The following is a 56198-nucleotide window of genomic DNA, read 5'->3' as shown; positions in this document are numbered from 1 at the left end:
CCGGCCTGCGGTCGTACTTCGGCAAGCACGCCTGGGGCAACGCGACCTTCGACGACCTGCTGTCCGAGCTGGAGGCGGCCTCCGGGCGGGAGCTGCGCAAGTTCGCCGCGCAGTGGCTGGAGACCGCGCAGGTCAACACGCTGCGCCCGCAGGTCACGATCGGCGCCGACGGCACGTACGAGCGCGTCGTCGTCCGTCAGGAGGCGCCGACCGGACACCCGACCCTGCGGACGCACCGGATCGGCGTGGGCCTGTACGACCTCAGCGACGGCCGGCTGGTCCGTCGCGAGCGCGTCGAGGTGGACGTCACCGGCGAGGCGACCGAGCTGGCCGAGCTGGCCGGGGTCCGCGCGGCCGACGTGCTGCTGCTCAACGACGACGACCTGACGTACGCGAAGCTGCGGCTCGACGAACGGTCCATGGCGACCGTGGTGCAGCACATCGCCGGCTTCGAGTCGTCGCTCGCCCGGGCGCTCTGCTGGACCGCGGCCTGGGACATGATCCGCGACGCGGAGCTGGCCGCCCGGGACTACGTGGCGCTGGCGCTCGCCGGCCTGCCCGCCGAGACGGACATCAACCTGGTCACGGCCACCCTGCGGCAGGCCACCACCGCGCTCACCTTCTACGCCGACCCGGTGTGGGCGCCGACCGGCTGGGCCGACCTGGCCCGGACCGCGAGGACCGCTCTCACCGCCGCCGAGCCCGGCAGCGGCTTCCAGCTCGCCTGGGCCCGCGCGTACGCCTCGGCCGCCCGCTCGTCGGAGGACCTGGCGACGCTGCGCGGCTGGCTGGACGGCAGCGGCGTGCCGGCCGGCCTGACCGTCGACACCGAGCTGCGCTGGACGCTGCTCACCGCCCTGGTGGCCAACGGCGCGGCCGGCCCCGACGACGTCGAGGCGGAACTGGCCTCGGACCGCACCGCCAGCGGCGAGCGGGAGGCCGCGTACGCGCGCGCGCTCGTGCCGACCCCGGAGAACAAGGCGGCCGTGTGGGCGCAGCTGACCAGCCCGGAGCCGCTGCCGAACTGGCGGCACCGGGCGCTGCTGCAGGGCTTCACCCACCCGGCCCAGGTGGAGTTGGTCCGGCCCTACCGGGAGCGGTACTTCGCCACCGTCGCGCAGGTCTGGGCCAGCCGGGACAGCGAGCCCGCGCAGGAGTTCGCGCAGCTCGCGTACCCGGCGTACCTGGTCGAGGACGACACCGTCGAGGCGACCGACGCCTGGCTGGCCGGTGCGGGCCACCCGGCGCCGCTACGGCGGCTGGTCGCCGAGGGTCGCGACGGCGTGGTCCGCGCGCTGAAGGCCCGCGCCAAGGACGCCCGGGCTGCGTGACCCGGAGTACACGACGCCACCCGGTCCGAAGAATGGACCGGGTGGCGGTTGGCGGTTCGCGGTGAGAAGGGTGCCCTTCTCTACCTCAGGCGTTAATAAGGGGCCCTTCCTTACACCTCAGCCCTTGCCGGCGTGGCTGGCGAGCTGGTCGAGGCCGGTGATGATGCCGCCGGTCAGGTCACCGCCGCCGAAGGCCGCGACCATGGAGAGCGCGGCGAGCTTCGCGTACGTGTCGGGGATGCGCTTGCGCGCGTGTTTTCCGGTGACGATCTCCAGCTGCCGCTGGTTGGGCGAGACCGCGATCAGCACGGACCGGTCGGGCTCGGCGAGCTGCCGGTGCAGCCGCTGGGCGTGCTCGCGGATCGGCTCGTCGAGACCGCCGACGAAGACCGAGAAGACCAGGCCCGTGCCGCGGTCGGCCAGGCGCAGCGCCTCGTCGATGCGCAGCAGCTGGCGGGTCGAGAACGGCCCGTCCAGGACGTCCGGCGGGTTCCCCGTCCCCGACTGTGGCTGCATTTCACCAACGGTCACTTGCGCCTCCGGTTCCACCGGCCGGCGCCTCGATGCCGGCCTGCTCCTGCTTGCGGCTGCTCAGCGCGGGCGCCTGCGCGCCGGCGGCCAGCGCCGTGCCGGCCGAGTCGGCCAGCTCCTCCGGGCGGCTCAGAAACCAGACCGGAGTGAAGTCGAAGGGCCGGCCCGGCCGGTAGCGCTTACCGCCGCCGCCACCACCGCCGCCGCGGCTGCCGGCGTACGCCAGACCGGCGATCACCAGCACCGCGGCCGCCGGGATGCCGACGAAGACCAGCAACGTCTCGGTTACAGACAATCCCAACGCCCCCAGGCGAAAGAGAGACCAGGAAATCCGGGTCGGGTCGACGATCAAGCAGACGATTCCCCGACTCCGCTTGTGGTATTCACGTTAGCGGAGCCGACGGCACGCCAGATTGCGGGGTGGCGGTCCCAACCGCCACCGTAGTGCTCCAGTTGCGCAGCGGTGGCGATGAGCCTCCCGTCGTCGCCGTACCGGCCGCTGAGCAGCACCCCGACGGGCAACCCGTCGGCGGTGACGCCCACCGGCAACGACACCGACGGATCGCCCATGACGTTGAAGATGGCGCAGTACGGCGAGAACCGCCGTTGCCGGTCGAAGTCCTCCGCGGGGTCGTGCCCCTCGGTGAACCAGCCCACCTGCGCCTGCGGCGCCGCGAGGGTGGGGCAGAGCAGCAGGTCGCAGCCGGCGGTGCGGCGCACACCGAGGCGGACCTGCGCCTGGAGCTCGCCGAGGGTGGCGGTGAGGGTGGCGGCGGAGATCGCCGCGCCCCGCTCCCGCAGCAGCCGGGTGAGCGGCAGCAGTTCGCTCTCCCGCTCCGGCGGCACCGGGGCGAGCGCCAGCACGTACCAGACGATCTCGAACAGCGGCCACGCCGCCGGGGTGAGCGGCGACGGCACCTCGACCACCTCGTGGCCGGCGGCGGTGAGCAGGGCTGCGGCCCGGTCCACGGCGGCGACGCAGTCCGGGTGGACCGGCTCCTCGGCGAGCATCGGGGTGGTGAAGCGCCCGATCCGCAGCCGTCCCGGCTCGGCGGCGCGGGCGGCGGCGAGCCACCCGCCGGCGGGCGGGAGCGGCGCCAGGTAGGGCTCCCCCGCGACCGGTTGCGAGAGGACGTCGAGCAGCGCGGCGACGTCGGCGACGGTCCGCCCGATCGGGCCGTGGGTGGGCAGGCCGTACGCCCCGAACCCGATCGGCCCACCGGACACCAGACCGCGGCTGGGCTTGTAGCCCACCAGCCCGCACATCGAGGCGGGGATGCGCAGCGAGCCGCCACCGTCGGAGCCCTGGGCCACCGGCACCAGCCCGGCCGCCACGGCGGCCGCCGCGCCGCCGCTGGAACCCCCCGCCGTGTACGAGAGGTTCCACGGGTTGCGGGCCGGCGGGGCGACCAGGCCCTCGGAGTAGAGCGAGCAGCCCAGCTCGGACGTGGTGGTCTTGCCGAGGCTGATCAGGCCGGCGGCGCGCATGAAGCCGACCACGTCGGCGTCGACCGGCGGCACGAAGTCGGCGAAGGCGGCCGAGCCGAAGGTGGTGCGGACACCGGCGGTGAGCGTCAGGTCCTTGATCGCGGTGGGTACCCCGTGCAGCGGCCCCCGCGCCTCGACCGGGACCGCGTCGGCCGCGTCGGCGGCGGCGAGCGCTGCGTCCGAGGTGACCGTGACGAACGCGCCGACGGTGTCGCCGAGCGCGGCCACCCGGGTGAGGTGGTGCTCGACCACCTGCCGGCTGGTCAGCTCGCCGCGCGCGATCGCGGCGGCCTGCTCCAGCGCGGTCAGGTCGTGCGGCTCGGCCATGTTCTCATCCTGCCCGGCGGCCGGCCCGGGCGCACTCGTCACGCGCCGAAGCGGCGCGGGCGGTCGGGCCGACCGCCGGCCGCGCACGACGCCGCGCCCGGCGGCCGGAGGTGTCACCGCAGGCCCTTTGCTCTGCTTCAACCCACGCACCAGGTACCGGCCGGAACCGGTGCGTCCGGTGAAGCAGAGCAAAGGGAGCGAACAGGCAGGTGGCGGCGGCGCGCGGCGGCGCGTGCCGCCGGCCGCCCCGGTCTCAGCCGTACAGGAAGCGCAGCGCGTTGCCGCCGAGCAGCTTGTCCCGCTCGTCCGGGGCGAGGAAGTCGGACCGGTGCACGACCGCGCCGACCGGCCGTTCCCCCAGCGGGTACGGGTAGTCACTGCCCACCAGCACCCGGTCGACCCCCATCGTGTCGACGAGCAACCGCAGTGCCGCCGGCTCGAACACCACCGAGTCGACGGAGAACCGGTCGACGTACGCGCTGGGCGGGGCGGCCGAGGCGCCACGCACCAGGTCGCCGCGCCGGCGCCACGCGTTGTCGGCGCGGCCCAGCCAGAACGGGAAGCTCCCGCCACCGTGCGCGAAGCAGATCCGCAGCGTCTCCGGCACCTTGTCGAAGACCCCGCCGAGGATCATCGCCAGGACGGACAGGTGGGTCTCGGCGGGCATCCCGGTGAGCCAGCGGGCCATCCAGCGGTCCAGCCGCGGCCCGCCCGGCATGTCCCAGGGGTGGACGAAGACCGGAGCGCCCACCTCGGCGCAGTGGGTCAGGAATTCGACGATCCCGCCGTCGTCCAGGTCGCGGTCACCGACGTGGTTGCCGATCTCCACACCGGCGTGCCCGGCGGCGAGGCACCGGTCCACCTCGGCGCACGCGGCCTCCGGGTCCTGCAACGGCACCTGGCAGAACGGCACCAGCCGGCCGCCGTCGGCGGCGGTGACCTCCAGCGTCAGGTCGTTGAAGATCCGGGCCACCTTGACCGCCTGGTCGGCGGGGCGGTCGTAGGAGAAGAAGACCGGGGTCGGCGAGACCACCTGGACGTCGACACCGTCGGCGGCCATGTCGGCCAGCCGGGTGTCGGCGTCCCAGCACTCGGCGCCGACCGGCCGGAACTCCGTTTCCCCGACCATGATCATGGCCGCGCGTTCGGAGTCGACCCGCAACCACGGCCAGCCGGACCCGCCGCACGCGACGCCGAGGTCCGGCCACCCCTTCGGTACGACGTGCGTGTGCACGTCGACGACAGGTCCCGGCATCAGCCCTTGCCCGGGTGCAGCGCGCCGCAGTTGTCACAGGTGCGCGCCTTCTCGTCGGCGTAGAACGCCTGGAAGACCGGGGGCAGGTCGGCGGCGATGTCCCGCACCTGGAGCTCCACCTCGTGGACCTTCGCGTGGCACGACGGGCAGTACCACTGGAACTTCTCCAGCGTCCCCTCCTCGCGGACCCGCTCGATGACCATCCCGATCGAGCCGGCCTCGGGGCGCTGCGGCGAGTGCGGGGTGTTGCGCGGCAGCATCCACATCTGACCCTCGCGGACGTGCACCGTCCGCGGCCCCTCCGGGAGCATCAGGTTGACGTGCATGTTGCCCTTGACCTGGTAGAAGAACTCCTCGTACGGGTCCACGTGGAAGTCGGTGCGCTGGTTCGGGCCGCCCACCACCATCACGATGAAGTCGTCACTGCCGGGAAGCATCTCCTTGTTGCCAACCGGCGGCTTCAGCAGGTGCTGGTTCTCCGCGATCCACCCGGGGAAGCTGAACGGCTCGGCGATCTCACTCACGACTGACCTCCTTGCGGGAGAAGGGCGACGGCTTGCATCTCGATCAGCAGGTGCGGGTGCGGCAGCTGGTGGACGGCGACGGTGGTGCGGGTGGGGCCGGTCGCGTCGAAGAACTCGGCCCACACCTCGTTGTAGCCGCCGAAGTCGTTCATGTTCACCAGGTAGGACGTGACCTGCACGAGGTCGGCCAGGTCCGCGCCGACCGACCGCAGCAGGTCCCGGATGTTCTCGACCACCGCCCGCGTCTGCACCCGGATGTCCAGGTTGGTCGTGCCGAACTCGTCCACCTCGACACCGGCGAAGGTGTTGTCCGGCCGGCGGGAGGACGTACCGGAGACGAAGACGAAGCCGCCGGCGACCTTGACGTGCGGGAACGCCCCGCGGGGCACGGCCTTGCCGGCCACCACCCGGGCGGTCGGGGTGCGCGACTGCTCGCTCACACCGCCGCCCTCAGCGACGCGGTGCCGAGCTTCTCCACGACGGCACGGACGTGCGCGCCGGGGCGCAGCGGGACGGCCGCCGTCGCAGCGCCCGCCAGGAAGACCCAGCCCTGGTGCAGCCGGACGCCGTGCCGGCCGGCGAGGCGGATGCCCTCGTCCAGCGCGCGGCGCGGGTCGCCGAGGATCGCCGCGGTCGACCCGACCTGGGCGATCCGTCCGTCGATCTCCAGCAGCACGCCGAGGTTGTCGAGGCCGTCCGGCACCGGGCACCACGGCCCGATCACGAACGCCCCGGCGGAGGTGTTGTCGGCGATGACGTCGGGCAGGGAGAAGGTGAAGTTCGCGTACCGGGAGTCGATCAGCTCGATCGCCGGGGCGACCGCCCGGACCGCGTCGGCGAAGTCGGCGACCGGCTCGCCCGGCTCGGGCAGCCGGTCCAGCAGGAACGCCACCTCCGGCTCGACCCGGGGGTGGATGAAGTCGCCGACGGACACCGCGCCGCCGTCGGGGACCCGCATCACGTCGGTGAGCCGGCCCCAGATCACCTCGTCCACACCGACCTGGGCCATCTTCGCCCTGCTGGTCAGCCCCATCTTGAGGCCGACGAGCCGCTCGCCCCGGTCGAGCCGGCGCTGGAGCAGGGCGGTCTGGACCGCGTACGCGGAGTCGACGTCGAGCCCGGTCTCGGCGGCGAGCTGCGGGATCGCGGTGGCGGTGTCGGCCGCCGCGCCCAACGTCCCGGCGATCCCGGTGATGTCCGGCCCGATCACTGTGCCACCTTCGTTCGCGACTGCGGGGCTCGCAACCCCGACTCACTCCTCGCGCTCACTGGTTTCCTCCCTGCCCGGCGAGGTCCAGCGCCACATCCACGATCATGTCCTCCTGGCCGCCGACCATCCGGCGCCGGCCCAGCTCGACCAGGATCGAGCGGACGTCCACGCCGTACCTCGCCGAGGCCCGCTCGGCGTGCCGGAGGAAGCTGGAGTAGACGCCCGCGTACCCCAGGGACAGCGTCTCCCGGTCGACCCGCACCGGCCGATCCTGCAGCGGGCGGACGAGGTCCTCGGCGGCGTCCATCAGCGCGAACACGTCGCAGCCGTGTTTCCAGCCGCGCAGTTCGGCGACCGCGACGAAGACCTCCAGCGGCGCGTTGCCGGCGCCGGCGCCCATGCCGGCCAGCGAGGCGTCCACCCGGACGGTACGCCCGGCCACGGCGTCCGGACCGGACGGCGTGGGGCCGAGGACGCGGCCGTGCTCGACGGCGACGACGCTGTTGGCCACCCCGAGGGACAGGTTGTGGTGGGCGTGGATGCCGATCTGCGTCTCCGGTTCCAGGACCTGCCGGTACGCGTCGACCCGCTCGGCCACGTCGGACATCAGCAGCCGCCCGCCGGAGTCGGTGACGTAGACGCAGTGCGCCCCGTACGACTCCATGAGCTTCGCCTGGGCGGCGAGCCCGGCCGGGTCGTCCATGTGGGACATCATGAGGAACCCGGAGACGTCCATGCCGTTCTCCCGGGCCCAGGAGATGTGCTGGGCGGAGATGTCGGCCTCGGTGCAGTGGGTGGCGATCCGCACGCTGGTCACGCCCAGCGCCTTCGCGGCCTTCAGGTCGGCGATGGTGCCGATGCCGGGCAGCAGCAGCGTGGTGAGCTTCGCCGTGGTCAGCACCTCGGCCGCCGCCGCGATCCAGTCGGCGTCGCCGGCCGCGCCGTGCCCGTAGTTGACGCTGGACCCGGCGAGCCCGTCACCGTGCGCCACCTCGATGGCGGCCACCCCGGCGGCGTCCAGGGCGGCGGCGATGGTCCGCACCTGGTCCACCGTGTACCGGTGCGCGATGGCGTGCATGCCGTCCCGCAGCGTCACGTCCTGGATGTACAGATCCGTCATGCCCGCACCCCCTCGACGCGCAGGGCCACGAGCCGCTCCGCGGTGCGCAGGGCGGCCGAGGTCATGATGTCCAGGTTCCCGGCGTACGCGGGCAGGTAGTGCCCGGCGCCGGAGACCTCCAGGAAGACCGAGACCTGCAACCCGGTCAGGTGCCGGCCGAGCGACGGCACGTACGTGTCGATCCGGTCGAACTGCACGTCCTGCTTGAGCCGGTAGCCCGGGACGTACTCCTGCACACGCTTCACCATGTCCGCGACCGACGCGGCGATCTCCACCCGGTCGGCGTCGGCGTCCGCGCAGAGGCAGTAGACCGTGTCCCGCATCAGCAGCGGCGGGTTGGCCGGGTTCAGCACGATGATCGCCTTGCCGCGCTCGGCGCCGCCGACCACCTCGATGGCCCGGGCGGTGGTCTCGGTGAACTCGTCGATGTTGGCCCGGGTGCCCGGACCCGCCGACTTCGAGGCGATCGAGGCGACGATCTCGCCGTACGCGACCGGGGTGACCAGGCCGACGGCCGCGACGATCGGCACCGTCGCCTGCCCGCCGCAGGTGACCATGTTGACGTTGGTCTCGTGCAGGTGCTCGTCGAGGTTGACCGGCGGCACCACGTACGGGCCGATGGCCGCCGGGGTCAGGTCGACCACGGTCCGCCCGTGGGCTCGTAGGACGGCGTCGTTGTGCCGGTGCGCGCCGGCCGAGGTGGCGTCGAAGACCAGTTCCACGTCGGCGAACTCGGGCATCGCGACGAGCCCGTCCACGCCCTCGGCGGTGGTGGCGACGCCGAGGCGGCGGGCCCGGGCCAGCCCGTCCGACGCCGGGTCGATGCCGGCCATCGCGACCATCCGCAGGGTGTCGCTGAGCCGCAACACCTTGATCATCAGGTCGGTGCCGATGTTGCCCGACCCGATCACCGCCACACCGACCGTCATGCCGCCCCCTCGGACGAAGAGAAACAGGTCCGCACCGACCCGAGGCCGGAGATCCGGGCCTCGTACGCCGCTCCGGGCGTCACCGGCACCATCGGGCCGAGCGCGCCGGAGAGCACGACGTCGCCGGCGCGCAGCGGGTCGCCGGAGCGGGCGAGGGTCTGCGCCAGCCAGGCCAACGCGTGCAGCGGGTTGCCCAGGCAGGCCGCCCCGGCGCCCACCGAGACCGGCTCCCCGGCGTGTTCGAGCACCATGCCGGCGAGCCGCAGGTCGACGTCGGCGAGCCGGCGCGGCGTGGTGCCCAGCACGAACAGCCCGCTGGACGCGTTGTCCGCGACCGTGTCCACGATGGAGATGTCCCAGCCGGCGATCCGGGAGTCGACGATCTCGATCGCCGGCAGCAGGTGGTCCACGGCCCGGGTCAGGTCGGCGGTGGTGATCCGCTCGTCGGGCAGGTCCGCGCCGAGCACGAAGGCGATCTCGGCCTCCACCCGGGGCTGGAGCAGCCGGTCGAGCGCCACCTCGACACCGTCCGGCACCGCCATCTCCTCGGTCAGCACGCCGAAGTCCGGCTGGTAGACGCCGAAGCTCTCCTGCACCGCCCGGGAGGTCAGGCCGATCTTCGCGCCGACCCGCCGGTAGCCGCGCCGCAGCCACTCCCGCACCTGCAACTGCTGCACGAGATACGCGGAGGTGACGTCCCCCTCGGGGAGCAGCCGCCCGCGCAGCGGCGGGCAGGGCTTGCCGCTCTCCCGGGCCTCGGTCAGCTCCCGGGCCGCGGCCTCGTAATCGATCATGACAGGTCCACGCAGACGTTGGTGAGTTCGGAGTAGAAGTCCAGCGAGTGCACGCCGCCCTCGCGGCCGATGCCGGACGCCTTCACCCCGCCGAACGGGGTGCGCAGGTCGCGCAGGAACCAGGTGTTGACCCAGACGATGCCCGCGTCGAGCCGGGCGCCGGCCCGGTGGGCGCGGCCCACGTCCCGGGTCCAGACGGCCGCCGCCAGGCCGTACTCGGTGCCGTTCGCGAGGGCGTACGCCTCGTCCTCGTCGTCGAAGGGCGCGACGTGCACGACCGGGCCGAAGATCTCCTCCCGGTTGGTCCGGGCGTCCGGGCCGAGCCCGGCGAGCACGGTCGGCTGCACGTACGCGCCGCCGTCGCGGGCGTCGCCGAAGCGCGGCGTGCCGCCCCCGGCGAGCACGTCGGCGCCCTCGGCGCGGGCCAGCTCGTAGTGCCCGAGCACCTTCTCCCGGTGGGTGTGCGAGATCAGCGGCATGTTCACCGTGGCCTCGTCGGCCGGCCACCCGTACGGCAGCTCGGCGGCCCGCTTCGCCAGCCGGGCGGTGAACTCCTCGAAGACGGGGCGCTGCACGTAGACGCGTTCGGTGCAGAGGCAGACCTGGCCGCCGTTGGTGAAGCTGGAGCGCACCGAACCGGCCACCGCCGCGTCCAGGTCGGCGTCGGCGAAGACCAGCCCGGCGTTCTTCCCGCCGAGCTCGAAGGAGACCGCCTTCACCCCGTCGGCGGCGGCGCGCATGATGGCCCCGCCGGTGGCCGACTCGCCGGTGAAGGTGATCGCGTCGACTCCCGGGTGCCGGGTGAGGAACTCCCCAGCCGAGCCCGGTCCGAAGCCGTGCACCAGGTTGAACACGCCCTCGGGCACGCCGGCGGCGGCCATCACCTCGGCGAGCAGCGTCGCCGAGGCGGGCGTCTCCTCGCTGGGCTTGACCACGACCGCGTTGCCGCAGGCCAGCGCCGGCGCGACCTTCCAGGTGAGCAGCAGCAGCGGCAGGTTCCACGGCACGATCACCGCGACCACGCCGACCGGTTTGCGGACGGCGTAGTTGAGCGCCCGGCCGCCGCTCGGGGTGACCGTGGTGAACGACTCGGTGGGCGCGGTGGCGACGATCTCGGCGAAGGCGCGGAAGTTCGCCGCGCCGCGCGGGATGTCCAGCGTCCGGGCCTGCGAGATGGCCTTGCCGGTGTCCGCCACCTCGGCGGTCACCAGGTCGTCGAAGCGGCGTTCCAGCTCGTCGGCGACCCGGCGCAGCACCTCGGCGCGTTCCCGCTCCCCCATCCGGCCCCACGGGCCCCGCAGCGCGGCCCGCGCGGCGGACACCGCGTCGTCCACGGTGGACCCGGTCGCCTCGACGACCTCGAACACCGGCTCACCGGTCACCGGGCTGCGCTTGGTGAAGCGGCGGCCGGCGTCGACGAACTCCCCGGCGACGAAGTTGCGCAACAGGCCCGGCCCGTCCGGGGCGTGCCCGGTCATCAGCCGCGGGTCCCAGCCGGTCATCGACGCCTCCCTCGGCGGAGCACTGACCCGACCGCCCCGGCCAGCAGCAGCGCCGCCCCCACGCCGGCGGCACCGAGCATCCGGTGCTGCCGACGGACCCGGCGGCGCACCTCCGCGTACGGGGTGGTCGAGAAGGACACCAGCTCGTACCGGGAAACGTACCGGCCGGGCAGGGCCCGTTCCAGTGCGTGTTCCACCCGGCGGCCGAACTGGAACAGCGGCGAGGCGACCTTGTCGCGCATCTCCACGAAGTTGGCCAGGGCCATCTGGGCGATCGCCTCCGCGTTGTCCTGCCGGCGCCGCTGGAACTGCGGCAGCGCGGCGGACCAGTCGTCGGCGCACTCGTCGAGGCAGCGGTCCAGCTCCACCACGTCCTCGAACGCGCAGTTCGCGCCCTGCCCGTAGAACGGCACGATGGCGTGCGCCGCGTCGCCGAGCAGGCCCACCCGCCCGGTCACCTGCCACGGGTCGCAGCGGACCGTGCCCAGCACCCCGACCGGGTTGTGCTGGTAGTCGTCAACCAGGTTCGGGGCCAGCGGCAGCAGGTTCGGGTAGTGCTGCGCGAAGTGCCGCTCGATGGCCGCCGGGCTGCCCAACGACGCGAAGCTCGCGGTGCCGTGGGTGGGCCAGAAGAGCGTGCAGGTGAAGGAGCGGTCCGGGTTGGGCAGCGCGATCATCATCGACGTGCCCCGCGGCCAGATGTGCAGCGCCTCCGGGTCGAGCGCGAAGTCCCCGCCCAGCGGCGGGATGGTCAGTTCCTTGTAGCCGTAGTCGAGGAAGTCCACGCTCTCGCGGAGCAGCCCGTGCCCGAGGAGCTGACCGCGTACGGCGGAACCGGCCCCGTCGGCGCCGAGCACGACCGGCGACGTGGCCAGGACCTTGCCCTGCGGCGTCTCGAAGGTCATCTCACCGGTGGTCGGGTCGAGGCCGACCAGCCGGTGGTCGAAGGCGACCCGTACACCGGGCAGCGCGGTGGCGGCGTCCAGCAGGGCGTTGTTCAGCGCGCCCCGGCTGATCGAGTTGATCGCCCGGTCACCGGCCGCGCTGTACGGCTGGAACTGCGACTCCCCCGCGACCGGGTGGATCATCCGGCCGCGCATCGGCAGCGCGTCCGACATCACCTGGGTGTCCAGCCCGATCCGGCGCAGCGCGTCCAGCCCGCGCTCGGACAGCGCCAGGTTGATCGACCGGCCCCGCTCGACCGTCCCGGTGCGCGGGTCCGGCCGGCGCTCGTAGAGGGCGACCCGGTAGCCGCGCCGGGCCAGGAAACAGGCGAGCAGGCAGCCGGCGAGGCCGGCGCCGACGACGGCGATCTCGTCGCGTTCCTGGCTCATCGGCGCCTTCCCTTCGTTCGCGACTGCGGGGCTCGCAAACCCGGCTCACTCCTCGCGCTCACCGGGACACCTCCACCGTCGCGGCCAGCGCCTCGGCCACCCGCCAGCAGTCGTGGTACGAGCAGTACAGCGGTACCGGGGCGAACCGGAGGATGTCCGGCTCCCGGGCGTCGGCGATCACCCCGTGCTCGTGCCGCAGGCGCTTGGCCAGCCCGGCGGCGCTGCCGGTGCCGATCCGCACCGAGAGCTGAGCACCGCGCCGGGCCGGGTCGCGGGGGGTGACCACGGTGAGCGGCCGTCCCGGCGTCACCTCGTCCAGCAGCCGCTCCAGGTAGCCGGTCAACCGCACGCTGCGCTCCCGTAGCGCCGGCATGCCGACCGCGTCGAAGAGTTCCAGCGAGGTGCGCACCGGGCCCATGGCGAAGATCGGCGGGTTGGAGACCTGCCAGGCCTCCACGGTGGCCGGCGGCCGGGAGACCGGCGTCATCTCGAAACGGGTCGCCGCCTCGGTGCTCCACCAACCCTCGAAGCGGGGCAGCGCCGGGTCGCCGAGGTGGCGCTCGTGCACGAACACGCCGGACAGCGCCCCCGGACCGGAGTTCAGGTACTTGTACGAGCACCAGGCCGCGAAGTCCACGTCCCAGTCGTGCAGGTGCAGCGGCACGTTGCCGGCGGCGTGCGCGAGGTCCCAGCCGACGAGGGCACCGGCCGCCCGGCCGGCCGCGGTGATCGCCGGGATGTCCATCAGTTCGCCGGTCAGGTAGTTGACGCCGCCGAGCAGCACCAGTGCGACGGTGTCGCCCTCGGTCGCGAGGAGGTCGAGCACGTCGGCCGTGCGCAGGGTGTCCTCGCCGGGACGGGGACGCAACCGCACCACCGTCGTGTCCGGGTCGAGGCCGTGGAAGCGGGCCTGGCTGCGGACGGCGTAACTGTCCGACGGGAAGGCGGTGTCCTCGATGACGATGCGGGTCCGAGCCCCGGCCGGCCGGTAGAAGCTGACCATCAGCAGGTGGAGGTTGACGGTGAGGGAGTTCATCACCACCACCTCCGCCGGCCGGGCGCCGACCAGTCGCGCGGCCGGCCCGGTCAACAGCTCGTGGTACGGCAGCCATGGCCGCTCGGCCTCCAGGTGCCCCTCCACCCCCAGCCGCCGCCACGCGTCCAGGTCGCCGAGGAGCTCGTCCCGGGTGGCCCGGGGCTGCAGGCCGAGCGAGTTGCCGGCCAGGTAGGCGGCCTCCGGGTAGCGGCCGCCGTCCGCGGCCGGAACGTGGAACAGGCGCCGGTGACCGGGGTCGTCGGCGTCGAGGCGGAGGGCCTCGTCTTCGGTGCTCGTCACGGGATGTCTCGTCCTTCGGTCACATCGCGGTCCGGGCCGACCACAGCTCCGGGAAGACCACCCGGGCCATGCTGCGCTGCAGCCACGCCAGCCCGGCGGAGCCGCCGCTGCCGACCTTGGCGCCCATCGTGCGCTGCACGGCCTTGATGTGGTTCCACCGCCAGTCGCCGAACTGCTCGGCCACCTCGGTCAGCGCCTCGCCGAGCAGGCGGAGGTGGTTCTCCGGCCCGGCCTCCTCGTCGTAGATCCGTACCCATGCGGCCTCGACGGCGGGGTGCGGCTGGTGCTCGCCGGTGACGTCCCGGTCCAGCAGCTCGGCGGGGACCTCGTGCCCGTGCCGGGCGAGCAGGGCGACCACGTCGTCCCAGAGGCTCGGGGCCGCCAGGGCGGCGCGCAGCTCGGCGTACACCTCGGCCTGCCGGCGGAACGGCCGGATCAGCGCCTCGTCCCGGAGGCCCAGCAGGAACTCCAGGTGGCGGTACATCGCCGACTGGAAACCTGAGCCCTCGCCGAGCAGGTTACGGAACCGGTTGAAGTCGGCCGGGGTCATCCAGCGGAGGCCGTTCCAGGCCGCGTTCAGGCCCTCCAGGTGCAGGGCGGCGCGGCGCAGCGGGGCCAGGGCGTCCCAGATCCGGTCGGCGCGCAGGTGGCGCTGGGCCTCGCGCAGCTCGTGGCAGGTCAGCCCGAAGTACAACTCCATGATCTGGCTGACCATGAGGAACGACATCTCGCCCGGGTCGTCGCTGAGCGGCGCCTGCAACCGGTGCAGGGTGCTGGCCTGCACGTACGCGTCGTACGGGACCCGCCCGCCGAACTCCAACGTCGGCTCGCCGCCGTTGCTGGCGGCCCGTGCGGCCCGCTGGCGCGGGGTGACCGGCCGCACCGCCGCCCGGGTGGCCGCCCGCAGGTCCGTCCGTTCCACCGGTCCACTCCCTCCACATACCGGGTCACCCGGCGTCCCCGCCGGATGACCGACATGATCCCGCGGCGGGAACGGCGAATGGAATGCCGGATCAACGTCTCTGCCGGCCAATTGCCTGTTGATCGCAAGGCGATGGCACCGATCCGGTTGAAGAACGTAAGGTCGGTGCGTGGACGAGATGGACTGGGCGCTGCTGCGCGAGCTGCAGGCCGACGCCCGGCTGTCGTACAGCGAACTGTCCCGGCGGGTGCATCTGTCCCCGCCGGCGGTGGCGGAACGCGTACGCCGGCTGGAGGAGTCGGGTGTGATCACCGGCTACCACGCGCACGTCGACCTGAGCCGGGCCGGGCGGACGGTCGTGGCGCTGATCCGGATGTCCTGCTACGGAGCCCGTTGCATCCTCAACGACCCGGAGGTGGAGGACTGGCCGGAGATCATGGAGATCCACCGGATCACCGGCGACGCGTGCAGCATGCTGAAGGTCGCGGCCGGGTCGATCGGGGAGTTCGAGGCGGTCATCGACCGACTCGCCCCGTACGGCCAGCCGTCCAGCACCATGGTTCTGTCCACCCCACTGGACTGGCACCCGGTCACCCCACTGCCCCCACCCGCCCCACCCGCCCGGCGCTGACCCGCACCCGTGGTTTGCCGCCGGGCCAGCGGGAAAGCAGGGCCGGTCACCCGGGGAGGGGTTCCGGTGGTCGTCACCGGGAGGGGGAATCATGCGGGGTCATCGCGTACTCGCCATGCTGGCCTTGGTGGCGGCGTTCGTCCTGGTCGGAGCCGCACCCGTGCGGGCCACCGAGAACGCCTTCGTCGAGGTGACGCCGAACCCGGCGCAGGCGGGCACCCGGGTCAGCATCCGGGCCAGCTGCGACAACGCCAACAACCGCCAGGCGACGGTGCAGTCCGACGCCTTCGGGCGGGTGTTCCTCCGGCCGGACAACGGCTTCCTCACCGGGCAGGTCACCATCCCCGGCAGCAGGGAGCCGGGCGACTACCAGGTGGACCTGCGCTGCGAGAACGGCAACACCGCGACCACGACGCTGACGGTGCTGAACATGCAGCAGCCCACGAAGGGGCCGGCGACCGGGGGCGGCGGCACCGCCGGCGGACCCGGCTCGCTGCTGCTGATCGGTGGCATCGCCGCGGTGGCCCTCGCCGTCGGGTTCGGCTTCTTCGGCAGCCGCCGTTCCGGGGCCGGCTCCTGACCTCCACCTCCCGCCATGGCCGGAGCGCACAGGCGTACCCGATCGGGCCGGGCCCGGGCGGCCACCCGGCGGGCCCGGGCGGGGGCCGCCACCCGGCGGGCGCTGCGGGCGTCCGCCCGGCTGGCCGGCGCGACCGCACGGCGGCTGCGGCGGGTCGCCGGGCAGACCGTCGCCGCCAGCGTTCCCACCACCGACCCGGCCGCCGGTCCACTGCCGGCGCGTCCGCGCCACCGCTGGGTGGCCGCCGGCCGGCGGCTGGTGCCCTCGCGGAACCCGGGTGTGCCGGTCCTGGTGATCGGGACGCTGATGGTGCTGATCATCGCGATGCTCGGGGTGGAGCGGATCACCGGGGTGAGCCTGCTGCCGGACCGGTTCACGGCCGGCCTGCGTCCGCCGCCGAAGAAGTTCCCGGTGCTGCCCGCGAGCCCGCCCGTCGCCATCGAGATCGAGGCGATCGACGTGGCGGCCCCGGTGCACACCGTCGGGCTCGCCCCGGACGGCACCATCGCCGCGCCGGACGCCGGCCGCGCCCACGAGGCCGGCTGGTACGACCAGGGCCCGACCCCGGGGCAGTACGGCCCGGCCGTCATCGTCGGGCACGTGGACACCACCACCGGGCCGGCGGTGTTCCACGGGTTGCGCACCCTCGACGCGGGCGACCAGGTGGAGGTGACCCGCTCCGACCGCACGGTGGCGGTGTTCGAGGTCAACTCGGTGGAGCGGTTCGACAAGGAGAGATTCCCGGCCGACCAGGTCTTCGGCGACTTCAGCCGGCCCAACCTGCGGTTGGTGACCTGCGGCGGCCGGTGGGTCGGCGGCGGGACCGGCTACGCCGACAACGTCGTGGTGTTCGCCTCGCTGGTGACCTCCCGGCCGCGGTGAGCCCGGCCCGCTCAGGCCGCCTCGGGCTCGCGCAGGTCCAGCCAGTCCGCCCAGCGCGGGTCGGGCGCCCGGTGGCCGAGCACGCGCCACGCGGTGCCCTTCGGGGCGGCCGGCAGCGCGTGCAGCCGCCAGCCCAGCTCGGCGGGGGTCTTGTCGCCCTTCGTGTGGTTGCACCGGGCACAGGCCGCCACCACGTTCTCCCAGGCGTGCCGGCCGCCCCGGCTGCGGGGGAAGACGTGGTCGATGGTCTCCGCCGGGCCCCGGCAGTAGGCGCAGCGCCAGCCGTCGCGGGCGAAGATCGCCCGTCGGGACAGGCCCACGTGCGTGCGGTACGGCACCCGGACGAAGCGGGTGAGCCGGACGACCGACGGGACCGGGAGCGAGTTGCGGGCGCTGTGCAGGACGCCGTCGCCGTCGGCGACGCAGACGGCCTTCGCGGAGAGCACGAGAATGGCGGCACGACGGACGGACACGACACACAGGGGCTCGTAGGTGGCGTTGAGGACGAGCGCGCCGGAGCCCACCGTGGGTCGTATGTCAGGCATCGCGCTCACCCTCCCGGTTCAGCGGCCCCTGCTCGCCACCGCCGGCCGGAAACGGGCGCAGCGACCCACCGACCGACGCCGGCCCGGATCACCGACGTCCGTGCGCCAATCGTCCCTGATAAGACCCCGGATTGCACGTACTAATCCGGGGTCCCCCACCGAAGCTTTCCCCACCCCTGCCACCGATGACCGGTTCGCCCTGATCACGACCGCCGGCCGGGCCGGTGCCGGCGACCGGGACCGGTCGCGCGGGCGGGACGTCGACGCCGATCCCGGTCCGGGTCACGCCGTGGCGGGTCGACCGGCAGCGGTCCGGCCGCTTGCGGTACGAAGACAGGGTGGATGAATCCATCTCGATCATGTCGGCCGCGCCGACCCCCGCCCCCGAGGGCACCCCGAGCCCGGAGTGCCTGGACGAGACGGTCGGCCGCGGCGCCTGGGAGCTGACCGGGTCCGTCTGGTTCGCGGAGGGCAGCTACTGGATCCTGATCAAGCCGCTGCGCATCGCCCTGATCCTGCTGCTGGCCGTGGCGGCACGGTGGCTGGTGCACCGGACGATCAAGCGGCTCGTCCGGACGACCAGCGAGGCCGGCGTACCCACCATGCTCCGGCCGCTGCGGGAACGGATCCCCACGGCGCCCACCGAGCCGGGCGAGTTCATCCCGGAGCGGCGGCGCCAGCGGGCCGAGGCGATCGGGTCCGTGCTGCGCAGCCTCGCCACCGCGTTCATCTTCGGCATCGCGCTGCTGATGGTGCTCAAGGAGTTCAGCTTCGACCTGGCGCCGCTGCTCGCCAGCGCGGGCATCGCCGGCGTGGCGCTCGGCTTCGGCGCGCAGAGCCTGGTGAAGGACCTGATCGCCGGCCTGTTCATGCTGATCGAGGACCAGTACGGCGTCGGGGACACGGTCGACCTCGGTGAGGCCACCGGTGTGGTCGAGTCGGTGGGGCTGCGGGTGACGACGGTCCGGGACGGGCGGGGGGTGCTCTGGTACATCCGCAACGGCGAGATCATCCGGGTCGGCAACAAAAGCCAGGGCTGGGCGCTGGTCGTGGTCGACCTGCCCATCGGCTTCGCCAGTACCGAGGAGGCGACGGCGGTGCTGCGGACGGCGGCCGCCTCGGTCGCGCTGGACCCGGAGCTGGCGCCGGAGATCGTCGAGGCGCCGGAGGTGCTGGGCGTCGAGCAGATGACGGTGGAGGGCGCCGTGATCCGTACCGTGGTGAAGACGACGGCGGACGGGCAGTTCGCGGTGGGCCGGGAGCTGCGCCGCCGGCTGGCCGAGGCCCTGGAGAACTCGGGGATCACCGCCAAGATCGCCGCAGCTCGGCTCTACCCGGGCCTGCCGGCACGGGCGCCCGGCGAGACCGGGGTCGGGGGCGCCACCTGACGAAAGCAGCGGGGTTCCCGCCGGCCGGCCCCTCGGATATCGTCCGTTCGTTCAGTCGGCGATGCGACGATCAACCCGTCCGGCCTAGCCAGTTGTCGGACTTTCGGGCAGAATCCCGTGCACACGCTCCCCCCGCGGAGCGTGGTCACGTCCTCGCTGATCGGCAGATCTGACGACGGTTCCCAGGCCGGGCCATCACGAGTGGCCGGTCCAGCGGAACGATGGAGGCGACGGTGTCCGACGAGCGACCTTCTCCGGAAGGGCCGGCCACCTTCCGCGAGGTGTTCGCCCAACGCGAGTACCGGGCCGTCTTCACGGCGAGCACGCTGGGCTGGATCGGCGACTACATCGCGAAGGCCGCCGTCACCCTGCTGATCTACCGGGAGACCGAGTCGGTGGCGCTCTCCGCCACCGCGTTCGCCGTCAGTTACCTGCCCTGGATCGTCGGTGGCCCGCTGCTCGCGACGCTCGCCGAGCGGTACCCGTACCGGCGGGTCATGGTCACCTGCGACCTCGTCCGGATGGCGCTGATGCTGGTCATCGCGATCCCCGGAATGCCGAGCCCGGCGATCCTGGCCCTGCTCTTCCTCGCCACCCTGGCCAACCCGCCGAGCCAGGCCGCGCGGTCGGCGCTCATGCCGCTCATCCTGAGCGGTGACCGTCTCGTGGTCGGCCTGTCCGTGAACGCCAGCGTCGGCCAGGCCGCGCAGGTCGTCGGCTACCTGGCCGGTGCCGCCATCGCCGCGGCGAACCCGGCCGCCGCTTTGCTGATCAACGCGGGGACCTTCGGTGCGTCGGCCGTCCTCCTCCGCCTCGGCGTGGCCGACCGACCGCCCGCGATGACCGCCGCGCACCGCAGCCACCTGCTCCGGGAGACCGGCGAGGGCTTCCGGATCGTCTTCGGCACCCCGGTGCTGCGCGCCATCGCGATCCTGGTCTTCAGCGCGATGCTGTTCTCCATCGTCCCGGAGGGCCTCGCGGCGGCGTGGGCGGGTCGGCACGCCGACGACATGGAGCGGGGGGCCGCCCAGGCGGTCATCATGGCCGCCAATCCGGTCGGGTTCATCCTCGGCGGTCTGATCGTCGGCCGCGCGGTGACGCCGGCCCGGCGGCTGGCGCTGATGCGGCCGCTGGCCGTCGTGGCCCCCCTGACGCTGGTTCCCGCCCTGCTCGACCCGCCACCGCTGGTGGTGGCGCTGATGGCGGCCGCGTGCGGGTTCGCCGTCGCCGGCATGCTGCCGATGGCCAACGGCCTGTTCGTGCGGGCCCTGCCGGACGGCTTCCGCGCTCGGGCCTTCGGTGTCATGGCGACCGGCGTCCAGGTGATCCAGGGCCTCGCGGTCCTGGTCACCGGCCTGCTCGCCGACCGCTTCTCCATTCCACTGGTGGTCGGGGTCTGGAGCGCGGCGGGCGTCCTGCTGATGGCTCTCGTCGCGTTGAACTGGCCGAGCCCGGCCACCGTCGACGCGGCGGTCACCGCCGCCCAGCAGGGTGGCCGACCGGTGGCGGAGCCGGACGGCCCGGCGGAGGTGCCACCACAACCGTCCCGGTCACCCGCCGGGCCGGGCCGGACCCCGGTGGGCGGCCGTGGTCCCGGGGACCACCCGGACGGCGGCCGGTCGGGCGAGTCGGGGCGCCACTGGCACGTGGTGACCTGACCGGTCCCACCACGGCGGTGACCCGCCCCACAGCGGGCGGCGCCGGAGCGGAACCGGGCACCTGGCAGGATGGAACGGTGAATCCCGCAGCTGAGTCCGGTGCGCCGACGACGTTCTTCGAGGCGGTCGGTGGGGAGCCGACATTCCGCAGGCTGGTGGACGAGTTCTACGCGGGCGTCGCCACCGACCCGCTGCTGCGCCCGATGTACCCGGAGGACCTGGGGCCGGCGGCGGACCGGATGACCCTGTTCCTGATGCAGTACTGGGGCGGGCCGAACACGTACTCCGCGCAGCGGGGGCACCCGCGCCTGCGGATGCGGCACGCGCCGTTCCGGATCGGGGCCGCCGAGCGGGACGCGTGGCTGAAGCACATGCGGCACGCCGTGGACCGGCTGGATTTACCGCCCCACCTCGCCGCCGCGCTCTGGGAGTACCTGGAGCGGGCCGCGTACTTCATGGTGAACGTGATGGAGGACCCGGCCGCGCCGGCGTGACCCCGGTCGGGGCGGTCCCCCGACGGCGCCTCAGAGCAGGGCGCCCTCGTCGTGCAGCCAGTCGACGAAGCTGGTGGCCACCGCCGCGCCGCAGTCGAGCATCTCGACCAGGAGCGCGTCGTGCGCCCCGGCGCCGAACGGTACCTGGAGCTCCGCGTAGATCGGGAGCTGGCCGCGCTCGGTCGGGTCGCCGATGTACGCCTTGCAGAAACGGCGGGTGTGGTTCCACTCGTTGACGACGCGGTAGGCCCGGTCCTCCCAGTCCGGCGGGACCGTCGCGTGTGGACGCGCCCGCATCACCAGGATCTCGTCCTCCGGGCCCTCGAGGGTGACCAGGACGGCGTGCCGCTCCCACATCGCCAGCAGGTTGCCGTCGCCGTCGGCCAGATAGCGCACGTCGAGCAGGTCGAGCGCGTCGCAGACCCGGCTGAGCGTCACCGGTGCCACGGTCGCCGGCATGTCGGCGATCGGGGGACGGTCGGCACCTGGGCAGTTGTCGCCCGGCTGACGTGGGGTCGGGGGCCCGACCCGGACGGTGCCCTCCACTGTGATCCCGCTACGACTGTCCGGGTCACCGCCGCCGTTGGCGGGACCGGGGCGCCATGACCACCACGGCATCGCTCGCGCACCTCACTCCCCAGCGGATCCAGTCGCCTACGGTGCGTTGGATCCGAGGATGGACGGTACCCGGACAGCCGGGCGGAAGCATCCCCCCAACGACAGCCCCAGGACAGAAGGATGATCGGGGGTCACCCGAACGGGTGATTGGTCGCCGGCCGGACGGCGAGATCCGTCGCCGTCTGCGACCATGCGGCTCCGTACGGGCCGACCAGACCGACCCACCGGCCGGCGGCACGCACCTGCACCCCGCCGCCCGTCTCGTCCCCGCCCAGGAAGCCCATGCGCACCACACCCTGGACCAACCGCTGGGAGACCTCGACCGGTTCGCCGGGCGGATCGTCCGGGGTGACGACCACCGGCACGTGGTCGAGGAGGGCATCGCGCAGGGCGCGCTGCCCCACCGCGCGTCCGCCCACGCCGTGCGCCGCGGCGTCCCGCAGGGCGTCCGCGGCGGCCGACGCCACCCGGCGCACCTCGGCGGCCGGCAGGGTCTCCACCCGCCGGCTGGCCGCGGGCGGCAACGGCCAGCGCCAGTCGGCGTCCCGCCGGGCCGGCAGCGCCGCACCGCCGGCCGTCAGCTCCGCCAGCAGCTCGCCGGCCGCCACGGTGACGTCGTCACCCGGGCCGGCACCGGCGACCGTGCGGACGACCAGCACTCCCCACGGCAGGCGCCCCCAGAGGGCGGTGCGACCCCCGCCGCCGGCCGGGCGCAGCCGCACCAGCGCCGCCCGGTCCAGCCGGACCAGCCGGGCCAGGAACGCGCCCGCGTCGGCGACGCCGGACAGCCGGTGACCGGCGACCGCCGCCCCGGCGGCCTCCCGGCCGGCGTTGTCCGGGCCGGTCACGCCGGGCCGGCCTGCGGGGCGTACGTGAGGAGGAACTCGCGCTCCTCCGGCGACAACCGCCGGGGCAGCTGGAGGTCGAGGTCGAACGGCACCAGCACCGACCGGGCGCGGCTGACGAGGCGGTCGCCGTCGTACATCTCGTACGCGACGGTGAAGGCCGCCGCCCGGATCTCCGCCACCCACATCTCGATCCGCACCGTCGGGGCCGCCTCCGCGGTGGCCCGGCCGAGGGCGTAGTCGACCGGCCGCAGGTAGTCGATCTCGTGCCGGCGGATCACCACGCCGTCGGCGAACGAGCCCACCCCCCACGCCCGGCCGCCGGCGAACATCAACGCCACCCGCGCCTCCTCGTACAGGGTGAGGAAGCGCGAGTTGTTGACGTGGCCGTACGCGTCCAGGTCGGACCACCGCAGGGTGCAGTGGTAGACGAAACGGTCCGCCATGCTCAGTCGCGGGTCAGCTTGCGGTAGGTCACCCGGTGGGGCCGGGCGGCCTCCGCGCCCAGACGGTCGATCTTGTTCTTCTCGTACGCCTCGAAGTTGCCCTCGAACCAGAACCACTTCGCCGGGTTCTGGTCGTCGCCCTCCCAGGCCAGGATGTGCGTCGCGACCCGGTCGAGGAACATCCGGTCGTGGGAGATGACCACGGCGCAGCCGGGGAACTCCAGCAGCGCGTTCTCCAGGCTGGAGAGGGTCTCCACGTCCAGGTCGTTGGTCGGCTCGTCGAGCAGGATGACGTTGCCGCCGATCTTCAGCGTCAGCGCCAGGTTGAGCCGGTTGCGCTCGCCGCCGGAGAGCACCTTGGTCGGCTTCTGCTGGTCCGGCCCCTTGAAGCCGAACGCGGCGATGTACGCCCGCGACGGCATCTCGACCTTGCCCACCATCAGGTGGTCCAGTCCGTCGGAGACGACCTCCCAGACCGTCTTGTCGCCCGCCAGGCCCTGCCGGCTCTGGTCGACGTACGACAGGGAGACCGTCTCGCCCACCCGGACCGTGCCGTCGGTCGGCTCCTCCAGCCCGACGATGGTCTTGAACAGGGTGGTCTTGCCGACGCCGTTCGGGCCGATCACGCCGACGATGCCGTTGCGCGGCAGCGAGAAGCTGAGGTCGTCGATCAGCACCCGGTCGCCGAAGGCCTTCGTCAGGTTCTTCGCCTCGATGACGGTGCTGCCCAGGCGCGGGCCCGGCGGGATCTGGATCTCCTCGAAGTCCAGCTTCCGGGTCTTCTCCGCCTCGGTGGCCATCTCGTCGTACCGGTCGAGCCGGGCCTTCGACTTCGTCTGCCGGGCCTTGGCGTTGGAGCGGACCCACTCCAGCTCATCGGAGAGGCGCTTCTTCAGCTTGGCGTCCCGGCGACCCTCGACGGCCAACCGGGCGGCCTTCTTCTCCAGGTAGGTGGAGTAGTTGCCCTCGTACGGGTAGGCACGGCCGCGGTCCAGTTCCAGGATCCAGTTGGCCACGTTGTCGAGGAAGTACCGGTCGTGGGTGATCGCGATGACGGTGCCGGCGTACTTGGCCAGGTGCTGCTCAAGCCACTGCACGCTCTCCGCGTCCAGGTGGTTGGTCGGCTCGTCGAGCAGCAGCAGGTCGGGCGTCTCCAGCAGCAGCTTGCAGAGCGCGACCCGGCGGCGCTCCCCACCGGAGAGCTGCGTGACGTCGGCGTCCGGCGGCGGGCAGCGCAGCGCGTCCATGGCCAGCTCGAGCTTGGAGTCGATGTCCCACGCGTCGGCGTGGTCCAGCTCCTCCTGGAGCTTGCCCATCTCCTCCATCAGCTCGTCGGAGTAGTCCGTCGCCATCTGCTCGGCGATCTTGTTGAACCGCTCCAGCTTGGCCTTGGTCTCGGCGACCGCCTCCTCGATGTTCCCGAGGACGGTCTTGGCGTCGTTGAGCGGCGGCTCCTGCGCCAGCATGCCGACGGTGAAGCCGGGCATCAGCCGGGCCTCGCCGTTGCTCGGCTGGTCCCAGCCGGCCATGATCTTGAGCAGGCTGGACTTACCGGCGCCGTTCGGGCCGACCACACCGATCTTGGCACCCGGCAGGAAGTTCAGCGTCACGTTGTCGAGCACGACCTTGTCGCCGTGCGCCTTGCGCGCCTTGTCCAGGACGTAGATGAACTGGGCCACGGTGCGGGCTACCCTCCGTCGGTTGCGGTCGCGAGCTGGTGGCGCGGGCGCGGGCCGCGACTTCCGCCCGCCGCCGCCGGCCGAAAGCCCGGCCGCACGCACGCCGTCGTCAATCCTGACAGGTACGCCGCGCTCCGCCCACATCACCCCGCCTCTTCCCGGTACGCGGCACACCGCTGTCGTCAAGATCACGCCGGGGGTTCGGCGGACGTGGGACGGGTAGGTAACTCCGACACGGGGCACCAGAGGCCGCAGCTACGCTCAGTACGCTCATCGCGGTGGACCCGTCTGCACCCGGAGGTGGCCGAACGTGACCGTCCGTAGCTCCTTTGTCGTAGTGGCCAACCGCCTGCCCGTCGACGAGGTGAGCACACCCGAGGGGCGGCAGTGGCGACGCAGTCCGGGCGGACTGGTCACCGCCCTGCACCCGGTCCTCGCCGAGCACAAGGGCACCTGGGTCGGCTGGGCCGGCGGCACCGGCGCCGCGCCCGAGCCGTTCGACCTGGAGGGCATCCGGCTGCACCCGGTGCCGCTCAGCGCGGACGAACTGGAGCGTTACTACGAGGGGCAGTCGAACGCCACGATCTGGCCGCTCTACCACGACGCGGTCGAGACGCCGGTCTACAAACGACGCTGGCGGGAGGCGTACCGCCTGGTCAACGCCCGGTTCGCGGAGGCCGCGGCGGACGTCGCCGCCGAGGGCGCGACGGTGTGGGTGCAGGACTACCAGCTCCAGCTCGTGCCGGCGATGCTCCGCGAGCTGCGGCCGGACCTGCGCATCGGTTTCTTCCTGCACATCCCGTTCCCGCCGATCGAGCTGTTCATGCAGATGCCGTTCCGCACCGAGATCCTGCGCGGGCTGCTCGGCGCGGACCTGGTGGGCTTCCAGCAGCGACTGGCGGCGCAGAACTTCGTCCGGCTGGCCCGGCACCTGCTCGGCCTCCGCTACGAGGGGCAGATGATCCAGGTGGACGGCCGCCAGGTGAAGGCGGGCGCCTTCCCCATCTCGATCGACACGATGGAGATGGAGCGGCTGGCCGCCGACCCGGCCATCCAGGCGCGGGCGAAGGAGATCCGGGAGGAGCTGGGCAACCCGAAGACGATCATCCTGGGCGTCGACCGGCTCGACTACACCAAGGGCATCGAGTTGCGGCTCAAGGCATTCCGCGAGCTGCTCGCTGACGGAAAGTTGACAGTGCCGGACGCGGTTATGGTGCAGGTGGCGACGCCGAGCCGCGAGCGGGTGGAGCACTACCAGGCACTTCGCGTCAAGGTCGAGCGCGAGGTTGGTCGGATTAATGGCGAATTCGGCAGGGTGGGCGTCCCCGCGGTGCATTATCTGCATCAGTCGTACAGTCGCACTGAGCTGGCCGCGATGTACGCCGCCGCCGACGTGATGATGGTGACCCCCCTGCGAGACGGAATGAATCTGGTGGCCAAGGAGTACGTCGCATCGCGCGCCGACCAGGGTGGCGCGCTCGTGCTCAGTGAGTTCGCCGGCGCCGCCACCGAGCTGCGTCAGGCGTTCCTGTGCAACCCGCACGACCCCGACGCGGTCAAGGACGCCCTGCTGCGGGCCGTGCACGTGGAGAAGCCGGAGGCCCGCCGCCGTATGCGGACAATGCAACGCCATCTGCGCACCCACGACGTGGGGCACTGGGCGAAGTCGTTCCTCACCGAGCTCGGGGTGCCCGAGGCGGACGCCGCGTGAACGCCGCCCCCGACGTCGTCACGTCCACCGCCGGCAGCCTGGATCGGGAGCTGCGCACGGCCATCGGCCGGATCGCCCGCGTACCGCAGCTGCTCATCGCCTGCGACTACGACGGCACGCTCGCGCCGATCGTCGAGGACCCGAGCAAGGCCGTACCGCTGCCGGAGTCGGTGGCCGCGGTGCGCGCGCTCGCCGCGCTGCCGCAGACCACCGTGGCGGTGGTCTCCGGGCGGGCGTTGCGCGACCTGGCCGCGCTGTCCCGGCTGCCCAGCGAGGTCCACCTGGTCGGCAGCCACGGCTCGGAGTTCGACATCGGCTTCGTCGAGCGGCTCTCCCCCGAGCTGATCGCCGTCCGCACCCGGCTGCGCGAGACGCTTCGGGAGATCGCCGCCGCCCACCCCGGGATCCGGCTGGAGCGCAAGCCGGCCAGCGTGGCGGTGCACACCCGCGGCGCCGACCCGCAGGTCGCCGCCGCCGCCATCGAGGCGGTCCGCAGCGGCCCCGCCACCTGGGACGGCGTCACCGTCACCCAGGGCAAGGAGGTCATCGAGCTGTCGGTGGTGGCCACCCACAAGGGCACGGCCGTCGACCAGCTGCGCACCCAGCTCTCCGCGAGCGCCGTGCTGTTCATCGGCGACGACGTCACCGACGAGAACGCCTTCGGCAACCTGCACGGCCCGGACGTCGGCATCAAGATCGGGCCGGGCGACACCAAGGCGCAGTACCGGGTGGCCGAGCCGATCGAGGCGGCCCGGGCCCTCGGGCTGCTGCTGGAGACCCGGCGACACTGGCTGTTCGGCGAGCGGGCGGTGCCCATCGAGCGACACTCGATGCTGGCCAACGGGCGTACGGTCGCCCTGGTCACCCCCGAGGCCAAGATCACCTGGCTCTGCAACCCCAAGCCCGACTCGGCGGCGATCTTCGCCGACCTGGTGGGTGGCGGCCCGGCCGGATACTTCAGCGTCGCGCCCGAGCGCGGCGGCATCCCGCTCGGCCAGCGGTACCGGTCGGGCACGATGACCCTCGAGACCCGCTGGTCCGGCCTGACCGTGACCGACTGGCTGGACCTCCCGGACACCGAGACCACGCCGGAGGGCCCGGCGATCATCAGCGCCGACTCGACCCTGGTCCGGGTGCTCACCGGCCGTGGCCGGGCCCGCCTGGAGTTCGCCCCCCGGCCCGAGTTCGGGCAGGTGGCCGTCCAGCTGCAACCGCTCGGCGACGGCCTGCTCGTGCTCGGCTCCAACGAGCCGGTCGCGCTCTACTCGCCCGGCGTCGAGTGGGAGGTCACCGGGGACGGCGTGTACGAGACGGCCAAGGCCGTCGTCGACCTCTCCGCCGCCGGCGGGCAGGTCGTGCTGGAGATGCGTTTCGGCACCCACAGCCTGGAACACCACCGGCTGCCGATCCACGAGCGGCAGGCCGCCGCGGAGCAGCCCTGGAAGGACTGGGTGGCCTCGCTACGGCTCCCGAGCACCGCCCGGGACCTGGTCGCCCGCAGCGCGCTCACCCTGCGGGGGCTCTGCCACGAGCCGTCCGGCTCGATCCTGGCCGCCGCGACCACCTCGCTGCCGGAGGAGCTGGGCGGCGTCCGCAACTGGGACTACCGCTACTGCTGGCTGCGTGACGCGGCCATGAGCGCCCGCGCCCTGGTCGACCTCGGTTCGACCGGCGAGGCCGAGGCGCTGCTGCGCTGGATCGACGGCGTCGTGGAGCGCACCGGCGGGCACCCGGAGCGGCTGCACCCGCTCTACACGGTCGACGGCTACGAGCTGGGCGCCGAGGCGGTCATCGACACGCTGCCCGGGTACGCCGGCTCCCGGCCGGTCCGGGTCGGCAACCTGGCCAACCACCAGCTCCAGCTCGACGTCTTCGGCCCGATCGCCGACCTGATCGCCGCCGTGGCCGACGCGCGCGGCACGGTCCGCGAGGACGAGTGGCGGGTCCTGGAGAACATGGTCGAGGCGGTCCGCCGCCGCTGGCACGAGCCGGACCACGGCATCTGGGAGGCCCGCCTCCCACCCCGGCACCACATCTTCTCCAAGGTCATGTGCTGGATGACCGTCGACCGGGCGCTGCACGTCGTCCGCCAGCACGGCGGGGAGGACCGGCCGGAGTGGGTGGAGCTGCGGGACCGGATCGGCGCCAACGTGCTGGAGTACGGCTGGCACGAGCACGCCGAGGCGTACAGCGTCGCGTACGGGCACGAGGACAGCGACGCGTCCTCGCTCTGGATCGGGCTCTCCGGGCTGCTGCCCGGCGACGACCCCCGGTTCCTGTCGACGGTGCTGAAGATCGAGGCGGATCTGCGCAGCGGCCCGGTCGTCTACCGCTACCACTGGGACGACGGCCTGCCCGGTCGCGAGGGTGGCTTCCACATCTGCACGTCGTGGCTCGTCGAGGCGTACCTGCGTACCGGCCGCCGCACCGACGCGGAGGAGCTGTTCACGCAGATGATCGACACCGCCGGGCCGACCGGGCTGCTGCCCGAGCAGTACGACCCCCTCGCTGAGCGCGGCCTGGGCAACCACCCGCAGGCCTACAGCCACCTCGGCGTGATCCGCTGCGCCCTGCTGCTGGACAACATGCTCAAGCAGTGACCTGACCAGCGACGACGGCGGCCGGACACGTTCCGGCCGCCGTCGCGCGTTCGGCCGCGACCGGGTTGACCGGCCACACCCCGCCAGCCCAGCTCTCCTGCCGGCTCCCTTTGCTCTGCTTCAACGGACGCACCGGAAACGCCGGCGAACCGGTGCGTGGGTTGAAGCAGAGCAAAGGGGACGAGGGACCTCCGGCGGCGCCCGACCGGGGTCGGGTGCTCAGCCGGCCGCGGCGAGCACCGGCACCACGTCGCCGACGACGACCACCGCGGGCGGACGCAGCTCCGCGGCGACGACGTCGGCGGCGACCGTGCCGAGCGTCGAACGGAGCATCCGCTGCGCGCCGGTCGTACCCTCCTGCACGACGGCCGCCGGGGTGTCCGCCGGTCGGCCGTGCGCGACCAGCGTCGCGGCGATCGCGGGCAGGTTCTTCAGCCCCATGAGGATCACCAGCGTGCCGCGGAGCCCGGCCAGGTGCTCCCAGCGCACCAGGGAGGCGGGCGAATCGGGTGCGACGTGCCCGGACACCACGGTGAACTCGTGCGCCACCGCCCGGTGGGTCACCGGCACGCCGGCCGCCGCCGGCACCGCGACCGCACTGGTCACCCCGGGCACCACGGTCACCGGCACGCCCGCCTCGGCGCAGGCCAGCAGCTCCTCGCCGCCACGGCCGAAGACGTACGGGTCACCGCCCTTGAGCCGTACCACGGCCTTCCCGGCGAGCGCGCGGTCGACCAGGATGCGGTTGATCTCCTCCTGCGCCCGGGACGGGCCGTAGGGGATCTTCGAGGCGTCGACCAGCTCGACGTCGGGCCGTAGCTCGTCCAGGAGCAGCCCGGGAACGAGCCGATCGGCGACCACCACCTCCGCCTCGGTGAGCAGGCGCCACCCCTTGAGGGTGATCAGTTCCGGGTCGCCCGGCCCGGCGCCGACCAGTGCCACGCGCCCGCCGGGGGCGTTAACAGGGGACCCCTCCTCTACCGGAGGAGTTAAGAAGGGCCCCTTCCTTGCACTCAGCAGGTCGCGGACCGCGTCGCGCACGGTCATCGCGCGGCGCGGGTCGCCGCCGCCGAGGACCGCCACGGTCACCGGGCCGTGCCGGGTGACGGCGGGCGTCCAGGCCGTCGCCGCGGCCCGGTCGTCGGCACGGACGCAGAAGATCCGCCGCTCGGCGGCCGCCGCGCTGACCGACGCCGCGGCGACCGGGTCGTCGACCGCCACCTGCACCAGCCAGGCGCCGTCCAGGTCCTCCGGCGCGAAGCGGCGCCGCGCCCAGTGCAGCCGGCCGGCGTCGACGTGCGCACGCAGCGCCGGGGTCAACTCCGGCGCGACGAGGAACACGTCCGCGCCCGCGTCGAGCAGCGCCGGCACCCGGCGGGTGGCCACCGCTCCCCCACCCACCACGACCACCCGCCGGCCGGCGAGGCGCAGGCCGAGGGGGTACGGGTTCCGGCTCACGCCGCCGCCCCGCTCCGCACCCCGGCGACGTCGGGCGCCGCGGGGTCGAGCCGCCTGGTCCGCTCGCTCACTTCTCGGCCACCCCCGCCGCGTCGAACGTCGCCACCTCGTGCAGCACGCGTACCGCGCCGGTGACCACGGGCAGGGCCAGCAGCGCGCCGGTGCCCTCGCCGAGGCGCAGCCCGAGATCGATCAGCGGGGTCAGCCCCAGCCGGTGCAGCGCCACCGTGGCGCCCGGTTCGGCCGAGCGGTGCCCGGCGACCATCGCGCCGGTGGCGTGCGGGGCGAAGGCCGCGGCGGCCAGCGCGGCGGAGACCGCGATGACCCCGTCCAGCAGCACCGGGACCCGGCGGGCCGCGGCGCCCAGGATCAGCCCGGCCAGGGCGGCGTGCTCCAGGCCGCCCACCGCGGCCAGCACGCCGAGCGGGTCCGCCGGGTCGGGCGCGTGCCGGTGCAGCGCGGCCCGCACCACCTCGATCTTGCGCCGGTACGTGGGATCATCGACCCCGGTACCGCGACCGGTCGCCTCGGCGGGGTCGACCCCGCCGAACGCCGCGACCAGGGCGGCGGCCGGGGTCGTGTTGCCGATCCCCATGTCCCCGGTGAGCAGGATGCCCGCCCCGGCGTCGACCAGGTCGCCGGCGACCCGGATGCCGGTCTCGACGGCGGCCCGCGCCTCGGTACGGGTCAGGGCGGCCTCGACGGTCATGTCCCGGGTGCCGCGCCGGATGTTCGCCTCGACCAGCCGGGGACCGGTGTCCGCGCCCGGGGCGGCGACGGGCGGCGTGGCGACGCCGACGTCCACCACGGTGACCGAGGCGCCGGCCTGCCGGGCGAACGCGTTGACCACCGCGCCGCCGGCCAGGAAGTTGCCGATCATCTGCGCGGTGACCTCCTGCGGCCACGGGGTGACGCCCTGGGCGTGCACGCCGTGGTCCCCGGCGAAGATCGCCACCGCGGCCGGCTCGGGCAGCGGCGGGGGGCAGGCGCCGGCCAGGCCGGCGAGGCGTACCGAAAGTTCCTCCAGCGCGCCGAGCGAGCCGGCCGGCTTGGTGAGCCGGCCCTGCAGGTCGCGGGCGGCCGCCATCGCCGGCTCGTCGAGCGGTCCGATCGCCGCGATCGTCGTCTCCAGCATCACGCCTCCAGGATCTCCGCCAGTACCTCGATGAACGCGTCGGTCGTCGCCGGGTCGCGGACGGCGATCCGCAGCCAGTCCGGGCCGAGCCCGGGGAAGGTGTCGCCCCGGCGTACCGCCCAGCCGCGCTCCCGCAGGGCGACCCGCACGGCGGCGGCACCGGGCGTGTGGATCAGCACGAAGGCGCTGGCCGGCCGGCCCGCGACGCGTACCCCGGGAAGGGCGGTCAGGCGCGCGACCAGATGGTCGCGGTCGGCCGCGAGCCGGGCGGCGATCGCGCGCTCGGCCTCGACCGCCTCGGGCCCGGCGCAGGCGGCGGCGGCGGCGAGGGCCGGCGTGGACACCGGCCACAGCGGCTGCACGGCGGCGAGCCGGTCCAGCAGGGCGGCGTCGCCGAGCAGGTAGCCGATCCGCAGCCCGGCCAGCCCCCAGGTCTTGGTGAGGCTGCGGACCACCAGCAGGCCGGGCAGGTCACGGCGGGCGGCGAGGGACTCCGGCTCGCCGGGGACGCCCGACGCGGTGGTGGTGTCGGCGAACGCCTCGTCGACGACGAGGATCCGGCCCGGGCGGGCCAGCGCCGCGACGTCGCCGGCGGGGTGCAGCACCGAGGTGGGGTTGGTCGGGTTGCCGATCATGACCAGGTCGGCGTCGGCGGGGATGCGCGCGGGGTCGAGCCGGAACCCCTCGGCCGGGTCGAGCAGCACCCGCTCGACCCGGTGCCCGGCCGCCGTCAGGGCGGCCTCGGGCTCGGTGAACTGCGGGTGCACGACCACCGGGCGGCGGACGCCGCGCAGCGCCTGGGCGATCAGCACGAAGCCCTCGGCGGCGCCGGCGGTCAGCAGCACCTCGGCCGGGGGCCGGCCGTGCCGGGCGGCGACGGCCTCCCGCGCGGGCCGGGCGTCCGGGTACGCGGCGAGGTGGCCGAGCGCGGCGGTGATCGGGTCGGCCAGCCAGTCGGGCATCGGGGCGCGGCGCACGTTGACGGCCAGGTCGACCAGGCCCGGGGTGGCCTCCACGTCGCCGTGGTGCCCGAGGTCGGGCTCGTCCACGGCCGCCGCCGTCCCGGCGGGCTCCGCTGTCCCGACGGGTCCCGTCGTGCCGCTCGCGGCGACCCCGTCCCGCGGCCCGGTGGACCCGCCCCGGGCGCCGGGGACGGTGAGCACCACGCCGGAGGGCGCCCCGCTCGGCCCGGGGTGTCCCGACTGCCTCTCACGCATGACCGCGATCCTGCCGGGAAGGCGGCGCGCGGGACAGCGCCACGCGGCGTGGGGCGCGTCACGAGCGCCGCGGTTTATGAATATTTCTCAGGTATGAATCGGAAATGTCATAACTTGGCGGTGTGAGCAACCGACCCCTTGCTGCCGCCGGTCGTCTCGTCCCTCTCCTCCGCGCCGGTCTCATCGCCGGCATCGTGGTCGCCGCCGTGGCCTATCCCGTCGCCGCCGCCACCGGCATCGGCGCCAAGGTCACCGCCCACGCCCTGGAGCACAAGACGAAGATCCTCACGACCGCCCTGCCCGCGGAGACCTCGTACCTCTACGCGCCGGACGGCAGGACGGTACTGACGATGTTCTACGAGGAGTACCGGCAGTACACGAAGCTCGCCGACATGTCCCCGAACATCCAGCAGGCGATCGTGGCGGCCGAGGACTCCCGCTTCTACCAGCACCGCGGCGTCGACCCGAAGGGCGTCGCCCGCGCGTTCGTCGCCAACGCCCGGTCCAGCGGCGTCTCCCAGGGCGCGTCCACCCTCACCATGCAGTACGTCCGGATGGCCCTGCGGGACAGCGCGAAGACGCCGAAGGAGGTGCAGGAGGCGACCCAGCAGACCAGCATCCGCAAGGTCCGGGAGATGCGGATGGCCCTGGACCTGGAGAAGGAGTTGAGCAAGGAGCAGATCCTCGAGCGCTACCTCAACTCCGCGTACTTCGGCCACCGCGCGTACGGCATCTACGCCGCCAGCGAGATCTTCTTCTCGAAGACCCCGAAGGACCTCACGCCGGTCGAGGCCGCCACACTCGCCGGGCTCGTCAAGTCACCGTCGCAGTACGACCCGGCCACCTCCGACCAGAAGGACGCCACGGCACGCCGCAACTACGTGCTGGACCGGATGGCCGGGCTCGGCTACCTCTCGCCGGACGCCGCCGCCGCGGCCAGGTCCGAGCCGATCCGGCTGAAGCTCAGCTACCCCTCCAACGACTGCATCTCCGTCCCGGAGAAGTGGAACAGCTGGGGCTTCGCCTGCGACTACCTGAAGAACTGGTGGAGCGCCCAGCCCGCGTTCGGCGACAACCCGCTGGAGCGGATGGACAAGCTCCGCCGGGGCGGATACCGGATCGTGCTGAGCCTGGACCCGAAGATCCAGTCGGCGGCCGAGAAGAACGTCGGCAGCAAGGACAACACCGGCAGCCCGTTCGCCAACGGCATCGTGATCACGGAGCCCGGCACCGGGCGGGTGAAGGCCATGGCGGTGAACCGGACCTACTCCCTCAACCTGGACGAGAACCCGCCCAGCTCCAACCCGGAGGCCGGCCCCAAGGTCAAGGCCAACTACCCGAACACGGTGGCCCCCCTGCTCGGCGGCGGTGACCTGCCGGGCTACCAGGCGGGGTCGACGTTCAAGATGTTCCCGATGCTCGCCGCGCTCGACGCCGGCCTGACCCTGAACACGACCTTCGACGCGCCGCACCGGTACCGGTCGGAGGTCTACAACGGCTGGGCGCCGTCGAACGCCAGCGGCGCGATGTCCGGTACCCAGACCATGTGGTCCGGCTTCGGCAAGTCGGTGAACACGTACTTCGTCTGGCTGGAGGAGCAGGTCGGCGCGGACCGCGCGGTACGCCTCGCCGAACAGTTGGGCCTGCGCTGGCGTACCGACGTGGACCGGGACCACGCGTCCCCGGCCAAGGCGAAGACCTGGGGCGCCTTCACCCTGGGCGTCTCCGACGCCACCCCGCTGGAGATGGCCAACGCGTACGCCGCCGTCGCCGCGGAGGGCCGGTACTGCGAGGCGATGCCGGTGCAGGCGATCTACAACCGGGACGGCACCCCGGCGATGTACCGGACCGCCTCCGGGATCGAGCGGGAGGTCGCCAAGCCGCGCTGCCGCCAGGTGGTCGAAGCCGACGCCGCCCGGGCCGCCACCGACGCCGCGCGGTGCCCCACCGGTGACACCCCGGCGAAGGGCAGCTGCGGGGGCTGGTCGACGGCCGACAGCGTCCGCGGCACGGTCGGCCGGCCGGTCGCCGGCAAGACCGGTACCACCGACAGCACCCGGTCGGCCTGGTTCGTCGGGTTCACCCCGGAGCTGGCGGCGGCGAGCTTCATATCCGATCCGGACAACCCGTTCAACGCGGTGGGTGACGGCCAGTCGCAGATCCCCATCGCGGCGGTCTCGAACACCCTGAAGGAGGCGCTGAAAGGCAAGCCGGTACGCCAGTTCACCCCGCCGTCGGACTCGATCGTCGGCTGAGCGCCGTCGCCGAATCCACCGCCCGGTGGCCGGCGCCGGTGTCGACGCCCCGGCGCGAGCCGCGCCGACACCGGCCCGCTAGTGCAGGTCGGCGGCGACCAGGGACCACAGCTCCAGGTCGACCCGCGCGCCGCGCACGTACCCGGCGTTGCGGAGCAGACCCTCGTAGCTGAAACCGGCCTTCTCGGCGAGCCGCCGCGACGCGACGTTGCCCGGCGCGACGCGCAGCTCGACCCGCTGGAAGCCGTGTTCCAGGAGCAGGGCGATGGCGAGCGCGTCCACCGCCTCGACGGCCAGCCCGAAGCCGCGGGCGTGCGCCGCCATCGCGTACGAGACCTCCGTGCACCGGGCGCCCCAGTCGGTACGCCGCGTCCAGAGGCACCCGACCACCCGGTCGTCCTCCCGCCGGAGCACCGCGTAGTGGTCCCCGTCGCCGCTGTCGCGCCGCTGCCGCGCCAGGTCGGTGCACCAGGCGTGCCCGTCGATCTGGCCGGTCTCCTCCGCCACGGGCAGCCAGCGCTGGGTCTGACGGTCGGCGAAGACCTCGTCAGCCGCCTTCGCGTCGGCCGCCGTCAGGGGCCGCACCTCCGTTCGCGGTGTGGAGACCGTCAGCTCCGGGAACCGGCGGACCGCCACCTGACCGATCACGCGGGGACCCCGCCGGCCGGGGACTCGGCGGGCTCCGCCTGCGCGGCGGCGGCGACCACCCGGGCGGCCAGCCGCGGGTGCGCGGCCCAGTGCAGCGTCAGCTGCGAGGCGTGCACACCCCGCCAGACGAAGCCCTCGGGGGTCCCGCCGTCCCAGGTCCAGGCCGGCCGCTGCCCGGCCCGCGGCGTGAGCACCGCCCGATGCTCCTTGTGTCCGGTCACCGTCGCACCGGCTGCGGCAACCACACTGTCGGTCGCCGCCGTCGCCGTGCGGTAGCCCACCACGAGACCCTCCCGGCTGCTGCCGACCGCGTCGAGCACCCCGCACATGGGAAGGCCGTCCAGCTCCCGGGCCAGCCACAGCAGCCCGGTGCCCTCGGCGACGACCGGGCGGCCGGTGCGGGCCAGCTCGGCGACCGCGATGCAGAGCCGGCGGTTGGCCGACAGGCGCTCGGCGTACGACTCGGGCAGGCCCCCGCCGACGACGAGCGCGCGGGTGCCGGCGGGCAGCGCCTCGTCGTGCAGCGGATCCAGGGTCACCACCTCGGCACCGGCGGCCCGCAGCAACTCGGTCGTCTCGGCGTGGCTGTAGCCGCCGCCGGCGCCCCCGGCCACCGCGATCAGCGGTCGCTCGCCGGTCGCCGGCGCCTCGGCGGCCCCCACCTCGGCCTCCGGCGACCACGCTGCCACGCTCAGCGGCGGCGCGGAGCGCGCCAGCCCCAGCAGCCGTTCCAGGTCGACGGTCGCCGCCACCGCCTCGCCGAGCCGGCGGACCGCCCGGTCGGCCTCGGCGGACGCGGTGACCACCGGCACCGTCCCGTGCCGGCGGGCCGGCAGCACCGGCGGCAGGTCCTGCCGGCGCAGCGCGCCGTAGACCGGCACGCCGACGTCGTCCAGCGCCTCGCGCAGCAACGCCTCGTGCCGCCCGGAGGCGACCCGGTTGAGGATCACGCCGCCCAGCCAGAGCTGCTCGTCGTACGCCCGGAAGCCGTGCACCAGGGCGGCCACCGACTGGCCCATGGCGGCCACGTCGACCACCAGCACGACCGGGCTGCGCAACGCGGTGGCGACCGCCGCGGTCGACTCGGTCTCCGGGTGGCCGGTCAGCGAGTCGTACAGCCCCATGCTGCCCTGCACCACCGCGAGCCCGGCGCTGGCGGCGCCGTGCGCGACCAGCGGGGCGATCCGCTCCGCGCCGACCAGGCGGGGGTCGAGCGTGCGCCCGGGCCGGCCGGCGGCCAGCCCGAGGTATGCGGCGTCGACCCGGTCCGGCCCGACCTTGAAACCGGCGACCGTCACCCCCCGGTCGGCGAGCGCGGCGAGCAGCCCGATCGCCAGCATGTTCGTCCCATGCCCGGAGGAGGGCGCACTGAGCACCAGACGCGGCACGACGGTCATCATCGACTCCCTCGCGGGCGGCGGCGGGTACGCGGGGTGGACCGACGGCGCGGTCCGCCCGCGTGACGATAGCGGACGGGACCGACGTGGGAGCGTCACCGCGGCGCCCGGTCGCGTCGCCGCCGGGTCGCGCGGGTCGGTGGCCCAGGTCATACGGGTAATCTGATGGTCGTGTACCGGTTCCTGCTGACGCCGCGCTGGTTGGGCGCGCTCGCGCTGACCCTGGTCGCGGCGGCGGCGATGGTGCTGCTCGGCAACTGGCAGCTGGACCGCTACCACGAGCGGACGGAGATCAACGAGCGGATCGACGCCGGCCGGCGGATGACGCCGGTGCCGCTGCGCGACGCGGTGGCCGCCCCGGTCGGGGACGCCGGCACCGCCGGGCAGCCGCCCACCGACGAGCAGACCTGGACGAAGGTCACCGTCACCGGCCGCTACGACGACTCGAACGTGATCCTGGTCCGGGGCCGCTCGGTGGACCGTACGGTCGGCTTCGAGGTGCTCACCCCGCTGGTCCTGGCCGACGGCACCGCCGTCCTGGTGGACCGCGGCTGGATCCCGCCCGCACCCGGGGGCGACGCGACCGCTCAGCCGGCGGTGCCGGCGACGCCCGCCGGTGAGGTGACCGTGATCGGCCGGGTCCGTCCCGGCGAGGGCGGCTCCGTCCCGGTCGCCCGGCGCGACGGCAAGCTCGAGACGCGCCGCATCATGCTGCCCCGGCTGGCCCGCGAGCTGCCCTACCCGGTGCACGGGGCGTACGTGCTGCTCGACGAGCAGACCCCGGCGGCCGATCCGGCCTTCGCGGCGATCCCCGTCGGCTACACGAACAACTGGCAGAACTTCGGCTACGTCGTGCAGTGGTGGATCTTCTCCGGCATGACCCTGTTCGGCTACGGCTTCTTCGCGCGGCGGGAGGCCCGCCGCCGCGCCGGTGTGGCGCCGGAGCGACCCGCCGACCGCGCGGCCGAACCCGCGCCGGCCTGATCGCGTCAGCCGGTGGCGCGGCCGGCGTGGATGGCGCGCACCGCGTCGATCGTGTCCGCCTCCGCCGCGGTCTTGTCGTCCCGGTAGCGCACCACGCGGGCGAAGCGCAGCGCCATCCCGCCCGGGTAGCGGGAGCTGCTCTGCACGCCGTCGAAGGCGATCTCGACGACCTGCTCGGGACGGACCCGCACCACCCAGTCGCCCTTCTCCACCGCCAGGTCGAGGAAACGCCCGGTCTGCCAGCGCAGCAACTCGTCGGTGAGCCCCTTGAAGGTCTTGCCGAGCATGACGAACTCCCCGGTGCGGGGGTCGCGCGCGCCGAGGTGCAGGTTCGACAGCCAGCCCTGGCGTCGGCCGCTGCCCCACTCGACCGCGAGGACCACCAGGTCCAGGGTGTGCCGGGGTTTGACCTTGACCCAGGCGGCACCGCGGCGGCCGGCGTCGTAGGGGGCATCCGGGGACTTCACCACCACCCCCTCCTGCCCGGCGTCGACGGCGGCCGCGAACGCCGCCCCCGCCGCCGCCGGGCCGTCGACCTCCACCCGTCCGACCAGTAGCTGCGGGTCGATCGCGGCGGCCAGCGCAGCCCACCGTTCCCGGCCCGGCCGGTCGATCAGGTCCTCGCCGTCGAGGTGCAGCAGGTCGAAGAAGTACGGCGTGAGCACGGTCTGGCCGGTCGTCCCGGCGGCCGCGAGCACGGCCGGGGCGACCGGGCTGCCGCCGGTGGTGCTGGGTGTCGTGCGGCGCGCCGCCCGACTGGAGGTCTCCTGGAAGGGCAGCGGGCGGCCGGCCGCGTCCAGCCCGATGGCCTCGCCGTCGAGCACCAGCTCACGGGCGGGCAGCGCGCGCACCGCCGCGACCACCTCCGGCACCCGGACGGTGATGTCGTCGAGGCTGCGGGTGAACACGGCGATGTCCTGCCCCGAGCGGTGCACCTGGATGCGGATGCCGTCGAGCTTGACGTCGACCACGGCGGGCACGCCGGTGGCGAGGAGCGCCTCGTCGACCGACGGGGCGCTCTGCGCCAGCATCGGTGCGAGCGGACGCCCGACCTGGAGACCGAACGCGGCCAGCGCGGCCGCGCCGCCGTCGAGCGCCGCCACCGCCACCGCGCGCAGGTCACCGGCGAGCAGCAGGGCCCGGCGGACCGCCGCGACCGGCACCTCCGCGGCGCGGGCCACCGCGTCGGCGAGGAGCCCGGCCTGGGCGCCCTGGCGCAGCTCCCCGCTGAACAGCCCGGTCAGCAGCCGCTGCTCGTCGGCCGTCGCCGACGCGTAGAGCCCGTGCAGCAGCGCGCGGCGTCGGGCCTGGGAGCCCGCCCCGCGAACCGACGAGATGTCCTCGATCGCCGCGTCCACCGCGGCCACCGTCAACGTCGGCGTGTCGGCCGGTGCCGGCAGGTCACGCAGGCTCGCCCAGCCCACCCCGGTCTGACGCTGCCGCAGCTCACCGGCGAGGTAGCCGGAGCCGGCCGCCACCTCGCCCGGCTCGAGGCGCCGCAACGCGTCGGCGAGCAGCTCCACCTTGGCGCGGCGACCGCTGGTCGCGGCGACAGCGGCGGAGGTGGCTGCCAGGTCCAGGAACCGCACGGGCTCCATCCTGCCAGCCACCCCCGACACCACCCGGGCATCCGCGTGGTCAGGCCGAGACGGGCTCCTCGATGCGCAGGCCACGGGCGCGCACCTCGTCGGCGACCCGGGACAGCAGCGAGTCGAGCGCGACCAGGGCGGCGGACAGCTCACCGAGCTGGTCCTTGAGCGTGTCCTCGGGCCACGCGGAGACGTCGACGTCCCCCAGAGCGCTGACGGCGGCCTCCAGGCGGGCCATCACCTCGTTCGTACTCATGTACGAAAGGCTATAACAGCCCCGCGCCCGACACACCGCAAACTCCCAGATGGACCAGGAAGTTACGGATCCGACACCAGGCCCGGCTCAGCTCACCCGCGGGCCGCTCCGGCCACGTTGCGCAGCAGCAGCGCCTCGGCGAGGCAGACCCGGGCGAACTCGCCGAGATGCAGGCTCTCGTTGGGGCCGTGCGCCCGGGCGTGCGGGTCCTCCACACCGGTCACCAGGATCGCGGCGGCCGGGAACATCTCCTGGAACGTGGCGATGAACGGGATCGAGCCGCCCACGCCGATGTCCACCGGGTCGGTGCCGTCCCAGGCGGTGCGGAACGCGGAGCGGGCGGCGTCGAACATCGGGCCGGAGGCGTCGATGACGCACGGGTCGCCGTCGTGCTCGAACGTCACCGTCACCTGGGCGCCCCACGGGGCATGCTTCTCCAGGTGGGCGCGCAGCGCCGGGTACGCCCGCTTGGGGTCGTCGCCCGGCGCGAGCCGCACGCTGAGCTTGGCCTTCGCGGTCGGAACCAGGGCGTTCGGGGCCTCCCCGGTGGCCGGCGCGTCGACGCCGAGCACGGCCAGGGCCGGCTTGGTCCAGAGCCGGTCGGTGATCCGGCCGGTGCCGATGAACTGCACGCCCTCGGCGAGCCCGGCCTCGACGCGGACCCGGTCCTCCGGGTAGTCGACGGCGGCGCCCTCCCGGCCGACCAGCCCGTCGACGGCGACGTTCCCCGCGTCGTCGTGCAGGGTGGCGAGCAGCCGGACCAGCGCGGTGAGCGCGTCCGGCACCGCGCCGCCGAACATGCCGCTGTGCACGGCGTGGTCCAGCGTCCGCACCTCGACGAAGCAGTTCACGATGCCGCGCAGCGACGTGGTCAGCGCCGGCACGCCGATGTCCCAGTTGCCGGAGTCGGCGATCACGATGACATCGGATGCGATCTCGTCCCGGTGCTCGGCCAGCAGTTGCTCCAGGGAGTCGGAGCCGTACTCCTCCTCGCCCTCGATGAAGAGCACCACGCCGACCGGGAGCGCGTCACCGAACGCGCGCAGCGCCGCGACGTGCGCCATGATGCCCGCCTTGTCGTCGGCGGCGCCGCGCCCGTAGAGGCGGCCGTCCCGCTCCACCGGCTCGAACGGGTCCGACTCCCACAGGGACAGGTCGCCGACCGGCTGCACGTCGTGGTGCGCGTAGAGCAGCACCGTCGGCGCGCCGGGCGGGGCGGGCTTCGTCCCGATCACGGCCGGCTGGCCGCCGGAGCGCACGATCTTCACGTCGAGGCCGCAGCCGCGCAGCAGCTCGGCGACCGCCTCGGCGGACCGCTCCACGTGCGAGTGGTCGAAGCCGTCGAACGCGATGCCGGGGATGCGGACGAGGCGTTCGAGGTCGGCGCGGACGCCGGGCAGTTCCCGCTCGACGGCGGCCCGCAGGTCGGACTCGGACATGATCGGTGTGGTCATGACCGGCATCGTATGCCGGCCTTACCCGAGCCGCCCCGCCGCAGGTAGTAGCGGGACCGGTCGTGCGGCAGCTCCGGCGCTCCGTCGACCACCAGGTCGGCCCGTTCCTCGGTGCCGTCGGCGGCGAAGTGGGCCCGCTCGCCCGCGTGCCAGCGGCGCAGCTCGGGGAGGATGCCCGGACCGTCCCGGGCCACCGCGCGGGTGAGCCGCAGCTCCGGCGGGGCGGTGACGAACACGGCCAGGGTCAGGTCGGGCGCCGCCGCGGCGCGCGCCGCGCTCACCCCCTCCAGGAGGAGCACCGGCGTCACCGGCACCGGCACCGGCCGGGGCAGGAACTCCCGGCGGACCCAGCTGTACCGCCGGTACGCCCCCGGCCGGCCCGCGCGGACCGGCGCGAGGACGCACTCCTCCAGCCGGGACCAGAAGGTGAGCTGGTCGTCCCAGCCGTCGAGCAGGTCGTCGGTGTGCACCACCGGTGGCCGGGCGTCGCCGGGCAGCTCGGCGAGGGCGTCCGCGAGCCGCGCGGCGAACCAGCTCTTGCCCGCGCCGCTGGGCCCGTCGACGGCCACCAGCCGGGTCCGTCCCAGCCGCGCCGGGGCCGCCCGCACCCGGCGCGCCAACCGGGCGTACGCCTCCAGCACCGCCACCTCCACGCGCCGACCGTAGCGGGCGGTGCCGACGGGACCGGCGGCCCGTCGCCCGTTCGGGCGGTCGTGGTGGGCAGCCGGACCGTTCCGGCGGCGCAGCCCCGGGCTGGGCGGCATGATCGGCTCGTGTCCCACAGCGTGATGAGTCCGGGCGTCGACGCCCTGCTGGAACAGGCCCGGGCCGGGGTGCGCCGGCTGACCCCGCACCAGGCGGTCGAGGCGGTCCGCACCGGGGCGTTGCTGATCGACATTCGCACCGACGCGCACCGGCGGGAGCAGGGTGACCTGCCCGGCGCGATCGTCATCGACCGCACGGTCCTGGAGTGGCGGCTGGACCCGGCGAGCGCCTGGCGGATCCCCGAGGCCACCGGGTACGACCTGAAGATCGTGGTGGTGTGCCGCCAGGGCTACAGCTCCAGCCTCGCGGTGGCGAGCCTGCGGGCGCTCGGTCTGCACCGGGCCACCGACGTCATCGGTGGCGTGGACGGGTGGCGGGAGGCGGGACTGCCGATGTCCGACCGCCCCGCCGACGTCCGCTACTGACCGCCGGCCATCAGCTCCAGACTCCTCCGCGCGTACGCGGTGAGCAGGGCCTCAGCCGCGGACTCCTCGGGGACGGATGGGGCGTCCAACGAGATCGTGACGGATACCCGGGCCGGCCCCGCCGCCACCATGAGGTCGTCGATGCGAAGGGTGGTTTCACCCCCGAACTGCTCGTTCGGATGGGTGATCGGCTTACCGAACTTGATCCAGGCCCGGTCTCCCACACCGCTCAACTGCCTGGCGTTCTTCGGCAGCCCGATGTCCGCCGGTTCGGCCCGCTCGACGGTGGTGCTGATCCTGACCAGGATCAACGTCCGTCGGTCCGTGCTGCCAGCGCCGGCGTGGCACATGCCGTGGTTCTCCTTACCGGGCAGCGGCTCGAAGGTCTTGAGCTTCGGCGGCACCCCCGCCAACTCCTGGAGCCAGGCATGGTCGAGGCGCTCGCAGAGGTTGTCCACGATCTGGTAGGCGGCCAACGGGGTCGCCGGAGCGCTCGGCGCGACGGGTTCCGCGGAAGGTACTTTCGCGCAGGCGGACAGGGCTAGCAGAAGGAGCGCGAGAGTGCTCCTGCCAGCGATGGTCATCGTCACCGAGGGAGGATTCCACACCCGACGAACAGGCGCTGTCCCGCTCGCTGTCCCCAGGTACGACGCGTCACCCGATCGGGGCGCCCGGCGGGATGAACGGGAGGCCGGAGGGCGGGCCGGCCTCGATGAGCCGCCACAGGGCGTCGGTGTCCAGGTGCTCCTCGACGAGGTCGCCGAGCAGGTCCAGCGAACCTTCGCGGGCGGCGGCGAAGGACGTGTCCGGGGCGACCCGGAAGCCGCCCCGCCCGGCCTGCCGGGCCACCTCGGTCAGGAAGCGGCGGCGGAAGGCGTCCGACTCGAACGCGCCGTGCCAGTGCGTCCCGTACACCGCCCCGGCGACCGCGCCCTCGCCGGCACCGTCGGCGTACGCGAGCAGCGGGGTGAGGTCCGGGTCGGCGGACGAGACGTACCCGTGGTGGATCTCGTAGCCGCGGACCGGGACACCGCCCCACGCCGTGCCGGCCGACTGGCGCACGGTCTTGCGGGGGTCGAAGGTGACCTCGATCGGCAGCAGGCCGAGGCCGGGCACGCTGCCCCGCCGGCTCTCCACCGGGTCGTGGATCGCGCGGGCGAGCATCTGGAACCCGCCGCAGACGCCGAGCAGGGGGCGCCCGGCGGCGGCGTGGGCCAGCACCGCGTCGGCCAGCCCGGTCTCCCGCAACCAGGCCAGGTCCGCCACGGTCGACTTCGAACCGGGCAGCACGACCAGGTCGGCGGCGGCGAGTTCGGCCGGCTCGACGGTGAGGCGCACCCGCACGCCGGGTTCGGTGGCGAGCGCCTCGACGTCGGTAGCGTTGCTGATCCTGGGTAGCCGGACCACGGCCACGTCCAGCCACTCGTCGCCGCGCGGGGCGGCCGGCCGGCCCAGCACCCGCCCGTACGCGAGCGAGTCCTCCGCGTCCAGCCAGAGGTCGAGCGCCCAGGGCAGCACCCCGTACGTCGGGCGGCCGGTGACCTGGCGCAGCATGTCCAGCCCCGGCCGGAGCAGCCCCAGGTCGCCGCGGAACTTGTTGATGACGAAACCGGCGATCAGGGCCTGGTCGGCCGGATCGAGCAGGGCGACGGTGCCGAACATCGAAGCGAACACGCCGCCCCGGTCGATGTCACCGACCACGATCGTGGGCAGGCCGGCGTGCCGGGCCAACCCCATGTTGACGTAGTCGCCGGCCCGCAGGTTGACCTCCGCCGGGCTGCCCGCCCCCTCGCAGATCACCACGTCGTACGCCGCCCGCAGCTCGGCCAGCGCCGCGTACGCGGTCTCGGCGAGGCGGGGGCGCAGCTGCCGGAACGTGCCGGCCGTGATCGTGTCGACGGCCTCGCCCAGCAACACGACCTGGCTGGCGAGGTCGCTGCCCGGCTTGAGCAGCACCGGGTTGAACCGCAGGTCCGGCGGGACCCCGCAGGCGGCCGCCTGCATGGCCTGGGCACGCCCGATCTCCCCGCCGCGCCCGTCCGGGCCGACCACCACGGCCGAGTTGTTCGACATGTTCTGCGCCTTGAACGGCGCGACCTTCACGCCCCGCCGGTGCAGCCAGCGGCAGATGCCGGCGGTGAGCACGCTCTTGCCCGCGTCGGACGTGGTGCCGGCGACCAGCAGGCCGCCGCTCACCGCCCGCTCCCTCGCCCGCTCGTGCTGCCCGCGCCCGCGGCGGGCCCGCGGCCGGCCCGGAGGGCGGATGCCGGGGCGACCCGGCCCGTCCGGACGCCGGTTCCCACCGCGCCGCGGCCGGCGCGGGCGCCCAGCCCTGCCGCGAGCCGGCGTCCGGCGGCGGCGGCCAGGCGGCCGGCGGTCAGCGGGTACGCCGCCGCGAGCCCCAGCGCGGCGAGCCCCACCGCACCGGAGATCCGGGCAGCCCGGGGCAGGTGGCGGGCCTCCGGACGCGGCCCGTCACCGAGGTACGGGCGGACCTCGGAGCGGCCGAAGTAGACGTTGCGACCGCCGAGCCGGACGCCCAGTGCCCCGGCCATCGCCGCCTCGCACTGCCCCGCGTTGGGGCTGGGATGGTCGTTGCGGTCCCGGCGCCAGGTCCGCCAAGTCCGCGCCCGGTCGCCGTGCGCCACCGGGGCCACGGCCACCGTCAGCAGCCCGGTCAGCCGGGCCGGGACGAGGTTGAGCACGTCGTCGAGGCGCGCGGCCGGCGTCCCGAACCGGGCGTACCGGGGCGAGCGGTGGCCGACCATCGCGTCGAGCGTGTTCGCCGCGCGGTAGCCGAGCAGGCCGGGCAGGCCGGCGACCGCGCCCCAGAAGAGGGGCGCGACGACCGCGTCGGAGGTGTTCTCGGCGACCGACTCGACGGTGGCGCGCGCCAGTTCGGGCTCGTCCAGCGCCGACGGGTCCCGCCCGCACAGGTGACCGAGCCGCTGCCGGGCTCCCGGCAGGTCGCCGTCGCGCAGCGCCCGGCCCATCACCGTGGCCTCGCGCCGCAGGGTACGCCCGCCGAGCACCGTCCACGTTCCGGCTGCCACGAGGACGGCGCGGGCCAACGGACGCCGCCGGGTGGCGACCGTCGCCGCCGCCCCGAGCAGCACCGGCGCGCCCACCGCCAATGCCGCGTACGCCGCACCGGCTGTCCGCTCGGGCCGGTAGATCCGCCGTTCCAGGGCACCGGCCGCGCGGCCGAACCCGGCCACGGGGTGCCACCGGCGCGGGTCGCCGATCAGGGCATCCAGCGCGTACCCCGCGACCAGTCCCGCCGCGGTCGCCACCGGCGTCGCCTGCCGCACCGGCCATCACCTCCGGCCGGCCAGCCTAACCGAGCCCTCCCCCGCCCCCTCCCGCCCGCCGCCCCGACCGATCACGATGTGTAGCGACCACCGCGCACCCGCACCGCCCGCCCACCCGCCCATGATCGAATACGTTCCACCGACTCGACACGCCGCCACGACAGCCGCTGAGCCATATCCGATCATGACGATCGCCCGAGCTCGGTCCGCCGGCCTGCGGGGTGACGGCGGCAACCGCCGCCACCCCGCCCCCGTTCGCCCCAGCGACCGGGCAGCCCAGCCCCGGACGGTCCCGACCCGACGCAGAGCCACCCCGACACAGGGCTGACCCAACGCAGAGCCACCCCGACGCAGAGCCACCCGACGCAAGGCCACCCCGACGCAGGGCCGACCGAGCGTGCAGAGCCACGCCGCGCAGAGCCGACCCCGGTCAGGCCGGCGTCGGCACCCGGTTTCGGCCTCGCCGGCCCCGACCACCGGCAACCGGCCCGGCCTCGGACCCGCCGAGCGGGTCCGTCTCACCGAGCGGGTCCGTCTCACGGTCCGCCGCACCGAGCCGATCCGTCTCCCCGACCAGGTCCGCCGTCCCGTGCAGGCCCGGCTCGGGAGCACCGGCCGGGCCCGCGTCCTCGCCGGAGTCCTCGGTCAGGTCGGAGTCGTCGTCCTCCGGGTCGGGCTCGGCCGGCGCGGCTTCCAGCGGGCCGTCCAGCGGGTCCATCCCGCTGAAGCTCAGCGACTCGGACCGGCTTCGCGCCGCCGCGAACTCGGGCAGCTCGAAGTCGTCGTCGAGCGGCCGGGCATCGGGCAGGGCCGGCGCCTCGGCGGGCGGCACCAGCTCGGTCGGCTCGCCGTGGACGCGCCGCTCGGCCTCGGCGTCCTCCACGGCGCTGGTCGCCCTCGTCGGGCGGTTGCGCAGGAACCGGCCGCGCCCCCGGGAGAGGTCGTGCCCCACGGCGACGGCCTCCAGCTCGTAGAGGGTGCGGTGGTTGCCGGCGTCGTCGGTCCAGTCGCGGGTGTAGAGCCGCCCGCACACGATCACCGGGTCGCCGACCATCACCGAGGCGGCGACGCCCTCGGCCAGCTTCCGCCAGCAGTTCACGCGGACGCGGAGGCTGTTCCCGTCCACCCAGCGGCCGCTGTCGCGGTCGAGGCGGCGGGCGGTGGAGGCGACCTTGAAGTTGGCCACCAGGGTCTGGCTCTGGGTGGTACGGCGCCACTCGGGTGTGGTGAGCACGTTGCCCACGATCGTGACGTAGGTGTCGAACATCGTCCCTCCAGGGGAGATCGGGCTTGCCATCAGCGAGTCGACTCGGCATCGAGCCTGGCCGCCGCGGACGTACACCGCGATCCCGGAGCACCGATCTGTGGACAGCGAGGCCGCCTGTGGACAACAACCTGATCAAGGCCCCGGTGTGCTAAGGCCTGTGTCGAGACACGCAGGCCGGCCGCGGGGGTCGATCACGTTCCGGACCGGAAGCCGTTGGGTATGGCTTTGATCAACGGCACAGCACCCCGAACGAAAGGTCAGCGATCATGACGACGACCACCACCGGCACCCGGCGGAGCCAGCGATGAGCGCCGTGACCAATCCGGCCACCGTCGCGGAGTGCCTGCGCGTCGGAGCGGGCTTCTCGCAGAGCGACCGGGCCTGGATCGCGGAACAGTTCGCCACCCTCAACGCCCGGCTGGCCGGCTTCCACGCCGACGCCACCGAACTGGAGGTGTCGGTCAAGGACCGCGCGGCCAAGGGCCAGAAGGTCACCCTGGAGTGCTGGATCGCCGGCCGGCAGAAGATCGTCACCACCTCCACCGAGGAGGACCTGCACGCCGCGCTGAACGACGTGCGCGACGACCTGCGGCGCCGGCTGAACGACGCGAAGACCCGCCAGGAGCCCCGGCACAACAAGCACCTGCGCGACACCGGGCCGCAACCGGACGACCAGCAGGTCGGCAACACCGAGCCGGCCCGCGCCGACGCCGAGACGGCCTGAGACGTACGCCCTCCTCCGCCCGCCACGCGGAGGAGGGCTACCGCCGGGTAGCTTGCGGGCGTACCGTCGCTGTCGTGGAACCGGACGTGCTGGGGCCGCCGTACGAGCGGCACACGATCGACCTGGGCACCGACGACGAGGGCCCGGTGGTGGCCACCCTGGTCCGCCGCCGCGCCGACCGGCCCACCCGGCGGGCCGTGCTCTACGTCCACGGCTTCGTCGACTACTTCTTCCAGACCCACCTGGCCGACTTCTTCGTCGAGCGGGGCTGGGACTTCTACGCGCTGGACCTGCGGAAGTACGGGCGCAGCCTGCTCCCGCGCCAGACGCCGAACTTCTGCCTCGACCTCGACGAGTACCTTCCCGAGCTGGACGCGGCCGCCGAGATCATCCGCGAGGACGACGGGCACGACATCGTGCTCGGCATTGGTCACTCCACCGGCGGCCTGATCATCTCGCTCTGGGCGCACGCCCGACGCGACGCCGGCCTGGTCGACGGGCTCTTCCTCAACAGCCCCTTCTTCGACCTCAACCTTCCGTGGGTGCTGCGGCGACCCGGCGCGGCCGCCGTCGCGCGCCTGGCCCGCAGCGCGCCCAGGCGCGTCATCCGCGCCGGCCTCGGCACGGTGTACGGCGAGAGCCTCCACGCCGACCACCGCGGCGAGTGGAGGTACGACCTGGCCTGGAAACCGCTCGCCGGGTTCCCGGTGCGGGCCGGTTGGCTGGCCGCGATCCGCCGGGGCCAGCAGCGGCTCCGGGCCGGTCTCGACATCCCGGTGCCGGTGCTGGTCGCCGCGTCCACGCGGAGCTTCAAAGGGCTCAAGTGGCAGGACGGGGCCTCCCTCGCCGACGCCGTGCTGGACGTGGAGCACATGGTCCGCTGGGCGCCCCGGCTGGGCCGGCACGTCACCCTGGCCCGCTTCGACGGCGGCCTGCACGACCTCACGCTCTCCGGCCCCGCCGTACGCGAGAAGGTCCTCGCCGAGGTGGGGCGCTGGGCCGACGCCTTCCTCGGCGCCGGGCCGACGGTCACGGCGGAGGAGCGCGCGGCGGTGGAGGGCGCACCGCCGGCGCCCCGCCGGCCGGAGGCGGAGGCCGCCGTACCGCAGGGCTGAGCCGGGTTCAGCCAGCGAGGTCGGCGACGGCCGCCCGGATGGTGTCGAACGTGGCCAGCGGGTGGCCGCTCCCGTCGGCGGGGAGCACCAGGCCGAGGCAGCTCAGCTCGACCTCGCCGGCGCTTCCGGCGAGCACCGCGAAGACGGGCGCGCCCACGTACCCGTCGGGCAGGTCGGCGGTGAGCCGGACGGTGTCGCCGTCCCGCGCGTACCGTTCGATGGCCACCTCCAACGGCCGCGCGCCGCCCTCGCCGACGCCCAGCGCGAGGACGATGGCGGAGCCCGGCTCCGCGCCGATACCGGCGATCGCGTCGCTGTCGGCGGCGATCACCTCCGGCACCTGTTGGGTACGCCACCGCCAGCCCGCGCCCTCCGCCAGCTCGTGCAGCCCGGCGGTCGGCATGGCCGCCGCACCGGCGCCCGGCCGGCTCCACCGCCCGACGAAGTCCGGCACGGTGAGCGCGTCCCCGGCGACGTCCGCCGGCTCGGTCAGGCTGGGTCGCAACCCGACCTCGCCGGTCGCGGACCGCGTGAGCGCGTCCGCCGTCAGCAGGTACTCCCCGCCGTCGGCCGTCGCGAAGAAGAACGCCGTCCCGAGGCCGTCGCCCGCGCGGACCGGCAGGACCGCACGCCCGACGAGCTGGCACAACTCGTACGCGACGTCACTCTCGGTGTCCGGATCAAGCAGCACGACGCCGAGCGTACGACGGGGCGACGACCCGGCGGGCGGCCGGGACAATCCGGGTGACCTGCGGCGCTGGCCGTGGCAGGCTGGGCCGTCGACGTGGCCGGCGCCACCCGTTCCCCCGCTGACCGGGGGCGCGGCGGTACCCTTCTCGCGCGAGATCCACGACACGCGCCCGTAGCTCAGCGGATAGAGCAGGGGACTTCTAATCCCAAGGCCGCAGGTTCGAATCCTGCCGGGCGCGCTCTTTCAGAGCAGCTTTGACCTCCCTGGCGGTTCGGCTCAGGGCGGGCAGGGTTCCCGTCGCAATGCCGCATCCGGCTCGTCGGCGGCATCCCATGCCGGGTTGAGTGCCAACGGCAGGGCTGGCGCCTGCCATGCCCCGGCGAACCGCTGGAGGGCCGAGTATTCCCAACGGAGCAGGTTGCTCGGCGGCTTGCCGGTGAGGTGGTCGGCCAGGTGGCGCAGTCCGGCCGGCCGGTCGATCAGGTGGCCGTGGAAGCCGGGCATCTGGATCACGGGTATCTGGGCGTTGAGTTCCGCCGGGACCGTGATGGCGTCGACGATTGGCAGTAGCGCGATCATCCGCACGCCCGGCACCGGGCAGAGCAGGTGGTTGCGGTAGAACGGCGCGTCGTCCAGCAGGGAGCGGATGAACGGAGAGTCGGGAGTGTCCGGTGCCTCGCTGGTGGCTTCCATCAGCTTGAACATGCCGCGCAGCTGCCAACCGGTGGCGATGCCCCAGCCCGAATCAGCCTGCGGCGGCGGGTAGTAGGAACGCCCGGCCAGCAGGATCGGGCTGTCCAGGACCACCGTGTCGACTGCGGGGTGCGGGTAGCGTTCCAGGTAGTAGCGGACGACGAGGGCGCCTTCGCTCTGTCCGACCAGCGAGACCGGCTTACCGCTACGCGCGTGAAGCTGATCCACCTGCATGGCGAGCAGTTGAGCGCTGGTGGACAGCGACTGGTGGGTGTCGACCGGTGAGTAGAACACCGGCTTCCCGTGGTGGTCGGTGCCCCGGTACGAGAAGCGCACGATGGGAGGTTGGGATTCCGACGGGTCGCCGTGGTGGGCCGAGTTGTAGCCGCCGAGGAAGATCACCGGGTGGCCGATGTCCCCGAACTGTGGCAGGGCGTCGATGGGTTGCAGCGACTGGCCGGCGCCGCGAGCCCCGAGGTCCTCGACGTATTCGACCAACAGCAGGCTGCTCACCACCAGGGCGACGACCACCGGCGTTACGGGCACCCGGGACCACCGCACCCGTTGCTGGAGCACCGTGGCGCGCACCTTTCGCTGCCACAGCAGGCCGTTGACCGATCCGGCCAGAGCGGCTGCCGGTACCGTCAACCAGTCCGGGACGGACCAGACGAGTGCGGCGCCCGCGGTGAGGGTCACGAAGTTGAGCAGCGACCAGCCGACCGTGGCGGCCGACGGCAGGCCGCGCCACCAGTCCGGCACGATCCCGCCCCGCTGTAGCAGCGGGGCCAGGATCATCACCGGCACCAGCACGAGGAACTGGAAGTAGGCCAGCGAGACGTCCGAGGCGACCACGGCTAGCGCGGTCCACGGCGAGAGAATCACGACGACGACGGCCGCGAAGGTCAGGTTGCGCCTGGCCAGCCGGCGAAACGACGGGCGCGGCCGCTCGGCCGGCCAGGCGAGCGCGACCAGTACGGCCGAGAACAGTCCGCGGAACACGATGGCGCCCAGCAGCAGTCCGGCGAACATGGCCCAGGAGTTGTGATAGACCAGCACCCAGCGCAGGTCGAAGAACGCCCCGTACGGCGTGATCGCACTGGCCTGGGGCGCCAGGCCGAACGCCGAGGTGAAGTTGACGGCGTACAACACGGCCGCCACGGCCGCCGCCGGCGCGGCGGTCAGGACGAGCAGCCACAGCAGACGTACTCGCTCAGGGCGCACCGTTCCTCCCTTCCGTCGGCCGGGCGGAGGGTACGAGACCGGTTGGGATGAACTTACCGTTTTATGACTATCCACGGACCAAATAGGCGAGCCCGGGTCAGGCTGCGGCACAGCACGTCGGGTCCCCCCTGGGCGGCGCTCACCGAATGGGCGCAACCAGCCGTAATGGTCGAAGCGGGACAGTAGGGTTTCCCGGGGCGGTGCGCCGTCGAAAGAGGGAGAGCGGAATGCGTGTCACGCGGGCGGCGGTCGTCGTGGTCGCGGCACTCTCCTTCGCCACCGGCGCCTGCGGTGGGGACGACAGCGGCCCCGGTGTCATCGAAAAGGCCACGGAGACCGGGACGCTCGCCATCGGCGTGATTCCCGACCAGCCGGGCCTCAGCCTGAAGACCGATGGCACCTACGTGGGCTTCGACGTCGAGATCGGGAAGATCGTCGCCAAGGGACTCGGCGTCGACCCGGCCAACATCCAGTGGAAGGACACCAGCCTGCCGGACCGCGAACAGGCCATCAAGGAGGGTGTGGTCGACTTCGTCATTGCCGCCTACACGATCAACGCGGCGCGCAAGAAGGAGATCAGGTTCGCCGGGCCGTACTACGTCGCCGGCCAGGACCTCTTGGTCAGGGCCGACTCGACCATCCGGGGGCCGGAGGAACTCGAAGGCAAGGTCGTCTGCTCGAACGCCGGCTCAACGTCAGCCCGGCGGATCCGGTCGCAGTACCCGAATACCAGGTTGCAGCAGTACGACCAGGACATCAGGTGTCTGGCGGACCTCGAGTCGGGCGCGGTCGACGCGGTGAGCACCGACGATGTCGTCCTCCTCGGCTACTCCATGCGGCCGGAGAACGTGGGCAAGTTCAAGCTGGTGGGCAAGACCTTCTCCGAGGAGCCCTACGGCATCGGGCTGAAGAAGAAGGACAAGGCCGGCTGCGAGAGGATCAACGAGATTCTGAAGACCGCTGCGCGGAACGGGTCGTACGAGGCGGCCTGGGAGGCCACGTTGGGCAAGGGCGGCAAGCCGGTACCGACCCTGGACGTCAGCAAGATGACCCACTGCAGTGCATGAGTGACCCCAAGGCCGGCGGCGGCAACCGCATCTGACCAGGCGCGCACAAGCAGTTCCCCACGCCGGAGCCCGACCGTCAACGCGCACACGTACAGCGCTTCGGTGCGCGGCTCCGGCGGAATGCGAACCGAGCCCGTCCGGGAGGCTGGACGCCCTGGCGACTGCCCGACGGGGAGATCCGCTTACAGGTACCAGCAGCGATCCAGCAGGGGAGCGCCCGGTCCGGACCAAGCGCCGGGAATCACGACAGCGTCAGCCATGCGGACGACTTACTGACGCGGATGGGGACAGGATGAGGGTGATCTGGAGCGCCCCGCCGCAGCCGCTTGCGCCGGCGCCCGGCTTCGTCAGCGTACGGCCGTCGCGACGCCGGCCTGACGGGCGGATTCGAACAGTTCGATCAGGTTGCCGGCGGGATCGGCCAGCAGGATCTGACGTCCGCCGGGACCGGAAACCACGTCGCTCCGAAACGACAGTCCAGCGCCCCGGTGCCGGGCGATCTCGGCATCCAGATCGTCGACGGTGAGGTGGATGCGGTTTCGGCCGGGAGCCGCAGAATCCTCGGGAGTTGCCCGGGCACCTGAGCTGGCGGGCCCGGACAGCAGTAGCCGCAGCGGGCCACGGACCACGTCAGCGAATGCGCCTCCGGCGTTGGTCAGCATGTGGAAGCCGAGGTGCGTCGTGTAGAAGTCGACGGCGGCCCGGACGTCGTCAACCACGTAGCGGACGCTGGCGTACTGGTCGGTTCCGGTCATGGCTCGAGCCTCCTTGACTCGTGGATGGTTGGGCAGCGAGTACCGGCAGCAGACGGCGGATGCGGTTGTCGAGGTCGGCGACGGTGCGGACAAAGGCCGGGTAGCCGGCCTGGCCGCTGTCGCCGGCAGGAGAGGGGTCAGGGATGCTCCAGTGGATCCGGCGAGGGTGATCGTCGAACTCGGGGCAGACCTCGCGGGCCTTGTCGCACAGGGTGATCACGTAGTCGAACCGGCGGCCGGCAAGGGTGCCCAGGTGGCGGGGACGCTGCTCGGCGATGTCGATGCCGTACTCGTCGCACAGCACCCGTACGCCGGTGGGATGCAGTCGCGCCCCGGGGCGGCTGCCGGCGCTGCTGGCCTCCACCTGTCCGGCGGTGTGGTGGCGCAGCAGGGCTTCGGCGATTGGTGAACGGGCGCTGTTGCCCGTGCAGACGAACAACACGGCAACGCGGGGTAACCGCAGTTGGTCGACTGACGGGTCCCAGGTGGCGCTCTCGAAGCGGAGAGCCGGGTGCAGGACGGCGCCGGTGCTGGCCAGTGCTTGGGCGCAGCGGTCCAGAGCCAGGTGGTAGTAGCTGTCACGGCCGTCGAAGCTGCTTCGCGTGGCGGTGACCAGCCCGCCGTCCCGCAGCAGCCGCAGGTGGTAGGAGACCAGGTTCTGCGGCTGGCCGATCAGCGCGACCAACTCGCGGACCCGCAGGTCGCTGTCGGCGAGCTCGGCCAGTAGCCGCCAGCGCAGCGGGTGGGCGGCCAGGCGCAGGAACGCCGGGGCAGCCTGACTCGACGCAGCCATGAACAGACGATACATCAAACAGATTTGATGGGCTGCGGACGGAGAGGTCCGATGGTGATCGATCCTCTCCGCCCGCGCCCACTACACTCGCCCGATGCCGACGTTCCTCTCGCCTGACGTCGCCCGGTTGGAGCCTCGGGACGGCGCACCCGTGATGACACTCGCCGTGCAGCGCAGCCTCGACCAGGTTCGCTCACCCGCACTGCGAAGCCAGGATCACCGCGTCAGGACGCGACGCTGAAGTCGACGTCGGCGGTGGTGACCGTGCCGCCCGTGCGGCCCGGCGCCGACTGGTAGGTCCAGTAGAGGTTGGTGTGGGCGATGACCTGCGCCGGCGGCGGCGCGCCCCACGCCGACTGGTCCTCCGTCGTGTGGGCGTCGCTGACGAGGGTCGCGTCGTAGCCCCGGACGAGCGCACCGTGCAGCGTCGAGCGGATGCACGCGTCGGTCTGCGCGCCCGTGACGACGAGTCGACCGACGCCCAGCCCGGACAGCACCGTCTCGAGAGTGGTGGCCTCGAAGGAGTCGCCGTAGTTCTTCTCGACGAGCGGCTCGCTGTCGACCGGCTTCAAATCCGGGACGATCCGCCAGTCGTCGCTGCCCCGGGTGAGCCCTTCGTCGGAGTGCTGGACCCAGACGACGGGAACCTGCTCCCGCCGCGCCTTCTCGACGAGGCCGGCGATGTTGGCGACGACGGCGTCGCGCTCGTGCGCCCCTTCGACGACGCCGTTCTGCACGTCGATGACCAGGAGTGCGGTGTTGGGACGGTTGTCCAAGGTGGTCATGGTCTCTCCCCCGGATCGGCTGCCTGCCCCGCAGACACTAGCCCCACCCACCGACAGGAATCAGTGCGGCGGATCCTCGCCGACCAGCCCGTCGACCGACTCCCGGATGAGGTCGGCGTGCCCGACGTGGCGCGCGTACTCCTCGATCAGGTCGACGAGGATCCGCCGGAGGCTGGGGGTGTCGCCCTCGGGGCTGGTCCACCGCGCCAACCCGTCCAGGCCGCCCTCGGCCAGCGCCTCCTCGATCATGAGCCGGGAGGTGGCGACGGTGTCCCGCCAGAGCGTCAGGAGCTGCTCGGGCGAGTCGTCGGCGGCGGATCGCCACTCCCAGTCCGGCTCGGCGTCCCAGTCCACCGTGTTCCACGGCGGCCCCGGGTCGCGGCCCCGCAACCGGAGGCTGAAGTAGATAGCCTCGACGGCGGCCAGGTGCTTGAGCAGCCCGCCGAGCGTCACCGTGGACGCCCCGACCGTGGCGCGCATGCCCTCGGCGTCGAGGCCACCGCACTTCCACGCGAGGGTCCGGCGCGAGCGTTCCAGAGCGCCCAAGAGGGTCGCCGTCTCGTCGCCGGCGGGCGGGGGCCCCTGCAGCACGGTCACGGGCCGACCCTAGCGGCGCCACCGCCGCTTCGCCGCCCCGGAAGGAATGCCGTCCCGTCGGCGAAGCTTCCGCGCAGCGTTCAGTCGGGCGCAGGCCGGTGCTCGGCGATCCACCGCTCCACGTCCCGCTTGCGCCAGACCTTGCCCATGCGGAGAACGGCGATCGGATCGGGAAAGCCACCCGACGGCGAGGCTCGCCCGTCGGGCAAGCTACGACGGCGATCCGGTGGGGTTGGCGGTGTACAGGGCCGGCTGCCTGTTCGACGCCGCGGGAGACCTGTACCGACTTGACCCGGATGGAATGCCCGGGGCGGACTCCCGGTATGTGCGGTTGTGGGATGGACCAGGCGAGGACTGGTTGACTGAGCCCGGCCAGCAGCCCTCGTCAGAATCGGCATGACGCGGACGCCGGTGCGCCGGCAACATCGACGGATGAGTCAGCCGCACCCGCCGGAGCCTGACGTCGTCCGCTACTACACCGAGGTGTTCGTCGAGGCCGACCGGCTGGAGCGCAGTCCGCACGGCCGCCTCGAGGCGACGCGTACCCGGGACCTGCTGTCCCGGCTGCTGCCGCCGGCACCGGCCATGGTGCTCGACGTGGGCGGCGGTCCCGGCGCCCACGCCGGATGGCTCGCGGCGGCCGGACACCGCGTCCACGTAGTCGACCTGGTGCCGGCGCATGCGGCGGCGGCGCGGCGCGCGTACCCGGAGGTGACCGCGACGGTCGGTGACGCCCGGCGGCTGCCGGTGGCCGGCGCCGTCGCGGACGTGACCTTGCTGCTCGGGCCGCTCTACCACCTCACGGACCAGGCCGACCGGGTGGCGGCGCTGCGCGAGGCGGCGCGGGTGACCCGCCCCGGCGGTGTGGTGGCGGCGGCGACGATCAGCCGGCACGCCCCCTTCATGGATCTGATCC

The 56198-nt window shown here is 73.5% G+C and carries 52 protein-coding genes, 1 tRNA gene and 2 pseudogenes (2 of these 55 only partly in view); 17 read left to right on the top strand and 38 right to left on the bottom strand.

Annotated elements, in window-relative coordinates:
- Positions 1-1331 carry the 3' portion of an aminopeptidase N gene (gene pepN, locus ACN26Y_RS13745; protein WP_155330658.1) on the top strand. 1216 nt of this gene lie to the left of the window's left edge, so the window shows 1331 of its 2547 coding nt (coding positions 1217-2547); its start codon lies beyond the left edge, outside the window; the stop codon is at positions 1329-1331.
- A 117-nt stretch (positions 1332-1448) separates the two neighbouring features.
- Here pepN and ACN26Y_RS13740 read toward each other — a convergent pair whose 3' ends face one another.
- From ACN26Y_RS13740 to ACN26Y_RS13675, 14 genes are all read right to left on the bottom strand, one after another.
- Positions 1449-1862: a DUF5130 family protein gene (locus ACN26Y_RS13740; RefSeq protein ID WP_155330657.1), complete on the bottom strand. Its 414-nt coding sequence runs from the start codon at positions 1860-1862 to the stop codon at positions 1449-1451.
- Positions 1849-2139: a hypothetical protein gene (locus ACN26Y_RS13735; RefSeq protein ID WP_155334077.1), complete on the bottom strand. Its 291-nt coding sequence runs from the start codon at positions 2137-2139 to the stop codon at positions 1849-1851. The genes ACN26Y_RS13740 and ACN26Y_RS13735 overlap by 14 nt, the downstream gene beginning before the upstream one ends.
- Before the next feature lie 71 nt (positions 2140-2210).
- Positions 2211-3677 carry an amidase gene (locus ACN26Y_RS13730; RefSeq protein ID WP_155330656.1) on the bottom strand — a complete coding sequence of 489 codons (1467 nt, stop codon included), beginning with the start codon at positions 3675-3677 and terminating at the stop codon, positions 2211-2213.
- Between the two features lie 253 nt (positions 3678-3930).
- The gene (locus ACN26Y_RS13725) at positions 3931-4932 is read right to left on the bottom strand and encodes an amidohydrolase family protein (protein WP_155330655.1); all 1002 of its coding nucleotides are present in this window, start codon (positions 4930-4932) and stop codon (positions 3931-3933) included.
- Positions 4932-5456 carry a 3-hydroxyanthranilate 3,4-dioxygenase gene (locus ACN26Y_RS13720; RefSeq protein WP_366600194.1) on the bottom strand — a complete coding sequence of 175 codons (525 nt, stop codon included), beginning with the start codon at positions 5454-5456 and terminating at the stop codon, positions 4932-4934. Before ACN26Y_RS13720 ends, ACN26Y_RS13725 begins: the two co-directional genes overlap by 1 nt.
- On the bottom strand, positions 5453-5896 hold the full coding sequence (locus tag ACN26Y_RS13715; protein ID WP_155330653.1) for a RidA family protein: 444 nt from the start codon (positions 5894-5896) through the stop codon (positions 5453-5455). Before ACN26Y_RS13715 ends, ACN26Y_RS13720 begins: the two co-directional genes overlap by 4 nt.
- Positions 5893-6666 carry a 2-keto-4-pentenoate hydratase gene (locus ACN26Y_RS13710; protein ID WP_155330652.1) on the bottom strand — a complete coding sequence of 258 codons (774 nt, stop codon included), beginning with the start codon at positions 6664-6666 and terminating at the stop codon, positions 5893-5895. The genes ACN26Y_RS13715 and ACN26Y_RS13710 overlap by 4 nt, the downstream gene beginning before the upstream one ends.
- 55 nt (positions 6667-6721) lie before the next feature.
- Complete coding sequence (gene dmpG / locus ACN26Y_RS13705) at positions 6722-7786, bottom strand: 4-hydroxy-2-oxovalerate aldolase (protein WP_155330651.1); 1065 nt, start codon at positions 7784-7786, stop codon at positions 6722-6724.
- Complete coding sequence (locus tag ACN26Y_RS13700) at positions 7783-8715, bottom strand: acetaldehyde dehydrogenase (acetylating) (protein ID WP_155330650.1); 933 nt, start codon at positions 8713-8715, stop codon at positions 7783-7785. Before ACN26Y_RS13700 ends, dmpG begins: the two co-directional genes overlap by 4 nt.
- Positions 8712-9509: a 2-keto-4-pentenoate hydratase gene (locus tag ACN26Y_RS13695; protein ID WP_155330649.1), complete on the bottom strand. Its 798-nt coding sequence runs from the start codon at positions 9507-9509 to the stop codon at positions 8712-8714. The genes ACN26Y_RS13700 and ACN26Y_RS13695 overlap by 4 nt, the downstream gene beginning before the upstream one ends.
- Positions 9506-10987, bottom strand: coding sequence for a 2-hydroxymuconic semialdehyde dehydrogenase (locus ACN26Y_RS13690; RefSeq protein WP_155334076.1), 1482 nt, complete (start codon positions 10985-10987; stop codon positions 9506-9508). Before ACN26Y_RS13690 ends, ACN26Y_RS13695 begins: the two co-directional genes overlap by 4 nt.
- Positions 10988-11007: 20 nt before the next feature.
- On the bottom strand, positions 11008-12345 hold the full coding sequence (locus ACN26Y_RS13685) for an FAD-dependent oxidoreductase (RefSeq protein ID WP_422734788.1): 1338 nt from the start codon (positions 12343-12345) through the stop codon (positions 11008-11010).
- 58 nt (positions 12346-12403) lie between these two features.
- Positions 12404-13681: a kynureninase gene (kynU, locus tag ACN26Y_RS13680; protein WP_422734787.1), complete on the bottom strand. Its 1278-nt coding sequence runs from the start codon at positions 13679-13681 to the stop codon at positions 12404-12406.
- Positions 13682-13700: 19 nt separating this feature from the next.
- A complete protein-coding gene (locus ACN26Y_RS13675) occupies positions 13701-14603 on the bottom strand; it encodes a tryptophan 2,3-dioxygenase (RefSeq protein WP_155330646.1) in 903 nt (300 codons plus the stop codon).
- A 169-nt stretch (positions 14604-14772) separates the two neighbouring features.
- On the opposite strand from ACN26Y_RS13675, the gene ACN26Y_RS13670 reads away from it, so the two are divergent.
- The 3 genes from ACN26Y_RS13670 (at position 14773) to ACN26Y_RS13660 (ending at position 16696) form a co-directional block, all read left to right on the top strand.
- The gene (locus tag ACN26Y_RS13670) at positions 14773-15234 is read left to right on the top strand and encodes an Lrp/AsnC family transcriptional regulator (RefSeq protein WP_155330645.1); all 462 of its coding nucleotides are present in this window, start codon (positions 14773-14775) and stop codon (positions 15232-15234) included.
- A 115-nt stretch (positions 15235-15349) separates the two neighbouring features.
- Complete coding sequence (locus ACN26Y_RS13665) at positions 15350-15814, top strand: hypothetical protein (protein WP_196255905.1); 465 nt, start codon at positions 15350-15352, stop codon at positions 15812-15814.
- Positions 15815-15829: 15 nt separating this feature from the next.
- Positions 15830-16696, top strand: a complete 867-nt coding sequence (locus ACN26Y_RS13660; RefSeq protein ID WP_155330643.1) for a class F sortase — start codon at positions 15830-15832, stop codon at positions 16694-16696.
- Between the two features lie 11 nt (positions 16697-16707).
- On the opposite strand, the gene ACN26Y_RS13655 is transcribed toward ACN26Y_RS13660, so the two are convergent.
- Complete coding sequence (locus ACN26Y_RS13655) at positions 16708-17241, bottom strand: HNH endonuclease (protein ID WP_155330642.1); 534 nt, start codon at positions 17239-17241, stop codon at positions 16708-16710.
- A gap of 359 nt (positions 17242-17600) precedes the next feature.
- On the opposite strand from ACN26Y_RS13655, the gene ACN26Y_RS13650 reads away from it, so the two are divergent.
- The 3 genes from ACN26Y_RS13650 (at position 17601) to ACN26Y_RS13640 (ending at position 20781) form a co-directional block, all read left to right on the top strand.
- Positions 17601-18629: a mechanosensitive ion channel family protein gene (locus ACN26Y_RS13650; RefSeq protein ID WP_422734930.1), complete on the top strand. Its 1029-nt coding sequence runs from the start codon at positions 17601-17603 to the stop codon at positions 18627-18629.
- Positions 18630-18850: 221 nt separating this feature from the next.
- On the top strand, positions 18851-20287 hold the full coding sequence (locus ACN26Y_RS13645) for an MFS transporter (protein WP_230688986.1): 1437 nt from the start codon (positions 18851-18853) through the stop codon (positions 20285-20287).
- Positions 20288-20304: 17 nt separating this feature from the next.
- Complete coding sequence (locus ACN26Y_RS13640) at positions 20305-20781, top strand: globin (protein WP_305070155.1); 477 nt, start codon at positions 20305-20307, stop codon at positions 20779-20781.
- Positions 20782-20811: 30 nt separating this feature from the next.
- On the opposite strand, the gene ACN26Y_RS13635 is transcribed toward ACN26Y_RS13640, so the two are convergent.
- From ACN26Y_RS13635 to ettA, 4 genes are all read right to left on the bottom strand, one after another.
- Positions 20812-21399: a YbjN domain-containing protein gene (locus tag ACN26Y_RS13635; protein ID WP_155330640.1), complete on the bottom strand. Its 588-nt coding sequence runs from the start codon at positions 21397-21399 to the stop codon at positions 20812-20814.
- A gap of 131 nt (positions 21400-21530) precedes the next feature.
- Complete coding sequence (locus ACN26Y_RS13630; RefSeq protein WP_155330639.1) at positions 21531-22247, bottom strand: hypothetical protein; 717 nt, start codon at positions 22245-22247, stop codon at positions 21531-21533.
- On the bottom strand, positions 22244-22690 hold the full coding sequence (locus ACN26Y_RS13625; RefSeq protein WP_155330638.1) for an acyl-CoA thioesterase: 447 nt from the start codon (positions 22688-22690) through the stop codon (positions 22244-22246). The genes ACN26Y_RS13630 and ACN26Y_RS13625 overlap by 4 nt, the downstream gene beginning before the upstream one ends.
- A gap of 2 nt (positions 22691-22692) precedes the next feature.
- Positions 22693-24369, bottom strand: a complete 1677-nt coding sequence (gene ettA / locus ACN26Y_RS13620; RefSeq protein ID WP_155330637.1) for an energy-dependent translational throttle protein EttA — start codon at positions 24367-24369, stop codon at positions 22693-22695.
- A gap of 310 nt (positions 24370-24679) precedes the next feature.
- Here ettA and ACN26Y_RS13615 point away from each other — a divergent pair, with 310 nt between their 5' ends.
- Positions 24680-26080, top strand: a complete 1401-nt coding sequence (locus tag ACN26Y_RS13615; RefSeq protein WP_155330636.1) for an alpha,alpha-trehalose-phosphate synthase (UDP-forming) — start codon at positions 24680-24682, stop codon at positions 26078-26080.
- Positions 26077-28680, top strand: a complete 2604-nt coding sequence (otsB, locus tag ACN26Y_RS13610; protein ID WP_155330635.1) for a trehalose-phosphatase — start codon at positions 26077-26079, stop codon at positions 28678-28680. The genes ACN26Y_RS13615 and otsB overlap by 4 nt, the downstream gene beginning before the upstream one ends.
- 219 nt (positions 28681-28899) lie before the next feature.
- On the opposite strand, the gene cobA is transcribed toward otsB, so the two are convergent.
- The 3 genes from cobA to cobC form a co-directional block, all read right to left on the bottom strand.
- On the bottom strand, positions 28900-30138 hold the full coding sequence (gene cobA, locus ACN26Y_RS13605; RefSeq protein WP_155330634.1) for a uroporphyrinogen-III C-methyltransferase: 1239 nt from the start codon (positions 30136-30138) through the stop codon (positions 28900-28902).
- Between the two features lie 67 nt (positions 30139-30205).
- On the bottom strand, positions 30206-31273 hold the full coding sequence (cobT, locus tag ACN26Y_RS13600) for a nicotinate-nucleotide--dimethylbenzimidazole phosphoribosyltransferase (RefSeq protein WP_422734785.1): 1068 nt from the start codon (positions 31271-31273) through the stop codon (positions 30206-30208).
- Complete coding sequence (cobC, locus tag ACN26Y_RS13595) at positions 31273-32490, bottom strand: Rv2231c family pyridoxal phosphate-dependent protein CobC (protein ID WP_422734784.1); 1218 nt, start codon at positions 32488-32490, stop codon at positions 31273-31275. Before cobC ends, cobT begins: the two co-directional genes overlap by 1 nt.
- Positions 32491-32612: 122 nt before the next feature.
- On the opposite strand from cobC, the gene ACN26Y_RS13590 reads away from it, so the two are divergent.
- The gene (locus ACN26Y_RS13590; protein WP_155330632.1) at positions 32613-34745 is read left to right on the top strand and encodes a transglycosylase domain-containing protein; all 2133 of its coding nucleotides are present in this window, start codon (positions 32613-32615) and stop codon (positions 34743-34745) included.
- A gap of 78 nt (positions 34746-34823) precedes the next feature.
- On the opposite strand, the gene ACN26Y_RS13585 is transcribed toward ACN26Y_RS13590, so the two are convergent.
- Together ACN26Y_RS13585 and ACN26Y_RS13580 are read right to left on the bottom strand one after the other, a co-directional pair.
- On the bottom strand, positions 34824-35393 hold the full coding sequence (locus ACN26Y_RS13585) for a GNAT family N-acetyltransferase (protein ID WP_155330631.1): 570 nt from the start codon (positions 35391-35393) through the stop codon (positions 34824-34826).
- Positions 35390-36790 (bottom strand): cobyrinate a,c-diamide synthase, encoded by a 1401-nt coding sequence (locus ACN26Y_RS13580; RefSeq protein WP_422734783.1) that lies wholly within the window; start codon positions 36788-36790, stop codon positions 35390-35392. The genes ACN26Y_RS13585 and ACN26Y_RS13580 overlap by 4 nt, the downstream gene beginning before the upstream one ends.
- 165 nt (positions 36791-36955) lie before the next feature.
- On the opposite strand from ACN26Y_RS13580, the gene ACN26Y_RS13575 reads away from it, so the two are divergent.
- Entirely contained in the window at positions 36956-37774 is an 819-nt protein-coding gene (locus ACN26Y_RS13575; RefSeq protein ID WP_422734782.1) for an SURF1 family protein, read from the top strand.
- A gap of 5 nt (positions 37775-37779) precedes the next feature.
- On the opposite strand, the gene ACN26Y_RS13570 is transcribed toward ACN26Y_RS13575, so the two are convergent.
- The 4 genes and pseudogenes from ACN26Y_RS13570 to ACN26Y_RS13555 form a co-directional block, all read right to left on the bottom strand.
- A complete protein-coding gene (locus ACN26Y_RS13570) occupies positions 37780-39363 on the bottom strand; it encodes an ATP-dependent DNA ligase (RefSeq protein WP_155334073.1) in 1584 nt (527 codons plus the stop codon).
- Between the two features lie 49 nt (positions 39364-39412).
- Positions 39413-39619, bottom strand: a complete 207-nt coding sequence (locus tag ACN26Y_RS13565; protein ID WP_155330628.1) for a hypothetical protein — start codon at positions 39617-39619, stop codon at positions 39413-39415.
- A 92-nt stretch (positions 39620-39711) separates the two neighbouring features.
- Positions 39712-41058 (bottom strand): dipeptidase, encoded by a 1347-nt coding sequence (locus ACN26Y_RS13560; RefSeq protein WP_196255904.1) that lies wholly within the window; start codon positions 41056-41058, stop codon positions 39712-39714.
- A pseudogene (locus tag ACN26Y_RS13555) lies at positions 41048-41855 on the bottom strand (uridine kinase family protein); the annotation flags it as partial. The gene ACN26Y_RS13560 and the pseudogene ACN26Y_RS13555, both read right to left, overlap by 11 nt.
- A 6-nt stretch (positions 41856-41861) precedes the next feature.
- Here ACN26Y_RS13555 and ACN26Y_RS13550 point away from each other — a divergent pair.
- Positions 41862-42263 carry a rhodanese-like domain-containing protein gene (locus ACN26Y_RS13550; protein WP_155334072.1) on the top strand — a complete coding sequence of 134 codons (402 nt, stop codon included), beginning with the start codon at positions 41862-41864 and terminating at the stop codon, positions 42261-42263.
- Here the strand turns inward: ACN26Y_RS13550 and ACN26Y_RS13545 are convergent.
- The 4 genes and pseudogenes from ACN26Y_RS13545 to ACN26Y_RS13530 all read right to left on the bottom strand — a co-directional run bounded on the left by ACN26Y_RS13545 (position 42257) and on the right by ACN26Y_RS13530 (position 46841).
- Positions 42257-42853, bottom strand: coding sequence for a hypothetical protein (locus ACN26Y_RS13545; RefSeq protein ID WP_155330626.1), 597 nt, complete (start codon positions 42851-42853; stop codon positions 42257-42259). The two genes, ACN26Y_RS13550 and ACN26Y_RS13545, sit on opposite strands and share 7 nt — an antisense overlap.
- Before the next feature lie 64 nt (positions 42854-42917).
- Positions 42918-44459 carry a cobyric acid synthase gene (locus tag ACN26Y_RS13540; protein WP_422734781.1) on the bottom strand — a complete coding sequence of 514 codons (1542 nt, stop codon included), beginning with the start codon at positions 44457-44459 and terminating at the stop codon, positions 42918-42920.
- 110 nt (positions 44460-44569) lie between these two features.
- A pseudogene (locus ACN26Y_RS13535) lies at positions 44570-45574 on the bottom strand (cobalamin biosynthesis protein); the annotation flags it as partial.
- 430 nt (positions 45575-46004) lie between these two features.
- A complete protein-coding gene (locus tag ACN26Y_RS13530) occupies positions 46005-46841 on the bottom strand; it encodes a single-stranded DNA-binding protein (protein WP_230688983.1) in 837 nt (278 codons plus the stop codon).
- Between the two features lie 304 nt (positions 46842-47145).
- Here ACN26Y_RS13530 and ACN26Y_RS13525 point away from each other — a divergent pair, with 304 nt between their 5' ends.
- Both ACN26Y_RS13525 and ACN26Y_RS13520 read left to right on the top strand, forming a co-directional pair.
- Positions 47146-47565 carry an HPF/RaiA family ribosome-associated protein gene (locus tag ACN26Y_RS13525; RefSeq protein ID WP_422734780.1) on the top strand — a complete coding sequence of 140 codons (420 nt, stop codon included), beginning with the start codon at positions 47146-47148 and terminating at the stop codon, positions 47563-47565.
- Between the two features lie 74 nt (positions 47566-47639).
- On the top strand, positions 47640-48680 hold the full coding sequence (locus tag ACN26Y_RS13520) for an alpha/beta hydrolase (RefSeq protein WP_155330622.1): 1041 nt from the start codon (positions 47640-47642) through the stop codon (positions 48678-48680).
- A 7-nt stretch (positions 48681-48687) separates the two neighbouring features.
- Here the strand turns inward: ACN26Y_RS13520 and ACN26Y_RS13515 are convergent, their stop codons facing one another.
- Entirely contained in the window at positions 48688-49371 is a 684-nt protein-coding gene (locus ACN26Y_RS13515) for a hypothetical protein (RefSeq protein ID WP_155330621.1), read from the bottom strand.
- A gap of 165 nt (positions 49372-49536) precedes the next feature.
- On the opposite strand from ACN26Y_RS13515, the gene ACN26Y_RS13510 reads away from it, so the two are divergent.
- Positions 49537-49609: transfer RNA gene (locus tag ACN26Y_RS13510), tRNA-Arg, on the top strand.
- A gap of 38 nt (positions 49610-49647) precedes the next feature.
- On the opposite strand, the gene ACN26Y_RS13505 is transcribed toward ACN26Y_RS13510, so the two are convergent.
- Positions 49648-51285 carry an esterase/lipase family protein gene (locus ACN26Y_RS13505; protein ID WP_422734779.1) on the bottom strand — a complete coding sequence of 546 codons (1638 nt, stop codon included), beginning with the start codon at positions 51283-51285 and terminating at the stop codon, positions 49648-49650.
- A gap of 227 nt (positions 51286-51512) precedes the next feature.
- On the opposite strand from ACN26Y_RS13505, the gene ACN26Y_RS13500 reads away from it, so the two are divergent.
- Positions 51513-52352, top strand: a complete 840-nt coding sequence (locus tag ACN26Y_RS13500) for a glutamate ABC transporter substrate-binding protein (RefSeq protein WP_155334071.1) — start codon at positions 51513-51515, stop codon at positions 52350-52352.
- Positions 52353-52699: 347 nt separating this feature from the next.
- On the opposite strand, the gene ACN26Y_RS13495 is transcribed toward ACN26Y_RS13500, so the two are convergent.
- From ACN26Y_RS13495 to ACN26Y_RS13480, 4 genes are all read right to left on the bottom strand, one after another.
- Positions 52700-53107 carry a VOC family protein gene (locus tag ACN26Y_RS13495; RefSeq protein WP_155330619.1) on the bottom strand — a complete coding sequence of 136 codons (408 nt, stop codon included), beginning with the start codon at positions 53105-53107 and terminating at the stop codon, positions 52700-52702.
- Entirely contained in the window at positions 53064-53900 is an 837-nt protein-coding gene (locus ACN26Y_RS13490; protein WP_155330618.1) for an ArsR family transcriptional regulator, read from the bottom strand. The genes ACN26Y_RS13495 and ACN26Y_RS13490 overlap by 44 nt, the downstream gene beginning before the upstream one ends.
- 224 nt (positions 53901-54124) lie before the next feature.
- Complete coding sequence (locus tag ACN26Y_RS13485) at positions 54125-54685, bottom strand: isochorismatase family protein (protein ID WP_155330617.1); 561 nt, start codon at positions 54683-54685, stop codon at positions 54125-54127.
- Between the two features lie 60 nt (positions 54686-54745).
- The gene (locus ACN26Y_RS13480) at positions 54746-55282 is read right to left on the bottom strand and encodes a DinB family protein (protein WP_230688982.1); all 537 of its coding nucleotides are present in this window, start codon (positions 55280-55282) and stop codon (positions 54746-54748) included.
- Between the two features lie 432 nt (positions 55283-55714).
- Here ACN26Y_RS13480 and ACN26Y_RS13475 point away from each other — a divergent pair, with 432 nt between their 5' ends.
- On the top strand, positions 55715-56198 hold the 5' portion of the coding sequence (locus tag ACN26Y_RS13475; protein WP_155330616.1) for a class I SAM-dependent methyltransferase. The gene runs 338 nt beyond the window's last position; the window shows 484 of its 822 coding nt (coding positions 1-484); it begins with the start codon at positions 55715-55717; the stop codon falls past the right edge of the window.

Source organism: Micromonospora sp. WMMD558 (assembly GCF_049315255.1).
Lineage (GTDB): Bacteria > Actinomycetota > Actinomycetes > Mycobacteriales > Micromonosporaceae > Micromonospora.
Note: the sequence above shows the minus strand (reverse complement) of the source record. Positions and strands in the feature narration are given on the sequence as shown.

Excerpts from the sequence above, each read along its gene's own strand:
- ACN26Y_RS13730 (WP_155330656.1), bottom strand. The coding sequence starts at position 3,677 with ATGGCCGAGCCGCACGACCTGACCGCGCTGGAGCAGGCCGCCGCGATC.
- ACN26Y_RS13725 (WP_155330655.1), bottom strand. The coding sequence starts at position 4,932 with ATGCCGGGACCTGTCGTCGACGTGCACACGCACGTCGTACCGAAGGGG.
- dmpG (WP_155330651.1), bottom strand. The coding sequence starts at position 7,786 with ATGACGGATCTGTACATCCAGGACGTGACGCTGCGGGACGGCATGCAC.
- ACN26Y_RS13700 (WP_155330650.1), bottom strand. The coding sequence starts at position 8,715 with ATGACGGTCGGTGTGGCGGTGATCGGGTCGGGCAACATCGGCACCGAC.
- ACN26Y_RS13695 (WP_155330649.1), bottom strand. The coding sequence starts at position 9,509 with ATGATCGATTACGAGGCCGCGGCCCGGGAGCTGACCGAGGCCCGGGAG.
- ACN26Y_RS13690 (WP_155334076.1), bottom strand. The coding sequence starts at position 10,987 with ATGACCGGGCACGCCCCGGACGGGCCGGGCCTGTTGCGCAACTTCGTC.
- ACN26Y_RS13685 (WP_422734788.1), bottom strand. The coding sequence starts at position 12,345 with ATGAGCCAGGAACGCGACGAGATCGCCGTCGTCGGCGCCGGCCTCGCC.
- ACN26Y_RS13665 (WP_196255905.1), top strand. The coding sequence starts at position 15,350 with ATGCTGGCCTTGGTGGCGGCGTTCGTCCTGGTCGGAGCCGCACCCGTG.
- ACN26Y_RS13660 (WP_155330643.1), top strand. The coding sequence starts at position 15,830 with ATGGCCGGAGCGCACAGGCGTACCCGATCGGGCCGGGCCCGGGCGGCC.
- ACN26Y_RS13655 (WP_155330642.1), bottom strand. The coding sequence starts at position 17,241 with ATGCCTGACATACGACCCACGGTGGGCTCCGGCGCGCTCGTCCTCAAC.
- ACN26Y_RS13650 (WP_422734930.1), top strand. The coding sequence starts at position 17,601 with ATGTCGGCCGCGCCGACCCCCGCCCCCGAGGGCACCCCGAGCCCGGAG.
- ACN26Y_RS13645 (WP_230688986.1), top strand. The coding sequence starts at position 18,851 with ATGGAGGCGACGGTGTCCGACGAGCGACCTTCTCCGGAAGGGCCGGCC.
- ACN26Y_RS13635 (WP_155330640.1), bottom strand. The coding sequence starts at position 21,399 with ATGCCGTGGTGGTCATGGCGCCCCGGTCCCGCCAACGGCGGCGGTGAC.
- ACN26Y_RS13625 (WP_155330638.1), bottom strand. The coding sequence starts at position 22,690 with ATGGCGGACCGTTTCGTCTACCACTGCACCCTGCGGTGGTCCGACCTG.
- cobT (WP_422734785.1), bottom strand. The coding sequence starts at position 31,273 with ATGCTGGAGACGACGATCGCGGCGATCGGACCGCTCGACGAGCCGGCG.
- cobC (WP_422734784.1), bottom strand. The coding sequence starts at position 32,490 with ATGCGTGAGAGGCAGTCGGGACACCCCGGGCCGAGCGGGGCGCCCTCC.
- ACN26Y_RS13580 (WP_422734783.1), bottom strand. The coding sequence starts at position 36,790 with ATGACCGTCGTGCCGCGTCTGGTGCTCAGTGCGCCCTCCTCCGGGCAT.
- ACN26Y_RS13575 (WP_422734782.1), top strand. The coding sequence starts at position 36,956 with ATGGTCGTGTACCGGTTCCTGCTGACGCCGCGCTGGTTGGGCGCGCTC.
- ACN26Y_RS13565 (WP_155330628.1), bottom strand. The coding sequence starts at position 39,619 with ATGAGTACGAACGAGGTGATGGCCCGCCTGGAGGCCGCCGTCAGCGCT.
- ACN26Y_RS13560 (WP_196255904.1), bottom strand. The coding sequence starts at position 41,058 with ATGTCCGAGTCCGACCTGCGGGCCGCCGTCGAGCGGGAACTGCCCGGC.
- ACN26Y_RS13550 (WP_155334072.1), top strand. The coding sequence starts at position 41,862 with ATGAGTCCGGGCGTCGACGCCCTGCTGGAACAGGCCCGGGCCGGGGTG.
- ACN26Y_RS13530 (WP_230688983.1), bottom strand. The coding sequence starts at position 46,841 with ATGTTCGACACCTACGTCACGATCGTGGGCAACGTGCTCACCACACCC.
- ACN26Y_RS13525 (WP_422734780.1), top strand. The coding sequence starts at position 47,146 with ATGAGCGCCGTGACCAATCCGGCCACCGTCGCGGAGTGCCTGCGCGTC.
- ACN26Y_RS13500 (WP_155334071.1), top strand. The coding sequence starts at position 51,513 with ATGCGTGTCACGCGGGCGGCGGTCGTCGTGGTCGCGGCACTCTCCTTC.
- ACN26Y_RS13495 (WP_155330619.1), bottom strand. The coding sequence starts at position 53,107 with ATGACCGGAACCGACCAGTACGCCAGCGTCCGCTACGTGGTTGACGAC.
- ACN26Y_RS13490 (WP_155330618.1), bottom strand. The coding sequence starts at position 53,900 with ATGGCTGCGTCGAGTCAGGCTGCCCCGGCGTTCCTGCGCCTGGCCGCC.
- ACN26Y_RS13485 (WP_155330617.1), bottom strand. The coding sequence starts at position 54,685 with ATGACCACCTTGGACAACCGTCCCAACACCGCACTCCTGGTCATCGAC.